Consider the following 57,671-nt stretch of genomic DNA (forward strand, 5'->3'; position numbering starts at 1 on the left):
GGATCGACGTCGTTCTGGTCACCGGATTGTCGGGGGCGGGGCGGGGCACCGCCGCCAAAGTGCTCGAGGACCTCGGCTGGTACGTCGCCGACAACCTGCCACCCCAGCTGATCACCCGGATGGTGGATTTCGGGCTGGCAGCGGGATCCCGGATCACCCAGCTCGCCGTGGTGATGGACGTCCGATCGCGCGGATTCACCGGCGACCTCGACGAGGTACGCAACGAACTGGCCACCCGCAACATCAATCCGCGCGTGGTGTTCATGGAGGCCTCCGACGACATGCTGGTGCGCCGCTACGAACAGAATCGGCGCAGCCACCCGTTGCAGGGCCAGCAGACGCTGGCCGAAGGCATCGCGGCCGAGCGCCGGATGCTGGCATCGGTGCGCGCCACCGCGGACCTGATCATCGACACCTCCACGCTGTCGGTGCGGGGCCTGCGGGAAAGCATCGAGCGCGCCTTCGGTGGTGAGGCCAGCGCAACGACGAGTGTCACTGTCGAGTCGTTCGGCTTCAAGTACGGCCTGCCGATGGACGCCGACATGGTGATGGATGTGCGATTTCTGCCCAACCCGCACTGGGTCGACGAGTTGCGGTCACTCACCGGGCAACATCCGGCGGTGCGTGACTTCGTATTGGGCCAGCCGGGCGCAGCGGAGTTTCTCGACACCTACCATCAGTTGCTATCTCTGGTTGTCGACGGCTACCGCCGGGAGGGCAAGCGCTACATGACGGTCGCGATTGGCTGCACCGGCGGCAAACACCGCAGTGTCGCGATCGCTGAGGCATTGATGCAGTTGCTGCGGACCGATCAACAACTGTCGGTGCGGGTGCTGCACCGGGATCTGGGCCGCGAATGAGCCCACCACAAAGCGAGGGCATCGTCGCGATGGGCGGCGGCCACGGCCTGTACGCGACGCTGTCCGCGGCGCGCCGGCTGACCCCGTACGTCACCGCCGTGGTGACGGTCGCCGACGACGGTGGCTCCTCGGGCCGGCTGCGCAGCGAATTGGACGTGGTGCCGCCGGGTGATCTGCGAATGGCGTTGGCGGCGTTGGCTTCTGACAGTCCGTACGGGCGATTGTGGGCGACCATCCTGCAGCACCGATTCGGCGGCAGTGGGGCACTGGCCGGACATCCGATCGGCAACCTGTTGCTGGCCGGCCTGTCCGAGGTGCTTGCCGATCCGGTCGCCGCTCTCGACGAGCTGGGGCGCATCCTCGGCGTCAAAGGCCGGGTGCTGCCGATGTGCCCGATCGCGTTGCAGATCGAGGCCGACGTGTCCGGCCTGGAGGCCGACCCGCGGATGTTCCGGGTGATCCGCGGTCAGGTCGGCATCGCGACCACACCGGGCAAGGTGCGCCGCGTGCGCCTTCTTCCGCCGGATCCGCCGGCCACCCGGCAGGCCGTCGACGCGATCATGGCCGCCGACCTGGTGGTGCTGGGGCCCGGGTCGTGGTTCACCAGTGTGCTCCCGCACGTGCTGGTTCCGGAGCTGGCCGCGGCGCTGCAGGCCACGCCGGCCCGCCGTGCCCTGGTGCTCAACTTGGTCGCCGAGCCGGGGGAGACCGCGGGTTTCTCGGTGGAGCGCCATCTGCATGTATTGGCCCAGCACGCGCCCGGATTCACCGTCAGCGACATCATCATCGACGCCGATCGAGTGCCGAGTGAGCGCGAACGCGAGCAATTGCGCCGCACCGCGACGCTGCTAAAGGCCGAGGTCCACTTCGCCGACGTGTCCCGACCTGGTACACCTTTACATGATCCGGGCAAGCTTGCGGCGGCCCTGGACGGGGTCCGAACGGGCCGCACGGGTCCGGCAGCGCCTTCGGTGAAGGCCACCGCAGAGATTCGGGTTGACGGTGAAAGTTCAACGACGGGCGTGAGCGGACCAAGGGGTGACGACGCGTGGCGATGACGACCGAAGTCAAGGACGAGCTGAGCCGCTTGGTAGTGAAATCGGTCAGCGCGCGTCGAGCCGAGGTCACCTCCCTGCTGCGCTTTGCCGGCGGGCTGCACATCGTGGGTGGCCGGGTGGTCGTCGAGGCCGAGGTGGACCTGGGCAACATCGCACGCCGGCTGCGCAAGGACATCTTCGACCTGTACGGCTACAACGCGGTGGTACATGTGTTGTCGGCCAGCGGGATTCGTAAGAGCACCCGGTACGTGTTGCGGGTCGCCAACGATGGTGAGGCCCTGGCCCGCCAGACCGGGCTGCTCGACATGCGTGGCCGTCCGGTGCGCGGCCTGCCGGCGCAGGTCGTCGGTGGCAGCATCGGGGACGCCGAAGCCGCGTGGCGGGGTGCTTTTCTGGCACACGGGTCGCTGACCGAGCCCGGACGTTCCTCGGCGCTGGAGGTCAGCTGCCCGGGACCGGAGGCGGCGCTGGCGTTGGTGGGCGCGGCCCGCCGGCTCGGGGTCAGTGCCAAGGCCCGCGAGGTGCGCGGCGCCGATCGCGTGGTGGTGCGCGACGGCGAGGCGATCGGCGCGTTGCTGACCCGGATGGGCGCCCAGGACACCCGGCTGGTCTGGGAGGAACGCCGGATGCGCCGCGAGGTGCGTGCGACGGCCAACCGGCTGGCCAATTTCGACGACGCCAACCTGCGCCGTTCGGCGCGGGCCGCGGTCGCGGCGGCGGCCCGGGTGGAGCGGGCGCTGGAGATCCTCGGCGACACCGTTCCCAATCATCTGGCCTCGGCCGGCAAGTTGCGCGTCGAGCATCGGCAGGCTTCGCTGGAGGAGCTGGGTCGCCTTGCCGACCCGCCGATGACGAAAGATGCTGTAGCGGGCCGTATTCGGCGCTTACTGTCGATGGCCGACCGCAAAGCGAAGGTCGAAGGCATCCCCGATACCGAGTCGGCGGTGACGCCAGACCTGTTGGAGGACGCCTGACGACCATCGGGGTACCGCCCAGGCGCGAAGCGGCGAGGGAGCGGGACTTGGGAACGTAGGCGAGTCGGGAGAAGCTTGAACAGCCGCATCGCAGCGGGGGATGAATATGGGGGATGAATATGGGGGGCGCGTGGTGGGATTGTTGCGGATAGCTCTACAGGATTTGCTGGCGAGGGCTACGGTCGTCGCATGAAGCGGCTTTCGAGCGTTGATGCGGCGTTTTGGTCTGCCGAAACTGCGGGCTGGCATATGCATGTCGGTGCGTTGGCGATCTGTGATCCCAGTGATGCGCCCGACTACAGCTTTCAGCGACTCCGCGAGCTGATCATTGAGCGGCTGCCGGAACTGCCGCAGCTGCGCTGGCGGATCAGTGGGGCGCCGCTGGGTCTGGACCGGCCGTGGTTTGTCGAAGACGAGGATCTCGACATCGACTTCCATATCCGCCGCATCGGCGTGCCGGCGCCCGGCGGTCGCCGCGAACTCGAAGAGCTGGTCGGTCGGCTGATGTCGTATAAGTTGGACCGGGCGCGGCCGCTGTGGGAAATGTGGGTGATCGAGGGCGTCGAGGGCGGCCGGATCGCATCACTGACCAAGATGCACCACGCCATCGTCGACGGGGTCTCGGGCGCCGGGCTGGGTGAAATCCTGTTGGACGTCACGCCGGAACCCCGCCCGCCGCAGCACGATTCGGTGGGAGCGGTGGAGAGATCTCAGCTTCCGGGCCTGGAACGGCGCGCGATTGGCGCGCTGATCAACGTCGGGATCAAGACGCCGTTCCGGATCGCCCGGCTGATGGAACAGACGGTGCGGCAGCAGATCGCCACCCTGGGTGTGCAGCGCAGGCCGCCGCGCTACTTCGAAGCGCCGAAAACCCGGTTCAACGCGAAGGTGTCGCCACACCGCCGGATTACCGGTAGCCGGGTCGAGCTGGCCCGGGTCAAGGCCGTCAAGGACGCCTACGGCGTCAAGCTCAACGACGTGGTGCTGGCGCTGGTCGCCGGCGCCGCCCGCGAATACTTGCAGAAACGTGGTGAGCTGCCCGCCAAACCGCTCATTGCGCAGATCCCGGTCTCCACCCGCACCGACGACGACAAGGACGACGTCGGCAACAAGGTGAGCTCGATGACGGTATCTCTTGCCACCGACATCGAAAACCCCGTGGAGCGGTTGCGGGTCATCTACGAGAGCACACAGAGCGCCAAAGAAATGGCCAAGGCGCTGTCGGCGCATCAAATCATGGGACTTACCGAAACCACGCCACCGGGGCTGCTGCAGTTGGCCGCGCGCGCATACACCGCCAGCGGGTTGTCGCAAAACCTGGCCCCCATCAACCTGGTCGTCTCCAATGTCCCCGGTCCGAACTTCCCGCTGTATATGGCGGGCGCCAAACTGGACATGCTGGCGCCGCTCGGGCCGCCGGTGATGGACGTTGGTCTGAACATCACCTGCTTCTCGTATCAGGACTCGCTGGACTTCGGTTTCGTGACCACGCCGGAGTTGGCCAACGACATCGACGAGATGGCCGATGCCATCGAAGGCGCGCTGACCGAGCTCGAAAAGGCCGCAGCGGCAGATTAAGTCGTCAGTCGCGGGGTAGGTAAGTCGTCGCGTACACCCAGGACAAGAACCGCGCCACGGCATCGGCCGATTGATGAGCTCGCGGGGAGCCGAAGATGTCGAAAGCGTGCTGGGCGTTGGGCAACTCGGCGTAGGCGACGGGCGACTTCGACACCGCCCGTAGCTCCTCGACGAATTTCCGCGCCTCGACGACCGGGATCAGCGAATCGTCGGTGCCGTGCAGCACGAAAAACGGTGGCGCATCGGCTCGTAGGTGCTGGATCGGTGAGGCGTCCAGGTAGATGTCCCGGTTGACGCTGAGTTTCTGCTTGACCACCAGCTTTTCCAGCACCTCGACGAATTGAGCGCGCCCGGGGTCCGTGGTGGAGTACCAGTCGTAGCGGCCGTAGAACGGGACGGCTGCCGCCACCGACGTGTCGGCTTCTTCGAAGCCGGGCTGGAACTGGGGCTCGTTCGGAGTCAGGGCCGCCAACGCGGACAGGTGCCCACCGGCCGAACCGCCGCTGATGGCAACGAAATCCGGATCACCGCCGTAGGCCGCGATGTTCTCCTTCACCCACGCCAGCGCGCGCTTGACGTCCACGATGTGGTCGGGCCAGGTGTGCACGGGGGAGACTCGGTAGTTCATCGATACGCAGATCCAGCCACGCGAAACCAGGTGGCTCATCAACGGATACGCCTGCGGACGGCGCCAGCCGATCATCCACGCGCCGCCGGGCACCTGCAGTAGCACCGGGGCCTTGCCGTCGCGCGGCAAGTCGCGTCGGCGCCAGACGTCGGCCAGGTTGGATCGCCCGTGCGGGCCGTAGCGCACGATGTTCTCTTTTTCGACGAAGCGCCGGCGGGCGGCGGTGGTGCGCAGCGGCGGGTTGCGCCGGCCCCTGCGGGTCGGCTCGGCGGGCAGTGCTTTGAGTTCCTCGGCGTAGTCGGGGCCGAGCTGTTCGGTCAGGCCGGATTCCAGTACCGGGCCCGCGGTGGTCGCACCCCGGTAGCCGATTACCCCGAGGACCGCCCAGGATGCAGCCGTCAGTGCCAGCGCCGCTTTGCCTTTCGGCCCCGCGAAGTCGCCGCGGCGGGCGCGCCGCGCGGTGTCAACGATGGAGGCGCCCGCGTACAAGCCGGGCACCTCGGAGGCCGGCCAGCCGAACCAGAACACCGCTATGGATGCGTAGGGATTGCGGCTGACCGGGCGTAATCCGTTGACGGCGTTGAGGAGTTCGACTGCCGCACGCAACAGCGGCCTTCTTGTGAAGAATGGCCGGCGCATCAGCCACCCACCCGCGATTGCAGTTCGGCGCGCACGATCTTGCCGGTGCTGCTGCGGGGCAGCTCGTCGAGCACCGAAATCTCGCGCGGCACCTTGTAATTGGCGAGGTTCTCGCGGACATGCTGTTTGAGTGTGTCGGGCGTGGCGGTCGAGCCGGGCCCGAGCACCACGAACGCCGCCAGCCGCTGGCCGTACTGCTCGTCGTCCACCCCGATCACCGCGGCCTCGGCCACCTCGGGGTGTGCGGCAAGAGTCTTCTCCACCTCGATCGGGTAGACGTTCTCGCCGCCGGAGACGATCATCTCGTCGTCGCGGCCCACCACGAAAAGCCGTCCGTTTTCATCGAGATAGCCGACGTCGCCCGACGACATGAACCCGGCGTGGAAATCCTTGGTCTTGCCGGAGGTATAGCCGTCGAATTGGGTGTCGTTGCGGACATAGATGGTGCCGACATCGCCGGTGGGCATTTCGTTGAATTCCGGGTCCAGGATTCGGATTTCGGTTCCTCCCGCCGGCTTGCCCGCGGTGTCGGGTGCGGCGCGCAGGTCGGCCGGCGTGGCCGTCGCGATCATGCCCGCCTCCGTCGCGTTGTAATTGTTGTAGATCACGTCGCCGAACTGATCCATGAACGCGGTCACCACGTCGGGCCGCATTCGCGAACCTGATGCCGCCGCGAAGCGAAGGGAGCGGCCGCTGTAGCGGTTTCGGACGTCGTCGGGCAGGTCCATGATGCGGTCGAACATCACCGGCACCACGGCCAGGCCCGTCGCCTGGTAACGGTCGACGAGGTCCAGTGTGGCCTCGGGATCGAACTTGCGCCGGGTGACGGTCGTGCACGCCATCGACGCGGCGAAGATCAGCTGCGAGAAGCCCCATGCGTGGAACATCGGTGCGACGATCACGACCGTCTCCTCCGCGCGCCACGGTGTGCGATCCAGGATCGCCTTGAGCGTCCCGATCCCGGCGCCCCCACCGGATTGCTTGGCGCCCTTGGGACTTCCGGTGGTTCCGGAGGTCAACAGGATCATCTTGCCTTTGCCGCCGGTCCGCTGCGGCTGCTTCCCGAGGTGGTCGGCGATCAGCTTCTCGACGGTCAGGTCGTGCTGGCCCTCGGTCCACGCCACGATGCGGGAGGCGTCGGGTCTGTCGGCCAGCGCGCGGTCCACCGTCGCGGTGAACTCCTCGTCGTAGATGGCGGCGTCGACTCCTTCGCGGTTGACCACCTCGGCCATCGCCGGTCCGGCGAGCGAGGTGTTCAGTAGCACAACGTCGGAGCCGATCCGGCTGGCCGCCACCACCGCCTCGACGAAGCCGCGGTGATTGCGGCACATGATCCCGACCACCTTCGGCTGGCCCGACGCCAAGCCCTGCAGTGCGACCGCCAGCGCGTTGATCCGCTCGTCGAGCTGGCGCCAGGTCAGCATGCCGAGTTCGTCGATCAGGGCCGCACGGTCCGGGCAGCGCTGCGCCGCGCCGGCGAAACCGACCGTCATGCCCATGCCTTCGCGACGCATCGCCGCCGCCATCTTCAGGTACCGGTCGGGCCGCATCGGCGCGATCATCCCGGCGCGTTGCAGCGTTGCCACGACGCCCAAGACGCCGCGAGCCTGGTCGAGGGGAGACGGCATCGGTCAGCCCAGAATCGGGAAGCGGCGCTTGGCGGCGAGGTCTTTGAGGGCCGACTGCATCACCGAGCGGACGTGCGCGTCGACCTCGTCGATGTCGGGGTCCTCGCCGAACTGTGCGGCGATGTCGATCGGTTCCAGCACCTGAGTAACGATCTTGGTGGGCAGCGGCACATTCGGCGGGACGACCGCGCTGAACCCGAACGGGAAGCCGAACGAGACCGGCAGGATGGCGCTGCGCAGCAGGCGCTTGATACCCAGCCGTTCGGCCAGCCAGGTGCCACGGGTCAGGTACAGCTGGGTCTCCTGGCCGCCGATGGAGACCGCGGGAACGATCGGCACGCCGGCCTCGATCGCGGTGCTGACGTATCCCTTGCGGCCGTCGAAGTCGATGACGTTTTCCGACGCGGTCGGTCGGTAGGCGTCGTAGTCACCGCCGGGAAAGACCACCACCACGCCGCCCGACCGCAATGCGTTGGCGGCGTTCTCCCGGTTTGCCCGGATGTAGCCGGCCCGCCGGAAAAGCCCGCCCGTCACGCCCATGAACAAGATGTCGTGGCTCAGCGTGTACACCGGCCGGTCGTAGCCGAACCTGTCGTAGAAGTCGACGCTGAAGATCGGGACGTCCATCGGGAACATGCCGCCGGAGTGGTTGCCGACCACCAGCGCGCCCCCGGGCGGAAAGGAGTCCAGGCCGTGCACCTCAGAGCGGAAATAGCGCTTCAACACCGGCCGCAACACACCCATCAGGCGCTGGGTCAGCCCCGGGTCGAATTGGCCGATTTCGGGGTCGTCACTGCTGGATTCGTCCACTTCGCTCACCGATGCCCCCTTGTGGCTTCCTCGAGAGTTCCCGCGCTGAGTCCCTAGATGGTAGCGACGGGGGTAACCGGTCATCTCGGCTGGATACCCGGATGGGGTCTTAATTTGCTCGCCTCGATCCGAGCAAAGCAGGTCGACGGGCTTGGTGGCGTGAAAGGTAGCGGAACTCATCGTGGCTCTCATTTCGGTGATCACCCGACAGATGGGCACGATTCACGATCAACGTGTTGCCTATTGAAAACGTTGCATAGAAGTATTTTGGTAGTAGCTACCCGTTTCGGCCTAAGAGCTTGCCGACCACGGTAAATGCCCATTGTCGGTCCCCCCGGGCAAATCGAGTCTGGCAAATTAATTGCTACCGTTTGAACATGAGTTCGGCCGATGATCCGGGCACTCTTGGACAGCGACTTCGTGCGGCACGATTGCGGTCATTCGTCGGACGCAGGACTGAGCGCGCACTATTCCATTCCGCCCTACAGCGCGACCTAGACGGCTTCTCTGTGCTGTACGTCCATGCGCCCGGCGGCGCTGGAAAGACGGCCTTGCTGCGTGTCCTCGCCGACGACGCTCGCGCGGCGGGCAGGTTCGTGGTCGAGGTTGACCTCCACATCACGAGCGCCACCCCACTCGCATTCGAAGCCGCGTGCGCGGATGCGCTCACGACCGCTGGCGCCGTTCTGGTGATCGACACGTTCGAACAGAGCCAGGCGCTAGAGAACTGGCTGCGCACCCGTTTCCTGCCCAGGCTGCCCATTGACGCACTTGTCGTCATTGCTGGCCGGCTCCCGCCAGACCCGATTTGGCGCACTGATCCCGACTGGAACGACGCCCTGCGGACTATCACGTTGCCGGATCTGAATACCGAGGAGGCGCGCGCGCTTCTTTTGGCGCGTGGAGTGCCCGAGGAACGGCATGCGGCGCTGCTCGCTTTCGCTGGCGGTCAACCGCTGGCGCTGACTCTGGCGGCAGACCTGGCGACCGACTGTGCGTTCGAGCCCGAGGATTGGAGGCCCGACCAGGATGTAGTGAAAACGTTGCTGCACAGGCTCGTCGGCCACATCCCAACATCGGCGCACCGTCAGGCCCTCGAAGTCTGCGCACACGTAGAGGTCACCACCGAGGAACTGCTGCGCAGCGCACTCGGCGACGGCGCCGCAGATCTCTTCGAATGGCTGCGCGGCCTGCCCTTCATCGAGTCTGGTCGCTACGGTGTGTATCCCCACGACGTCGTGCGAGATCTCCTGAGCCAAGATCTACGCTGGCGCGACCCGGAAGGCTCCGGGTCGCTGCACCGCATGGTTCACGGTCATGTGCTCAACCGCGTCCGCGCCGCCTCGGGTCCGGAGGTAATCGAGGCAGCGCGCTCGTGGCTTTTTCTCTATCGCCACACCAGCTCGCTCGCCGGCTACCTCACCTGGGCCGGCCGCGGCGAGGTGTACGAGACCCCCTACCTGCCCGAAGATCGGGCGGCTGTGCTGCGGTTGACCGCCGAGTGCGAAGACGCCGAATCGGTCCGGATCGCCGAGTTCTGGCTCGACCGCCAGCCGGACGCCTTCCACCTGCAGCGCAAGGCTGAAACGGGTGAAATCGTTGCCTTCTCCGCGTGGTTACGGCTGCACCACCCTGAACCGGACGAGATAGCCGCCGACCCGGTCATCGCGGCCGCTTGGCGCCACTGCGACACCGATGGCCCGACCCGTCCCGGCGAGTACATCGCCGTCTCCCGCTTCACCGTCGACGCCGAGGCATACGCAAAGACCTCGCCGGCAATCGACCTCATGGTCACCCGGATAGTGGCCGAATGGCTTCGCGCACATCGGTTGGCCTGGTCGTTCCTGGTGCTTCTGAATATTGAACCCTGGGTTACCCAAGCCAAAGCGATTGAACATCAGCCAATCAACGAGCGAGTAACCGTCGGCGACAGGGAGCTGTTGCTCTATAGCCACGACTGGCGCACCATGCCGCTGGAGTCGTGGCTGAGGCGGCAGGAAACCGAGGTGCTATCGGGCCACCAGCCCGTGGTGGCAGCCCAGCCAGCGGGTCATAGCTTGCCCCGTCCGGCGTTCGATGCCGCGGTACGCGCGGCACTGCGAAATGTTGGCGACGACGTCGCCCTGGGCGCGAACCCCCTGTGCGGCACCGACTTAGCAGATACGGGGCGCGAACTACGCGGACTGCTGAACCAAGCCGTCCAAGTGCTCGCCGACGATGCGCGCGCCGTCAAGCAGTACCGCGCGGTGCACACCACGTTCTTTTGCCCGGTACCTACCCAGGAAGCCGCGGCCGAACAACTAAACCTGCCATTCAGTACCTACCGTCGACACCTTGCCAGCGGAACCAAACGGATCTGTGAATCACTGTGGAACTGGGAACTGAACAGGGCCAAACCCTAGAACAGATGGATCCGCATCGGCGGCAAATCGGGCACTTATTGAGCACTAAATGGCCTGGTAACTGAGCATCGAGCAGCGCCATGATGGCTGTCATGATCGAACGCTCACGTTACTTGGTCATCTGCCCACAAGGCTCCATGAGCACATGAATATATAAGTGGCATAAAAGGTTTCGAGCCACGACTTCGCGCGCGTTCCGATGGCAGCGGCCACATGGCCATCGCCGATCAGCCCACGGGATTTTCGGCGACGCGGGCAGAGGCCATCAGAAACAGTCCCGTCCGAGAAAGGCAGCGATTGTGAATGGCATCGCAATGACTGACGCCACAAACGGCGACAAACGCGTCCAGATCATCTTGATCCACGGGGGTTTTCACGGCGTGTGGGTCTGGGAGAAGGTCGTTGACCGGCTCGCGGAGCTGGGATGGCCAGCCCAGACAGTTGCATTGCCAAGCGTGGCGGCCAAAGATCAGCCGCGCTACGGCATGCATGACGACGCGGTCGCGGTTCGTCGTCGGCTCGAGATCATTGAGGATCCGGTTGTGGTCGTAGCGCATTCCTACGGGGGTGTGGTTGCCACGCAGGCAGCCGCGGGCCTTAAGAACGTCGCACACATCATCTATCTTGCAGCGTTTCAACTTGATGTCGGCGACTCGTTGCTCGGTGTAGTTGGCGAACCCGCCCCATGGTGGATTGTCGAGGATGACATGCTCAGCGCCGGGCGACCGTTCGAGACGTTTTTCTCCGATGTTTCAATTGACGATGCCACGCGAGCGATTGATCGCCTGCAACCTTCGAGTTATTCCACTGTCACAGAACAGCTTACGGAGGCAGCGTGGCGTGGAATCGAGTCCACCTACGTGATTTGCGACGAGGATCAGGCACTGCCTGCGGCCGCGCAGGTGCAGATGGCCAAACGCGCAACGCATGTCCGCCGCATGCCGAGCAGCCATTCTCCGATGCTGTCCAGACCGGCTGAGGTTGCTCTGATCATCGCCGATACGGCGACGCAAGTGTTGGAGCCATGGTGATGGTACCGAGTAAGCGGCCCGGCCGCCTCGCTATTCGCTCGCTGCGATCCGTCAAAGCGGACCACCGCGGCGGGAGTGTTGCCGTATGAGGTCGCGACACAGCGTCAACTCGAGATCTCACCCCGGCCGTATGAATTGGCAAGCAGCAGAACCGAATACCAACACCGCCAAGAAAGGTGTTGCCGCAATCAAGGGCTCGTCGACCACAGATACATCGCCTGCCGACTTCGACGTGATCATCATTGGAGCCGGCATCTCCGGTATCGGAGCAGCCTATCGCATTGCCCAGCGCAATCCGGGCCTACGCTACGTCATCCTGGAGCGGCGCGCCCAGATCGGTGGCACGTGGGACCTCTTCCGGTACCCGGGTGTTCGCTGCGATACCAGCACATACACCTTATGTTTTCCGTGGGAGCCGTGGACCAAGACAGAAGCCATCGCCGACGGCGATCAGATTCGCGAGTACATCACCGCTGCCGCGCACAAACACAAGATCGACAGACACATCCGTTTTAACACTCACATCCGTTCGGCCGACTGGGATTCCGCTACCCACACTTGGACCGTTCGCGCCGACAGCGCGGCGGAGACGCCCACGATCTACCGGGCTCGATTTCTCTTTTTCGGCACCGGTTACTACGACTACGACGAAGGCTATGCCCCCGGCTTCCCAGGCGACGAGCAATTCTCGGGCACCATTGTCCATCCGCAGCACTGGCCGGCGGACTTGGACTACACGGGCCAAACGATCGTCGTCATCGGCAGCGGTGCCACCGCCGTGACAATGGTGCCCTCGCTGGCAATGCGGGCAGCAAAGGTGACCATGCTGCAGCGTTCGCCCAGCTATCTGCTCTCGCTGCCAAAGGTTGACCCGGGCGCCGCGCTTGCGCGAAGGATGTTGCCCTCAAGACTCGCTCACACTCTGACGCGCTTGCGGATCGCGGTCGTCGAGGTCCTGTTATGGGAGCTTTCGCGCCGGCGTCCCGGTTTGGTCAAGAAAATCCTGCGCAAGGCGGCGATCGACCAGCTACCCGACGGCTATGACGTGGACACGCACTTCACGCCGCGATACAACCCATGGGACCAGCGGATATGCATAGTGCCGAACAACGAGTTCTACCAGGCGGTACGTGAAGGCGGTGTAGGGATAGCCACTGGTGACATCGACCATTTCGATGCCACCGGAATCGCGCTGAAATCCGGCGAACACCTCAACGCCGACATCGTCGTGACAGCCACCGGCATGAACATGTTGGCGCTCGGCGGAATCGCGGTCAGCATCGACGGCACTGAGATCAAGCCGCAAGAGCGGTATATGTACAAGGCGCAAATGCTCGAAGACGTCCCCAACCTTGCCTGGTGCATCGGCTACGCGGGTCTGAGCTGGACGTTGCGCGCTGACATGACAGCCCGTTCAATCGCAAAACTGCTGGCATACATGAACTCTCGGCAGTACACGTCGGCGTACCCGCATCGCGGCAGCGGGATAATGCCGGGGCGTCCTCTGCTAGATCTCACCTCCGGTTACGTGACGAGGAGTGCACACGCATTGCCGATGTCGGGGAATAAGCGTCCATGGAAAGTGGGCCAAAACTATCTCGTCGATGCAATCGCCCACCGCTTCAGCGGTATTGGCCGTGCCATGGTTTTCGGCACCGCATGAGTCCGCGTGGCCCAAAACGGATGTGGAGATCGAACGAGCGGCGCTGCTCGTATGCGATTGAGTCAGAAATCGAAACAAAGCAGGAGATTTGAAATGCCACCTAGCAGAGTCCATTTCAACGGTTCGGTGAATCTTCCCGATGCCGAGACGGTCATGCGTCAGATCAGTGAGCGAGTTCCACATGGGGTGCAACGGATGACGGACGGTGAGACGGGTGATCGAAGTATGTGGGTGGAATTTCTCGACCAGAAGTTTCGCACGATGCCAGAGTTCGAGCCGGGCGAGCATTGGTTCGGATCCGGGACAGATGGTAGGGAGATCGCGGGCAGTGGCAGTGGACCGCGACTCTTGGACCCACCTCGGTTGCGTCTCGTCGAAGGTGTCTTGCCGCAGAACATCGAATGGTCTGAGCCTGGATACGCCGACGCCTACCGCGAGTCGTTTGAGGTATTTCGGCGCCTTCAAGACGATGGCACGATTCCGTCGGACATGCTCTTTCAGCTGCAATATCCGACACCCCTGGCGCCGACGGCGCGCAGCATCATGCCCGAGTATCTGCCCATCGTGCTACCTGCCTACGAGCAAGCCCTGTTCGGTGACCTAGATCGTGTGCTGGCGGCGATCCCACACGAGTGCTGTGCCGTGCAGTGGGATCTCGCAGTCGAGATCGGTTTGCTGGCAGGAGCATTCGGTGCCCACGTCAGCGCACCGATAAGGGAGATCACCGCCGGAGTGGCACGTTGCGTGGGTCGGGTTCCTGACGACGTGCCAGTCGGCCTTCACCTGTGCTACGGCGATTTGCGCCATAAACATTTCATTGAACCCGAGACACTTGGGATCCAAGTCCAGCTACTGGCCGACGTCATCGACGCCGTCTCGCGACCGATCAACTTCGTGTCATTCACCGTTCCGCAGTCCCGGGCCGACGAAGAATATTTCAGGCCTTTACAGACTCTGCAGACAGGTCCTGAGACCGAGCTCTACTTCGCCCTGGTGCCCTACTATCCTGCCGACCTTCCCGAGGGCGTCACCGCGGAACAGGTGCGACTCATCGACCACGCCCTGAACGCTTCGGGCGTCGCGAACCGCTGCTGGGGTATCTGCACTGAATGTGGAATGGGTCGAGCCGACGCCCAGGACATCCCGACCTTGCTCGATGTGCACCGCAAGATTCTCGAGACGCACGGCCAGCAGCCAGGTCATTGAGTGACGCGGACGGATGCCGGGCATGCTTCGGCTTGAGTACCCGGCTGGTAGCCAGGCCTCAGAGCGGATGGCTAACAGGCAAACACTCTTGCCTGGCCCTCCAATCGTGCACTCTTACCTTCCCCTCCGGTTGTGCGGGCGATGGACAGCAGATGACGGGAAGGAAAACGACCGTCTGGTGGTCGCGCGCTGAACGCGAGATCCGGTTGTGGTTCTCGCTCACTGGATCGGGCAAACGGAACATCGGCTTTTTGCGAGCGCGCGTGGCCGTCGAATCCGCAGGCATCGGGCGCGTCTGGCGTGGTCGCGGTCCGAGAGGAGCAAAGCCGGTCCGCCGCGGTGACCGTCTAGAGCGGGGATACTCCAATCGGTCCGATGGCAGGCGATTCGGATGAGCTTCCGCAATGGGTGGCCGCAATCGCAGGCGCATTGTGATGACTGACGCAATGAGCTTGCCCCCCAACATGTTCAGGGCAATGTGATGCAGGGAATAGAGCCCTGTGGCAAAGTCTTGGCGATTCCGTTACGGCGCTGCGGGTACGGACGTGATCGCCCAATACCCTTAATAGCCAGCGCCTCTCAACAACCGAAGTAGTCACCGGCTCAGAGTGACTGACCTGCCAGCATTTACGCTGTGCTAGCCAAAGCGACCTAGGCTTCGCGCCGAAGCGTATGGCGCAGGCCATATTCCGGGAGTTATTGTTACCGAGCTGACTAATGAAATGCCAGTTGAGAGAGAAACAATGGATTTCGCTGGTTTACCCGAGGAGCCGGATCCACGCCCGGTCCTACCGCACCATTCGAGTGGTGGGCGTGACCGACGCGGGCGGACACCACACGTCGCCGCGGTCCGTCCGGTCCCGGGCCATGTTCATCAAGCAGGGGCGCTGAGCGCGCATCGACCCGCCGCTGCTGCTGATCGCGTCGCATATGCGGCCGACACCGCGGACCAGCGCCAGGCGGACTACTTTCTGCGTCTGCTCAACCAGAACCGCCGTTTGATCGACCAGCGGATCGACGGCTACCACAAGGCGATCGCTGTCGCCGAGGCCCGAGACGACGCCGAAAGCGCGTCCGTTTTCCGGCGCACCGCGCGCATCGAAGAGCAGGAGCGCAAAGCCCTCGACCGCCTTATCGAGAACCTGCAGCGCCGATTTGTGGTGCAGCCCACAGCGCAGGATCCGCCACTCCCGCGGGGGTCGCGGCTGGTGGTCCGGTAGGGCCGCAGCAACCTACGTCTCATCCACGGCCTGAACTGGTCGGTGTCTTCTAGCTCGGCGTTTGTCCCGACGGCCCACGGCTTGAATTCGAAAGCACGCGGGCATAGCCTCCTGCACGGTCCGGGACTCTTACCGGCTCCGCAACCGTTGCTGCTACTGATCTAGGCTGACGGCCAGGGGTTCACCGCCAGACTCAGGAAAGACGAGGGAGACACAAGTGACAGTCCGAGTAGGTATCAACGGCTTCGGTCGAATCGGACGCAATTTTTACCGTGCGTTGCTTGCCCAGCAGGAGCAGGGCGGAGCTGACATCGAGGTGGTGGCGGTCAACGACATCACCGACAACAGCACCCTGGCGCACCTGCTGAAATTCGACTCCATCCTGGGCCGGCTGCCGCACGACGTCAGCCTGGAAGGCGACGACACCATCGTGGTGGGCCCGGCGAAGATCAAGGCGCTGGCGGTCCGCGAGGGCCCGGCCGCACTGCCATGGGGTGACCTGGGCGTCGACGTGGTCGTCGAGTCCACCGGCATCTTCACCAAGCGCGACAAGGCGCAGGGCCACCTCGACGCAGGCGCCAAGAAGGTGATCATCTCCGCGCCTGCCAGCGACGAGGACATCACCATCGTGCTGGGCGTCAACGACGACAAGTACGACGGCAGCCAGAACATCATCTCCAACGCGTCGTGCACCACGAACTGCCTCGGGCCGCTGGCCAAGGTCCTCAACGACGAGTTCGGCATCGTCAAGGGGTTGATGACCACCATCCACGCCTACACCCAGGACCAGAACCTGCAAGACGGACCGCACAGCGATCTGCGCCGCGCCCGGGCGGCGGGCCTGAACATCGTCCCGACCTCCACCGGCGCGGCCAAGGCCATCGGCCTGGTGCTGCCCGAGTTGAAGGGCAAGCTCGACGGGTACGCGCTGCGGGTGCCGATTCCCACCGGTTCGGTCACCGACCTGACCGCCGAACTGCGCAAGCCGGCCGGCGCCGACGAGATCAACGCCGCGATGAAGGCGGCGGCCGAGGGTCCGATGAAGGGCATCCTCAAGTACTACGACGCGCCGATCGTCTCCAGTGACATCGTTACCGACCCGCACAGCTCGATCTTCGACTCCGGGTTGACGAAAGTGATCGACAACCAGGCCAAGGTGGTCTCGTGGTACGACAACGAGTGGGGTTACTCCAACCGTCTCGTTGACCTGGTCGCGCTGGTCGGTAAGTCGCTGTAAACCGTGGGCGTTCCAAACCTCGAAGACCTTTTGTCCGAAGGCGTTTCGGGTCGTGCGGTGTTGGTGCGCTCCGATCTCAACGTGCCGCTCGACGACGCCGGTGCGATCACCGACCCGGGCCGGATCATCGCGTCGGTCCCAACGCTGAAGGCGCTGTTGGATGCCGGCGCCAAGGTGGTGGTGGCCGCGCACCTGGGTCGCCCGAAGGACGGTGCCGACCCGAAGCTGTCGCTGACGCCGGTCGCGGCCGCGCTCAGTGAGCAGCTCGGGCGGCATGTTCAGCTGGCCGGCGACGTGGTGGGTACCGATGCGCTGGCGCGTGCCGAGGGTCTGACCGACGGCGACATCCTGTTACTGGAGAACATCCGCTTCGACCCGCGCGAGACCAGCAAGGACGACGGTGAGCGGCTCGCGCTGGCCAAGCAGCTGGCCGAATTAGTTTGGCCGGGAGGAGCTTTCGTCTCTGACGGCTTTGGCGTCGTACATCGCAAGCAGGCCTCGGTGTACGACATCGCCACGCTGCTGCCGCACTACGCCGGCACGCTGGTGGCCGAGGAGATCCGGGTGCTGGAGCAGTTGACCAGCTCGACCACTCGCCCCTACGCGGTGGTGCTGGGCGGGTCGAAGGTGTCCGACAAGCTCGGCGTCATCGAGTCGCTGGCGACCAAGGCTGACAGTATCGTGATAGGTGGCGGGATGTGCTTCACCTTCCTTGCCGCACAAGGATTTCCGGTGGGCAAGTCGCTGCTCGAAGAGGAAATGGTGGACACCTGCCGTCGGCTGCTGGACACCTACGTCGACGTGTTGCGGCTGCCGATGGACATCGTGGTGGCCGACAAGTTCGCTGCCGATGCGACACCGCAGACCGTTGCGGCAGATGCCATCGGAGGTGACGCGATCGGCCTGGACATCGGGCCCGAGTCGGTGAAGCGTTTCGCGGCGCTGCTGTCCAACGCCCAGACGGTGTTCTGGAACGGCCCGATGGGCGTGTTCGAATTCCCGGCGTTCGCCGCCGGCACCAAGGGTGTCGCCGAGGCGATCGTCGCGGCGACACGCAAGGGCGCGTTCAGCGTGGTCGGCGGCGGTGATTCCGCGGCCGCGGTGCGTGCGCTCGGGATTCCCGAGGGCGAGTTCTCACACATATCCACCGGCGGTGGCGCATCGCTGGAATACCTGGAGGGCAAGACGCTTCCCGGCATCGAGGTGTTGGGTCGCCCGCAGCCGAGCGAAGGAGAGTAGTCGTGAGCCGTAAGCCATTGATCGCCGGCAACTGGAAGATGAACCTCAACCACTTCGAGGCCATCGCGCTGGTGCAAAAAGTCGCATTCGCATTGCCGGACAAGTACTTCGACAAGGTCGACGTCACGGTGCTGCCGCCGTTCACCAACCTGCGCAGCGTGCAGACCCTGGTCGACGGCGACAAGCTGCGGCTGACCTACGGCGCCCAGGACCTGTCCCCGCACGACTCCGGTGCCTACACCGGCGACATCAGCGGCGCCTTCCTGGCGAAGCTGGGCTGTAGCTACGTGGTCGTCGGCCACTCCGAGCGGCGCACCTACCACAACGAGGACGACGCGCTGGTGGCCACCAAGGCCGGCGCCGCGCTCAAGAACGGCCTGACGCCGATCGTGTGCGTCGGCGAGCATCTCGATATACGGGAGGCCGGCGAGCATGTCAGCCACTGCGAGAAGCAGGTGCGCGAGTCTCTGGCCGGACTGTCGGCCGAGCAGATCGGCCAGGTCGTCATCGCGTATGAGCCGGTCTGGGCGATCGGAACCGGCCGGGTGGCCAGCGCCGGGGACGCCCAGGAGGTCTGCGGGGCGATCCGCGAGCAGCTGGCCGCGCTGGCATCACCCAAGGTCGCCGAGACGGTGCGAGTGCTCTACGGCGGCTCGGTGAGCGCCAAGAACGTCGGCGAGATCGTCGCGCAGGAAGACGTCGACGGCGGCCTGGTCGGGGGAGCGTCGCTCGACGGCGAGCAATTCGCGACCTTGGCTGCCATCGCCGCCGGCGGGCCGCTGCCCTAGCTTCGCGCGGCCGCGATGGGTTCGCTGGCGGCGGCCTTGGGCCGCAGCATCGCCGGATCGCCGGATCGCTACGCCCGTACAAGGCGCCGTGGGCCGTGGAGCCCGCCCTCTGGGCAACGGGTACCGCGGCGCTGATCGCGGGTACGGGCGTGCTGTTCGGCCAGCTGCAGCTGGTCGGGCTGGCCTATCTGGGCGCCGCCTGCGCCGTGATCTTCCTGGTCCGGGGCTTCTATCGGGCCCGCTGGTGGGCTTGGGTGTCCCAGGCGATCGGCGGAGCGGTCGGCATCAGCGTGGGCGCGCAGCTGTGGCCGGGGTTCAGCGCCGGGCAGGTTCTCACCGCCGCGGTGGCCGGCGCGATCTCGGGCATGGTGGGCGGCGCCGGGCCCAGCGCACCGGCATTCGGGCTGATGCTGTCGATCGGGGTGGCGTTCGGCCAGTTCGGCGGATCGTCGCTGCCGTGGTGGCAACAGGCGCTGTGGTACTTGGTCGGAACGTCGGTCGCCGCGGTTTCGGTGTTGGCGCCGTGGGCTTTTCATCGCGACAAACCCGAACGCCGGGCGCAGGCGGCGGTGTACTTCGCGGCCGCGGACCTGTGCGTGGCGATCGGCACCGAGCGGGCCGGTGCGGCACGTGACCGGCTGGCCGCCGCGTCGGCCGTCGCGCGCGCTGCGCGGGACCGCCGCGGGGCCGATCTGGTGGCCTTCGCCGCGGCGACGCTCTACGCCCAGGGCAGGCCGGTGCCAGACGTCGCGGTCTCGGCAATTCATCAAGCAGGACAACAGATTTGGAAAGGCAAGCCGGTATCGGTGGCGTTTACGGAAGCCGACGTCGGGACAGACCCGGGCTTGGTCGAGCTGGCCGATGCGCTGAGCCGGCAGCCGAAGCGACCGGGCACGGTGCGGCCCGAGACGCTGCGGCTCTCGGTAATGCTTCGCGCCGCCACCTCGCGCGCCGGTCTGGCCAACGGTTTGCGGCTGGCCCTGTGCATGGGGATGGCCACCGCGCTCACGGTCGCGATACGCCAGCCGGCGCATTCGTTCTGGCTGCCACTGACCACGGCCGTCATCGTGCGGCTCGAATATGCCTCGGTCTTCGTGCGCACCGTGAACCGGATCTTCGGCACCCTGATTGGCGCGCTGGTGGCCACGGCGGTGCTGGCGGTGCTGGCACCGGGTGTGCCGCTGGTGGTCGTCACCGCGCTGGCGTTGGGGTTCGTCGTGCTGTCGGTGCCGAAGCTGTACGGCTTTGCCGTGATCGGGATCACCACGTCGGCGCTGCTGTCCCAATCGATCGGCCAGGTGGATCCGGTCGCGCCCGCGGTGCGGCTGCTGGACACCCTCGTCGGGGCCGCGGTAGCGGTGGTGTTCGGCTACCTGTTGTGGCCCGAGGCTCGCCGGTTCCCGGCGTACGCCCAGCTGGTCGGCGGGCTGAAGGCCGCGCACTGCTACTTGAACGAGGCGGTCAAACCCGCGGCGCAGCGCCCGTACTGGCAGCCCGTCCGGGCCGACGCCTACCGGTTGGCGCATCAGGTGCGTGCCACCGCCGAAGCCGCGGCGCTGGAACCGCCGCCGGTGAGTTCGTTGGCCCTGCAGGTCATACCCGCCGCGATCGAGCTGGAAGACACCGTGGACGCGATCACCGCGGTGGGCTCGGCGGTGGATGCCGGTGGCGAGGCGTCGGCACTGGTCGTCGACGTGCGGCGCCGGCTCGACAAGCTCGATCGGACCGCGGCGGAGTGGGCATCGGGACCCTTGGGGAGCAGCGGTTACGGCCGGTTGGGCGGTAGCCGGTAAGCTGTCCGTCATGGTTTTGGCCCTACAGATCACCCTGGTGGTCACCAGTGTTCTGGTGGTCCTGTTGGTGCTGCTGCACCGCGCCAAAGGTGGCGGCCTGTCGACGCTATTCGGCGGTGGCGTGCAGTCCAGCTTGTCCGGCTCGACCGTGGTGGAGAAGAACCTGGACCGGCTGACGGTGTTCGTCGTCGGCATCTGGCTGGTGTGCATCATCGGCATGGCGCTACAGATCAAATACCGCTGACCCAGTTCTGTCGGCAGGCGGGTTACGTCGTTCGCACCGATACTGAGACACATGGTTGAGGCTTCTGACGCCGCGCTGGCGCCGATCGGTGCCGTGCAACGGACCCGGATCGGACGCGAGGCGACCGAGCCGATGCGCGCCGACATCAGGTTGCTCGGCAGCATCCTCGGCGACACGGTGCGCGAGCAGAACGGCGACGAGGTATTCGACTTGGTCGAACGTGCCCGCGTCGAGTCGTTCCGGGTGCGTCGTTCCGAAATCGATCGGGACGAGATCTCGCACATGTTCGACGGCATCGACATCCGCCAGGCGCTCCCGGTCATTCGGGCGTTCAGCCATTTCGCGCTGCTGGCCAACGTCGCCGAAGACATCCACCGCGAGCGACGGCGTCATATTCACGTCGACGCCGGCGAACCACCGCAAGACAGCAGTCTGGCCGCCACCTACGCGAAACTGGATTCCGCAGAGCTGGATTCGGCAACCGTCGCCGATGCGCTCAAGGGAGCGCTGGTTTCTCCGGTCATCACCGCCCACCCCACCGAGACTCGCCGGCGCACCGTCTTCGTCGCCCAGCACCGGATCACCGAGCTGATGCGACTGCATGCCGAGGGCTTTCGCGAGACCGGCGACGGCCGCAGCATCGAACGCGAGTTGCGCCGCCAGGTGCTCACGCTCTGGCAGACCGCGCTGATCCGGCTGTCCCGGCTGCAGATCACCGACGAAATCGACGTCGGCCTGCGCTATTACCAGGCTGCGTTGTTCGAAGTGATTCCACAGGTCAACGCCGGGGTTCGTGACGCGTTGCGCGCCCGGTGGCCCGACGCCGAGCTGCTCGGTGAGCCGATCCTGCAGCCGGGGTCGTGGATCGGCGGGGACCGCGACGGCAACCCGAACGTCACCGCCGCCATCGTGCGGCGGGCCACCGGCAGCGCCGCTTTCGCCGCGGTGGCGCACTACCTGTCCGAGCTCACCGATCTCGAGCAAGAACTATCGATGTCGGCGCGATTAGTCACTGTCACAACCGAATTGACGGAGCTGGAGCGCGCCTGCCCCGAGCAGGCCAGGTCCGACGAGCCCTACCGGCGGGCGGTGCGGGTGATTCGCGGTCGGCTCAGTGCGACCGCCGCGCAGATCTTGGACTCCGAACCGCTGCACCTGCTCGACCTTGGTCTCACGGCGTATGCCTCGCCGGACGAACTGCGGGCCGACCTCGACATCATCGACTCCTCGTTGCGCGCGCACGGCAGCGCGGTGCTGGCCGAGGATCGGCTGGGCCTGCTGCGAGAGGGCGTGCACGTCTTCGGGTTTCACCTGAGTGGCTTGGATATGCGGCAAAACTCCGACGTACACGAGGAAGTGGTCGCCGAGTTGCTGGCGTGGGCCGGCGTGCACCCCGACTACGGCTCGCTGCCCGAAGACGAGCGGGTGGAACTGTTGGCGGGCGAGTTGAGTACGAGGCGACCACTGCTCAGCGACCGCGCCCGGTTGTCGGAGCTGGCCCATAAGGAATTGAGTGTGGTCGAGGCGGCCGCGCACGCCGTCAAGCGTTATGGTCCCGCGGCGGTGCCCAACTACATCATTTCGATGTGCCAGTCCGTGTCGGACGTGTTAGAGGCCGCGATCCTGCTCAAAGAGGCCGGGCTGCTGGATGTCTCCGGATCCGAACCCTATTGCCCCGTCGGTATTTCCCCGCTGTTCGAGACGATCGACGACCTGCACAACGGTTCGGAGATATTGCACGCGATGCTGGAACTCCCGATCTATCGGGCACTGGTGGCGGCTCGGGGCGACCGCCAGGAAGTGATGCTCGGCTACTCCGACTCCAACAAGGACGGTGGATACCTCACCGCGAATTGGGCGGTCTATCGAGCCGAGCTGGCGCTGGTCGAAGTGGCTCGGAAAACCGGAATTCGGTTGCGGCTCTTCCATGGTCGTGGCGGCACCGTCGGGCGCGGCGGAGGACCCAGCTACCAAGCCATCCTCGCGCAACCGCCCGGCGCGGTACAGGGTTCGCTGCGCCTCACCGAGCAGGGTGAGGTGATCGCGGCCAAGTACGCCGAACCGCAGACGGCGCAACGGAATCTGGAGAGTCTGGTGGCGGCGACTTTGGAGTCGACGCTGCTCGACGTGGAGGGTCTCGGCGACGAGCCGGAACCGGCCTATGCGGTGCTCGACGAGATCGCCGCGCTGGCCCGTCAGGCGTACACCGAATTGGTGCACGAGACACCGGGTTTCGTCGAGTATTTCAAGGCATCCACACCGGTCAGCGAGATCGGGTCGCTGAATATCGGCAGCCGTCCGACATCACGAAAGCCCACCGAGTCGATCGCCGACCTGCGCGCCATCCCCTGGGTGTTGGCATGGAGCCAGTCGCGGGTGATGCTGCCCGGTTGGTACGGCACCGGGTCGGCATTCGAGCAGTGGATCGCGGCGGGCCCCGAAAGCGATAGCGAGCGAGTCGAAGTCCTGCACGATCTCTATCAGCAGTGGCCGTTCTTCCGCGGTGTGTTGTCGAACATGGCGCAGGTGCTGGCCAAAAGCGACCTGGGGCTGGCGGCGCGATACGCGGAATTGGTGGCCGATGAATCGTTGCGGCGCAGGGTGTTCGACAAGATCGTCGACGAGCATCAACGGACGATCGCGATGCACAAGCTGATCACCGGTCAAGACGACCTGCTGGCCGACAATGCGGCGCTGGCCCGTTCGGTGTTCAACCGCTTCCCGTACCTGGAGCCGCTGAATCACCTGCAGGTCGAGCTGCTTCGGCGATACCGCTCGGGGGACGACGACGATATGGTGCGGCGCGGCATTCTGTTGACGATGAACGGGTTGGCTAGCGCGCTCAGGAACAGCGGCTGACCTTAGCGCCGCTGGCGGCGGGTATTCTGGCGCAGATGTCGCCCACTCACACATCGGTAACGCACTGGGGGGTATTCACCGCGCAGGTGCGTGATGGGGATATCACGTCGGTGAGTGCGCCGAGCGATGACACGAATCCGTCTCAGTTGCTGCAGAACTTGCCGGGTGCGGTGCGGCACCGCAGCCGCATCCTCAACCCAGCCGTGCGGCGCGGGTGTTTGGAAAACGGTCCTGGACCCAGTTCGGCGCGCGGGACCGAGGAGTTCGTCGAGATCAGCTGGGACGAATTGATCGACCTGGTGGCCGCCGAGCTGCGCCGCGTGGTCGACCGCTATGGCAACGAGGCGATTTACGGCAGCTCTTACGGCTGGGCCAGCGCCGGGCGGTTTCACCATGCGCAGAGTCAGACACATCGTTTTCTGAATATGTTGGGCGGCTACACCGCATCCCGACACAGCTACAGCGCCGGCGCATCCGAAGTCATCTTCCCCCATGTCTTCGGCTCAAACCTGTTTGATGCCATGGCAAGCAGCACCACCTGGGATGTCATCGTCGACCACACCGAGCTATTAGTGGCGTTCGGCGGGTTGCCGCTGAAGAACTCCGCGGTGATGCCCGGTGGTGCCGCCGCGCATCCAGACCGTGACTACGTCACCCGATACCGGGCCGGCGGCGGCCGGTTGGTGTCGATCAGCCCGCTGCGCGACGACATCACCGCGATCGCCGGCTCACTCGATGATGGCTGCCAGTGGATCGCACCTGTGCCGGGCACGGATGTGGCGATCATGTTGGGTCTGGCGTATGTGCTGGCCACTGAATCGCTGGCCGATCGCGTCTTCCTCGACACCTACTGCGTGGGCTACGAACGCTTCGAGCGCTATCTGCTGGGCAGCGAGGACGGGACGCCTAAGACACCCGAATGGGCCGCAGCCCTGTCCGGGATCGATGCAGATGGCCTGCGGAATCTCGCCCGTCGGATGGCGGCCGGCCGGACTCTGATCACCACCAGCTTGTCTTTGCAACGGGCCGAACACGGCGAGCAGACCGTGTGGATGGGTGCCACCCTGGCGGCGATGCTGGGCCAGATCGGGCTTCCGGGTGGGGGATACGGTCACGGTTACAGCGCTAACGGCGTCGGTAACCCGCCGCTGGCGTGTAGCCTGCCGACATTCGCGCAGGGCAGCAACCCTGTGTCGGCCTATATCCCGGTGGCGGCGATCACTGAGCTGCTGTGCCGGCCGGGTGAACAGCTGGCTTACAACGGCAAACTACTCGATCTGCCGCATATCAAATGCGTCTATTGGGCTGGCGGCAACCCTTTTCACCACCACCAGAATTTGCCCCGATTTCGCCGGGCACTCGCCGGGGTGGACACGATTGTGGTGCATGAACAGTTCTGGACTGCAATGGCTAAACACGCTGACATCGTGATACCCACCACCACCAGTTTCGAACGTGACGACTTTGCGGGGAGTAAGACCGCTGCCATGCTGACCGCGATGCCAGCGATGGTGCCGAGGTACGCCAATGCCCGCGATGACTACGACACTTTTTCCATGCTGGCCCAGCGGTTGGGATTCGGCGAGCGATTCACAGAGGGCCGCAGTGCACGTCAGTGGCTGGAACATAGCTACGAAAAGTGGTCGGCGGAGCTGGATTTCGCGGTGCCGTCATTTGACGATTTCTGGCGTGCCGGCCAGCTTCGGCTGCCGACGAGGACTGGCCTCACGTGGCTTGCCGATTTTCGTGCTGACCCGATCGCCCATCGGTTGGGTACTCCGAGCGGGGGCATCGAGATCTTTTCGGACACGATCGACGGGTTCGGCCTGTCGGATTGTGTCGGCCACCCCGCCTGGTACGAACCGACGGAGTGGCTAGGCGGTCCGCGCGCCGCGCAGTATCCGTTGCACATGATCGCCAACCAGCCGAAGACTCGCCTGCACAGCCAGCTCGATCACGGTGCTGCCAGCATTGCGTCAAAAATTCAGGGGAGAGAACCAATCCGGATTCACCCGGATGATGCCGCGGCGCGGGGGCTCAGCGACGGCGACATCGCACGGGTATTCAACGATCGCGGCGCTTGCCTGGCGGGTGTCGTGGTCGATGACAGCGTGCGACCGCAAGTGGTGCAGCTATCCACCGGGGCATGGTTCGACCCCGCCGACCCAAGCGATCCGGCATCGATGTGCGTGCACGGTAACCCCAATGCGCTGAGCAACGACTGCGGCACGTCGTCGTTGGCACACGGCAGCACGGGTCAACATGTACTCGTTGAGATGGAGAAGTTCACCGGTGAACTTCCGCCGCTGCGCGCACACGAGCCACCGATTCTGATTTAGCCAGTCGTCCGGTTCCGCAGCCGGTCCATCACACCGCGTACCGCGTGTTCGGTCACCGCTAACGGTGACATGACCGTCTCGCCGATGCTCACGATGTAGTCGATGCGCTTGACGATCGCCTCCACCGGCTCGACCAACGAGATGAGGCGTTTGGCGAGCTCGTCGAGGCTTTCCATGGTTCCCTCCAGGTGATCCAGGCCGCCGTCCAAGCGCTCGACCGTGCCGTTCAACCGGGTCAGGGAACTGCTCAGCTCGTTCATGGTCTTGCCGAGTCCGTCGAGGACGTCCTCGACCTGCTCGACCGTCTTATCGGCGTTCAAAGCCGCCTGAGTGAGGGTCTTGATCCGATTTCGCTCGGGCCCGTTGCGCACCGTTCGGTCTGCCATAACGCTAATTATGACCGGGACACAACCGGGCAAAACTTCGAAACATCGATTTGAATCTGCGCAGGCGTCGGTGCTGCGGTGGCTGGCGGGGCGGTCTAGCCCGGGGCGGGAAGCTTGGCGGCGGCGTCGGAGTCGAGCAGCCACAGCGTCGTTTCGAGCCCGACGGCCCCCGCGGCCGGTATCGCGACCGGCTGGGCGCCGCCGATGGCAGCGGCGGCCGCATCGCCCTTGGCTGACCCGGAGACCATCAGCCACACCTCGCGGGAGCGGCGGATCGCCGGAATCGTCAGGGTGATTCGTTGCGGCGGCGGCTTGGGGGAGTCGTCGACCGACACCACCATCCGGGTGCTCTCACGCACCGCCGCGGTGTCGGGGAACAGCGAATTGATGTGCCCCTCGGGGCCCATGCCCAGCAGGTGCACATCGAAGTTCGGGACCTGCTCGCCGGCTTCGGCGTTGGCCGCCAGCAGTTGTTCGTAGGCCAGCGCCGCGGCGGCGAGGTCGGTGCCGAATTCGCCGTCGCTGGCGGCCATCGGGTGCACGTTGCTCGACGGGATGTCGATGTGATCGAGCAGAGCCTCGCGCGCCTGCTTCTCGTTGCGCTCGTCGTCGTCCTCGGGAACGTAGCGTTCGTCGCCCCAGAAGAGGTGAACCCTCGACCAGTCGATCTGGTCGGCATGAGCGCGCAGATGCTTCAGCAACCCGGTCCCGTTGCCGCCGCCGGTCAGCACGATCAGGGCGCGCCCCCGCGCCGTCACCGCGGCCCTGATGGTGTCGACCAGCCGGCCGCCCGCCGCCTCGACCAGGGTTTGGCTGTCCGGAAAGATCTCAACGACTGTACTCACGCGTATTGCACCTTATCGATTCCTTCCAGCGCGCTGAAGTAGACCTCGTCGGGGTCCAAGCGGCGCATGTCTTCGGCCAGGCATTCGCGGGTTTCTCTGCGCGCCAACGGAACCAGAGCATCCGGGCGCCCGGTCCGGCTCAGGGTCGCGGTCGCGCCCTCCTGCGGCCTGCTCAAAGTGATGGTTTCGGTTTTACGTACCAGTTCGACCTTCAGCTCGCCGACCTCGCGGCGCACCGGCCCGTCGATCCGGCTGGCCAACCAGCCAGCCAGGACGTCGAGCGAGGGCTCGGTGCGCAGACCGGAAACCAGCGCGGATTCGATTTTCTCGTGCGGCTTCTGGTCGACCGCGGAGGTGAGCAACGCCCGCCAGTAGGTGATCCGCGCCCAGGCCAGGTCGGTGTCCCCGGCGGTGTATCCGGGAAGCCTGCTCTTGATCACCGACAGCGGGTCGTCGGTGTTGGTCGCATCGGTGATCCGGCGAATCGCCAACTTGCCCAACGGGTCTTGGGCGGGCACCGCGGGAGCGATATCGGGCCACCACACCACGACCGGAATGTCGGGAAGCAGGAACGGAATGACGACGCTGGCCGAGTGCCCGGACAGAGGGCCGGACAGCCGTAGCACCACCACCTCCCCGGCGCCGGCATCGCCGCCGACCCGAACCTGTGCATCCAGGCGGGCATCGCGACCATCGGTGTCGCCGGCCGCCACGACGAGGACCCGGCTGGGGTGTTCGTGGCTGGCTGCATTGGCGGCCTCGATGGCCTCCTCGAGCAGGGTGTCGTTGTCGGACTTGATGATCAGCGTTCCAACGCGGCCCATCATCACCACGCCGGCCTGTTCACGAAGCTTGTCGAGCTTCTTGTTGACCGCGGTGGTGGTGGTGTCGAGCAGATCGACTATCACGGCCGCCGCCATTCCCGGTCGGTTCGGCGCAACATCTCATCCGCCGAAGCCGGCCCCCAGGTACCCGACTCATACGCGTCGGGCTTACCGTTCGATGCCCAATGGTCGAGGACGGGATCGAGTATCTGCCAAGCCAATTCGACCTCCTCGTTCACCGGGAACAGCGACGGCTCGCCCAGCAGCACGTCTAGGATCAGCCGTTCATACGCCTCGGGGGAGTCTTCGGCGAACGCCGAGCCGTAGGAGAAGTCCATGTTGACATCGCGGACCTCCATCGCGCCCGGGACCTTGGATCCGAACCGCAGCGTGATGCCCTCGTCGGGCTGCACCCGGATTACCAGGGCGTTGGTGCCGAGTTCGTCGGTCATGGTGGCGTCGAACGGCAGATGCGGGGCGCGTTTGAAGACCAGCGCGATCTCGGTCACCCTGCGGCCCAGGCGTTTCCCGGTGCGCAGGTAGAACGGCACCCCGGCCCAGCGACGGGTGTCCACCTCGAGCGTGATCGCCGCGAAGGTCTCGGTGGTGGAGTCCTTTGAGAAACCTTCCTCGTCAAGCAGTCCCACCACCTGCTCGCCGCCCTGCCAGCCGGCCGCGTATTGGCCGCGGCTGGTGGTCGCCTCGATCGGCTGGGCGAGTTGGGTGGCCGACAGCACTTTGATCTTCTCGGCCTGCAAAGCGTGCGCATTGAAGCTAACCGGTTCTTCCATCGCGGTGAGCGCCAGCAGCTGCATCAGGTGGTTCTGGATGACATCACGGGCCGCGCCGATGCCGTCGTAGTAGCCGGCCCGCCCGCCCAAGCCGATGTCCTCGGCCATCGTGATCTGCACGTGGTCGACGTAGTGCGCGTTCCAGATCGGGTCCCACAGCTGATTGGCGAAGCGCAGCGCCAAGATGTTCTGCACCGTCTCCTTGCCCAGATAGTGGTCGATGCGGAACACCGACTCCTCTGGGAACACCGAGTTCACCACGTGGTTGAGGTCGCACGCGCTTTTCAGGTCGTGGCCGAACGGCTTTTCGATGACGACCCGGCTCCACCTGTCCTCAATTGGTCGGGCCAGACCGGAGGAGTGCAGTTTTTCGCATACCACCGGAAACGACTTCGGTGGGATCGCCAGGTAGAAGGCGATCGCCAGGTAGAAGGCATGATTGCCGCCGATGCCGCGCTCGGCGTCAAGCTTGTCGAGGGTCTCGGCCAGCCGCGCAAACGCGGCGTCATCATCGAAAGCACCCTGCACGAACCGCAGTCCTTCGGCCAGCCGATCCCAAATGGCCTGCCGAAACGGGGTGCGGCAGTGCTGTTTGACGTCGTCGTGGATTACCTGGGCGAAGGCGTCGTGATCCCAGTCGCGGCGGCCGAAGCCGACCAGCGAGAAGGTCGGCGGCAGCAGGCCACGATTGGCCAGGTCGTAGACGGCCGGCACCACCTTTTTGTGCGCCAGGTCGCCGGTGACGCCGAAAAGCACCATGGCACAAGGCCCGGCGATTCTGGGCAGTCGCTTATCGTCCTTGTCTCGCAAGGGATTACACCATTGCGAGCCATCAGCGCTCTGCGTCATTTGTTGGTGGAGCTCAGCTGTTTCTGTGTCTCGTCCAGCAGCTCGGTCCAGGATTCGACGAACTTCTCCACGCCTTCGTTCTCCAGGACCACGAACACGTCGGTGACATCGATCCCGACCGCCGAGAGCTTGTCGAACACGCCCTGGGCCTCGTCGGCGGTGCCGCGAATCGTGTCACCCGTGACGTCACCGTGGTCGGCGACGGCGTCAATCGTCTTCTCCGGCATGGTGTTCACGGTGTTGGCGGCGACGAGTTCGGTGACGTAGAGGGTGTCGGAGTAGTCCGGGTTCTTCACCCCGGTCGACGCCCACAGCGGACGCTGCACGCGGGCTCCGTCGGCCTTGAGCGCCTGGTAGCGATCGCCGCTTTCGAAGACCTCCTGGTAGGCCGCGTACGCCAGTCGGGCGTTGGCGACACCGGCCAGGCCGCGCAGGTCCAGTGCCTCGGGCGAACCGATCTTTTCCAGTCGCTTGTCGATCTCGGTGTCCACGCGCGAGACGAAGAACGATGCCACCGAATGAATCTTGGACAGGTCGTGTCCCGCCTCGCGGGCTTTCTCCAGGCCGGCCAGGTAGGCGTCCATCACCTCGCGGTGCCGTTCGACGGAGAAGATCAGCGTGACGTTGACCGAAATCCCTTCCGCCAGAGTGGCGGTGATTGCCGGCAGGCCGGCCTTGGTGGCGGGAATCTTGATCAGCAGGTTCGGCCGGTCCACGATCTTCCACAGCTCGACGGCTTGTGCGGAGGTCTTGTCGGTCTCGCCGGCCAGCCGCGGGTCGACCTCGATGGACACGCGGCCGTCGACTCCGTCCGAGGCTTCCCACTCGCGCTTGAGCACGTCGCATGCGTTGCGGACGTCGTCGGTGGTGATGGTGCGGATGGTGGCGTCGACGTCGGCGCCGCGCTCGGCCAATTCGGCGATCTGGCCGTCATAAGCGTCGCCCTCGGCGAACGCCTTCTGGAAGATGGACGGGTTGGTGGTCACGCCGACCACACTCTTGGTGTCGATCAGCTCCTGCAGGTTGCCGGACTTCAGCCGGTCCCGCGAGAGGTCGTCAAGCCACACGGCCACGCCCGCGGCGGACAGCGCAGCGAGGTTGGGGTTCTGAGTGCTCATGTAATCGCCCTTTCTCAGTTGTCGACTACTTCTTCCGCGGCGGCAGCGACGGCCTCCGCGGTGAAGCCGAACTCGCGGAATAATGTTTTGGCGTCGGCGGATTCGCCGTAGTGCTCGATCGAGACGATCTTCCCGGTGTCGCCGACCAGCTTGTGCCACGGTTGCGCGATGCCGGCCTCGACGGCCACCCGGGCCGAGGCCGACGGCGGCAGCACGCTGTCGCGGTACTCAGCCGGCTGGGACTCGAACCATTCCACGCACGGCATCGACACGACCCGGGCAATAATGTCCTTGTCCGCCAACAGTTTTGTGGCTTCGACCGCAAGCTGGACTTCGGACCCGGTGGCGATCAGGACGACGTCGGGTTCTTCGTCGCCTTCATCGCCCAGCACGTACCCTCCGCGGGCGACGCCTTCGATATTGGTGCCCTCGAGCACCGGCACACCCTGACGGGTCAGGATCAACCCGACCGGGCCGCTGCCATTGCCGCGCGCCAAAATTGTGCGCCAGGCGTAGGCGGTTTCGTTGGCGTCGGCCGGACGTACCACCGACAGCTTCGGGATGGCCCGCAGCGCCGCCAGGTGCTCGATCGGCTGGTGCGTCGGCCCGTCTTCACCCAGGCCGATGGAATCGTGTGTCCACACGTAGATGGTGTCGATGTCCATCAGCGAGGCCAGCCGCACTGCTCCGCGCATGTAATCGGAGAACTGCAGGAAGGTGCCGCCGTATGCGCGGGTCGGCCCGTGCAGCACGATGCCGGACAGGATGGCGCCCATCCCGTGCTCACGGACACCGAAGTGCAGCGTGCGACCGTACCAGTCGGCGGTGTAGTCCTTCGTCGTAATCGACGGCGGGCCAAACGATTTCACGCCATCCATGGTGGTGTTGTTGCTGCCCGCCAGGTCGGCCGAGCCGCCCCACAACTCGGGAAGTTTGGGCCCTACCGCGGACAGCACCTTGCCCGAGGCCGCCCGGGTGGCCAGCTCTTTGGATCCCGGTTCCCAGTGTGGGATGTCGGCATCCCAGCCGTCGGGCAGCTTTTGCGCGATCAGCCGGTCGAGCAGGGCCTTGCGCTCGGGTTCACGCTGGGCCCAGGCGTCGAACTCGGCCTGCCACTTCTCGTGCGCTTCTTTGCCGCGATCCACCAGCTTGCGGGTGTGCGCGATGACGTCGTCGCGGACCTCGAAGGTCTTGTCGGGGTCGAAGTTCAGGATCTTCTTGACGGCCGCGACCTCTTCGTCGCCCAGTGCAGCGCCGTGCGCCTTGCCGGTGTTCATCAACTTCGGGGCCGGGAACCCGATGATGGTGCGCAGCGAAATGAACGACGGCCGGTCCGTGACGGCCTTCGCGTTGGTGATGGCCTCTTCGATTCCGACGACGTTCTCGCCGCCTTCCACCTCCTGCACGTGCCAGCCGTAGGCGCGGTAGCGCGCGGCGGTGTCCTCGCACAGCGCGATGTCGGTGTCATCCTCGATCGAGATCTGGTTGTGGTCGTAGAACACGATGAGGTTGCCCAGTTGCTGGACGGCCGCCAGCGAGGACGCCTCGGAGGTCACGCCCTCCTCGATGTCTCCGTCCGACGCGATCACGTAAATGTGATGATCGAACGGGCTTTCGCCCGGGGCCGCGTCCGGATCGAACAGGCCGCGTTCGTAGCGCGCCGCCATCGCCATCCCGACCGAGGACGCCAGGCCCTGGCCCAGCGGACCCGTGGTGATCTCAACACCCTTGGTGTGCCGGAACTCTGGATGCCCCGGAGTCTTGGAGCCCCAGGTGCGCAGCGACTCGATGTCGGACAGTTCGAGGCCGAACCCGCCCAGGTAGAGCTGCAGGTACAGCGTCAGGCTGCTGTGCCCGGCCGACAGGATGAACCGGTCGCGGCCCAACCAGTGCGGGTCGCTGGGGTCGTGGGTCATCGTGCGCTGGAACAGGGTGTAGGCCAGCGGCGCCAGGCTCATCGCCGTCCCGGGGTGGCCATTGCCGACCTTTTGCACGGCATCGGCGGCCAGCACCCGCACCGTGTCGACGGCAACCGAGTCGAGATCGGTCCAGTCGTCGGGGTGGTGCGGTCGGGTCAGCGTAGAGATCTCTTCGAGAGTGGTCACAGGCGTCAGTCCTTGGGGTGGCCGTAAGTCATAGCGCAGATCAATCCTCACCCTAGTGCGGGAGCGCCAGCGTTTGCAGTGCGGGTTTGCGGGTATTCCTGGCGCCTTTCCGGGACATGACATCCGAGCGTCTCAGAACTTGCGATCACCGCCGCCGCCGGGAAATTCTGTGTGAATAGACCCTGGAGGCTGGCTGCGGCCTCGACCCGGTCTACCATCGTGCGTAGTAGATGCTGCGCCCTGCTGCGACCCCAAGGAGTTATTGCGTGAGCGTTCGCGGGCGCGTCGCGCCGAGCCGGATACGTGGCTCGATGCTGGCTTACCTGGCGCTGACGAAGCCGCGGGTCATTGAACTGCTGCTGGTGACGGCCATCCCCGCGATGCTGTTGGCGCACCGCGGCCAGGTGGACCCGCTGCTGATCCTCAACACGTTGGTCGGCGGGATGCTGGCGGCCGGCGGGGCCAACACGCTGAACTGTGTGGTCGACGCCGACATCGACAAACTGATGAAACGGACCGCGCGCCGGCCATTGGCCCGGGCCGCGGTGCCGACCCGGAATGCCCTGGTGTTGGGGCTGGTGCTCACCGTGGGCTCGTTCTGCTGGCTCTGGCGGACGACCAACCTGTTGTCGGGACTGCTCGCGATCGCCACCATCGCGTTTTACGTGTTCGTCTACACGTTGCTGCTCAAGCGCCGCACCTCGCAGAACGTCGTGTGGGGCGGCGCCGCCGGCTGCATGCCGGTGATGATCGGCTGGTCGGCCGTCACCGGCACCATCGGTTGGCCGGCGTTGGCGATGTTCGCGATCATCTTCTTCTGGACGCCCCCGCACACCTGGGCGCTCGCGATGCGGTACAAGGACGACTACAAATTGGCCGGCGTGCCGATGCTGCCCGCCGTGGCGACCGAGCGTCAGGTCACCAAGCAGATCCTGATCTACACCTGGCTGACCGTGCTGGCCACCATGGTGCTGGCGCTGGCCGCCGGCTGGCTGTACACGGCGGTCGCGGTGGTGGCCGGGGTGTGGTTCCTGGCGATGGCCCATCAGTTGTACGCCGGGGTCCGGGCCGGCGAGCCGGTCAAGCCATTGCGGCTGTTCCTGCAGTCGAACAACTACCTCGCGGTGGTGTTCTGCGCGCTGGCGGTCGACTCGGTGATCGCGTTGCCGACGCTGCTCTGACACCGATATCGCTTTCTCGACATAGGTAGTGCGCTGACGCTTGTGCACTTGCCAGTGACGCACAGCCAATACCCATGCGGTGCAAAGAGCGCAGCCCAATACTGGCTGTCACACCGTGCGGAAAAGGACGCGAGGCCATGGCACACAGGCGCATCGTCAAGAAGTTCATCGCCGCGGCGCTGCTCTCGGGTGGTCTGGCGTTGTCCGATTTCGCCATCGCCCAGGCTCAACGCGGGCCCGTCCCGCTGGATGCGTGGCCCGGCTGTCCCAACGACCACCCTCAGGGACCATGCCACTGGTGCCCGGGGCAACCGTTGCCGCCGACCGGCAATCACGTCACCAACCCGGTTGTTTGGGACAACAACATTTGCCACACCTACGTTTACGTCTACTTCGGGCAGGGCAATGTGGCCCAAAACATTTGGGACGGTGACAATCCGCCGCCCCCTCCGCCGCCGGCGTCGCCGGGCCTAATCAATAGAGACAACTGCCAGCAGATTCTCGGAATCTTCTGCCCGAAGGCCTGACGTGCCTTGAAACCGCTTACGGCAGAAGCACAATCGAGCCGGCGGTCTTGCGGCCCTGCAGGTCCTGGTGCGCGCGTGTCGCTTCGGCCAGCGGATAGCGGCCACCGACTTCGATGTTGATCGCTCCGCTGGCAACCGCCTCGAACAATTCGTCGGCGCGCCAGCTGAACTCCTGGCCGGTACGCATGAAATGGGCCAGCGTAGGGCGGGTCAGGAATACCGAGCCAGCGGCATTGAGTCGCTGTGGATCCACTGGCGGCACGGGCCCGCTGGCGGCGCCGAACAGCGCCAGAGTCCCGCGGACGGCCAGGCTGGCCAGGCTGGCGTCGAACGTGGTGGCGCCGACGCCGTCGTACACCGCAGCCACCCCGACGCCACCGGTGAGCTCGCGAATCTGGAGGCCGAACTGCGCGGCGTCATCAGGGTAGGAGAGCACCTCGTCGGCGCCGGCCTTCTTGGACAGCTTGGCCTTCTCGGGCGTGGACACGGTGGAGATGACCCGGGCGCCGAGCAGGTGTGCCCACTCGGTCAGGATCAGCCCGACGCCGCCGGCGCCGGCATGCACCAGTACCGCGTCACCAGCCTGCACCGGGTACACCGACTTCAGCAGGTAGTGCGCGGTCAGGCCTTTCAGTAGCACTGAGGCCGCCACTTCGGAGCTGACGCCGTCCGGTACTTTTGCGGTCAAATGTTCTGGCGCAGTGGCAAATTCGGCGTATGCACCGGAGGCCGCCGCAGACACCACGCGGTCGCCGACGCTGAACTCTTCGTTGGTCCCTTCACCCACGGCCACCACGGTGCCGCACACCTCGGAGCCGAGGACGAATGGCACTTCGCGGGGGTACTGCCCGGAACGGAAATAGGTATCAATGAAGTTGACGCCGACGGCCTCGGTCTGGATCAGCAGCTCGCCTCGGCCCGGCGTGGGCTGTGCCGTGTCGACGTAGCGCAGGACCTCGGGGCCGCCAGTTTCACTGACTTCGATTGCATGCATGTCGCTATCATGCCCGGGCATGAGGCTTGCCCGACCGGACGTCTTCCATCCCCGCATCGTGCTGGCCGGATGTCCACAGCACCCCGCCGGTGACGGCGACGACGCGGGCTTGGTCGCCGCGCTGCGCCAGCGCGGTCTGCATGCGCGCTGGTTGTCCTGGGATAACCCCGATACGTGCCATGCGGATCTGGTGATCTTGCGTGCCCCGCACGATTACCCCGGGCGGCTCGAGGAGTTCCTCGCGTGGACCGTCGGCATCAAGAAACTGCTGAATGCAGCGAATGTTGTCAATTGGAATCTCGACCGGCGTTATCTGCACGACCTGGCAGCGCGCGGGGTGCCGACGGTGCCGGGGGAGATCGTCGCGCCGGACCGACGGGTTCGGTTGCCGGCTTCCGGTCAGGTGTTCATTGGTCCGGCCGTCGGCACGGGCACTCGCTTGTGCGCCGATCGGTCAGCGGCGGTCGCGTATGCCGCGCAATTGCACGACGCCGGGCGCAGTGTGCTGGTGCAGCCCGCGCCGGGGCCCGAGACGGTGCTGGTCTTTCTCGGGGGCAAGCCCTCGCATGCGTTTCCCTCCGAGCCCGATTTCGAACTCTGGGATGTCGGCGCCGCCACACTGGCCGCGGCGGCGGCCGAGACGGGCATCGAGGTAAGCGAATTGCTTTATGCGCGAGTGCATTTGAGTGGTTCTCAGCTGCTGGAGCTGCAGCTGGTCGATCCGTCGCTGGACTGGCGGCGACTCGATGCCGGGGCTCGAGACCTGGCCCAGCGCAAGTTCGCGCTCGCGGTGGAGTCAGCCTGCGAGCGGCTCGGGCTTGGCCCGTTCTCGCATCGACGCCCATAGCGCAGCGGTCGCGGCTGTGCAGGCCGCGGCGCCGGCGACGTGCACGGCAACCAGGGCCGCGGGAACGCCGGTGAAGTACTGCGTGGTGCCGACGGCGGCTTGCGTGCACACCAGGGCCAGCAGCACGCCCAGTCGCAGCATGATCGCCCGCGTCGCGCCGACGGCCAGCAGCCCGAAGCCCAGCCCGACCAACAGCGCGAGATAGGCGACCAGCAGCGACGAATGAATGTGCACCAGCGTGGTGATCTCGATCTGCAGCCGCGGCACCGTGCGACTTGGGCTGCGGTCGCCCGCGTGCGGGCCGGCAGCGGTCACCAGCGTGCCGGTGACCAGCAGCACGGCCAGGTTCATCGCAGTCAGCGCGGTGAGCAGCCGCAGCGGCTTGGCCACCCGCTCGTGCACCACCCCGTCATCCGGCTCGCCGATCTTGACGTACAGCAGCACCGACAGCCACACCATCGTCATCGACACCAGCAGGTGAATCGCCACCGTCCACCACAGCAGCCCGGTGCGCACCGTGATGCCACCGATCACTGCCTGCACCACCGTCGACACCGGCATCAGCCACGCGTACGTCAGCACCTCGGCCCGCCGGCGGGCCCGGTACACCGCCAGCACGGCAAGCGCGGCGGTGACCACCACTGCGAGGCTGAAGATCCGGTTGCCGAATTCGACGGCCTGATGAACTCGCGGTACTTCGGCGACAGCGACCGGGACAAAACTGCCCGGGAAACACTGCGGCCAGGTGGGACAACCCAGGCCAGAAGCCGTGACGCGGACGATCGAGCCGGTGACGGCGATACCGCCCTGGGATCCGATCACGGTGGCGGCGATGATCCGCTGGACGCGCTGGCTGGGGTCAGGGAGCAGGTCCACCAACCGCAACAGCACTCGTCCGACAGCCACCGCCCGATCGTAGGCCAATGAAAACTACGGCCTGTAGTACGGACCGTTTGCGCCCCGACTGTAATTTCGCAGGCTTTCCCCGGCGTGTGTGTCAGGTGAAGCGGAACCAGCGCAGCGCGGCCAGCGCGGCCAGCACGCCCCACACCGCCAACACGACAAGGCCGAACCAGTCGACCGACAGCGTCATCGCCTGCGAGAGCGCCTCGGTGAGCGCACCGGAGGGGGTGAGCCGGGCGGCCCACTTGACCGCCGTCGGGATCATGTTCGTCTCGACGGTCAGCGCGCCCAGCCCCGCGAAGACGAACCACATCAGGTTGCCGACCGCGAGCACAATCTCGGCGCGCAGGGTGCCGCCCAGGAGCAGGCCGAGCGCCGTGAAGCCGGCGGTGCCCAGCGCGATGACTGCCGCACCCAGCGCAAGGGCCGCCGGGGCCGGTCGCCAGCCCAGCGCAAAACCGATGCCGCCCAATATGATTGCCTGCAGGAACACCACGGTAATGACGGCCAGCGACTTGCCGGCGATGATTCCCCAGACCGGAAGTGGTGTGGCCCCAAGCCGTTTGAGGGCGCCGTAGCGCCGGTCGAACGCGACCGCAATCGCTTGCCCGGTGAAAGCGGTCGAGATCACCGCCAGAGCCATGATCACCGGAACGAACGTCGCGGCGCGGTTCTGGCCGAAGGAGCCGAACGGCAATAGCGTGAGCCCGACCAGCAGGGTGATCGGGATGAACATCGTCAGCAGCAATTGTTCGCCGTTGCGCAGCAACAGTTTCAGCTCCAGGCCGAATTGTGCGGAAAGCATTTTCGGGACTGCGTTGGGACGCGGGTCCGGGGTGAAGGTGCCCGCCGGAAACAACGGGGTGTTGGTGTCGGTCACGGTCGCAACTTCCTGCCGGTGAGGTCCAGGAACACATCTTCGAGACTGTGTTGCTCGACGCGCAAATCGGTGGCCAGCACGTCGATCTGGGCGCACCACGCCGTCACGGTTGCCAGCACCTGCGGATCGACCGGCCCCTCGACCAGGTACTCGCCCGGGGTCACCTCGGTGGCCTTGTAATCCTCGGGCAGCGCAGAAGCCAAGAGTGACAAGTCAAGTCGCGGCGGCGCGGTGAACCGCACCTGGTCTTTCGCGCCGGAGCGCATCAGCTCCGCCGGTGTGCCCGCGGCCACCGTCACGCCGTGGTCGATGATGATGAGCCGATCGGCGAGCTCCTCGGCCTCCTTGAGCTGGTGGGTGGTGAGCACCACCGTCACACCATCGCGGCGCAGCGCGTCGATCAGCTCCCACACCAGCAGCCGGGCGTGCGCATCCATGCCGGCCGTCGGCTCGTCGAGGAACACCAGCTCGGGGCGTCCGACCAGCGCGCAGGCCAGTGCCAGCCGCTGCTGCTGTCCGCCGGAGAGCCGCCGGTAGGTGGTGCGGGCGGCATCGGTCAGGCCCAGGGTGGCCAGCAGCCACTGTGGGTCCAGCGGGTCGGCGGCGTAGGCGGCGACCAATTCGAGCATCTCGCCGGCGCGGGCCGCCGGGTAGCCACCGCCACCCTGCAACATCACCCCGATGCGCGCGCGCAACCTGGCGTTGTCGGTGATCGGGTCCAGCCCCAGCACCTCGATCGTCCCGGCGTCCGGGCGCACGAAGCCCTCGCACATCTCGACCGTCGTCGTCTTGCCCGCGCCGTTGGGGCCCAACAGGGCCAGCACCTCGGCGGCGTGCACTTCCAGATCGAGATTGGATACCGCTGTCGTTGACCCGTACTGCTTGCTCACCCCGCGCAGCCGCACCACTGTTTCGGGGGCCTGGGGGTTTTGGGGGCCTGAACTCACGTCGAGTCAGCGTAGCCGTCGGGTGCCGACGTCGGACGTCGGGTCTGGACGGTCGCGGCGTCGTTCGCTTCGCCGGCCGCGGCGTCGTTCGTTTCGCCACCCGCGGACTGCAGCGGTCGCCACGGCAGCCGGGTGTAGGTCAGCGCGACCAGCACGGCCATCACGGCGGCGCTGGCCAGGGTGGCGTCCAGGATCTGGAACAGCGCGAAGCGGTCGCCGTTGGCGGTCGGGCCGAAGATGCCGACGACGAGCGTGATCACGATGACCGTTTCGCGGAAGCCGGTGCGGGTCGCCCAGCAGGCCAACGGAATGATCGCCCACAGCAGGTACCAGGGCTGCACCACGGGGAACAGCAGCACGCAGATGCCCAGCGCGACGCCGAGGCCGCCGATCGGATGCAACCGGCCGCGCATCACCGCGAACAGCAGCCAGGTGACCAGCACCATGATGATCAGCACGCCGATGAAACGGGTCAGTGCCAGCACGGCGGTGGTGTGGTCGCCCAGGCCCAACAGGATCCCGACCTGCCCGGTGGCCAGGGCCAGCAGCGTCGGCGGCGACATCCAGCTGCGCACGACGTTGGCGGTGCCGAGCGTGAACATCCAGCCGAATCCGAGCCCGCTGATCCAGCCGACCACTGCCATCACCGCGAGCGAGAGCGCCCCCATGCCGCCACCGGCCAGTAGCAGCGCACGCAGGTTGCCGCCGCACCGATAGGCCAGCGCCATCGTGACGAATCCCAACGCCAACAGCGAGGGCAGCTTCACCTGCGAGGAGAGCGTGATCAGGATGGAGCCGACCAGCAGCATCCCTAGCGGCTCCCAGTCGGGGCCGATGCGGCGCCACGACGTGGGCCGCAGCCGGGGTGCGTCGATCCCGCGCAGCGCGAGCTCGGCGCCGATCAGCATCAACCCGAGCATCAGCGCCTCGTTGTGGATGCCCGCGACCAGATGCATGAGCAGCAGCGGGTTCGCGGCACCCAGCCACAGCGCGCTGACCTCGGCGACACCGCAGCGCCGGGCCAGCCGCGGGGTGGCCCACACGATCATCGCCACGCCCGCCAGCACCACCAAGCGGTGGCAGAGCACCGCGGCGACGATGTTCTCGCCGGTCACGGCTGAGATACCGCGCCCGATCCACAAGAACAACGGACCATAGGGCGCCGGGGTCTCCCGCCACACGCTCGGCACCGACAGGGTGAACACATGGCCGAGGCCGAGCCCGGACGCCGGACCGACCTTGTAGGGGTCGAGGCCTTCGACCGAGATCTGGCTCTGCGCCAGGTAGGAGTAGACGTCCTTGCTGTACATCGGCGGCGCGATCAGCAGCGGCAGCATCCACAGCACCAGGGTGCGATCCAGATCGCCGCGCGACATCTGCCGCTTGCCCAACGCGAATCGGCCCAGCATCAACCAGGCGAGCGCCATCATGACCGCCCCGACGGTGGTCATCGTCAACGACACCGTCTGAATCCGGGACGGCAGGTTCAACAGCCGGACGCCGAACGTGGGGTCCTGGACGACGGGCCGGGCTCCGGCGCCCAGCGCGCCGATCGCCATCAGGACGGTGCCGGTGGCACCGAACAGGCGAGTGCGCCGAAGTGCGGTGAGTTCCGTCTCATTCAACGGTGAGCCGACGGGCTTCTCGTCGCCGTGCAAGGCGGCGATCGACGAGCTCAGCGTGTGGTGGCGCACTGCCATCAGTGCAGCGTAGCGACATGCCGAGAAGTGACCGGCCGGTGCTCGTCGCGAATCGGCACGACCCGCGACTCAGGGCACCCTTGCTAGACCGAATTCCGGAATTGCGTCACACTGGTGTTGTGAAAATCCGGACCGCTGAGGAAGCCGTTTCCGCGCCTGAAATCGGTGCGGCGGCGCCTGCTGCGATGCCGGATGGTCACACCCGCCGCGCCATCGTGCGGCTGCTGCTGGAATCCGGATCGATCACGGTCAGCGAGATCTGTGACCGGCTGGGCCTGGCTGCCGCCGGCGTGCGGCGTCATCTCGACGCGATGATCGAGGCGGGCGACGCGGAGTCGGCGGCGGCCGCTGCATGGCAGCAGGCCGGCCGCGGGCGTCCGGCGAAGCGTTTCCGGTTGACCGCGGCCGGTCGAGCCAAGCTCGACCACGCCTACGACGACCTGGCGGTCGCGGCCATGCGCCAACTGCGCGAGATCGGCGGACAGGGAGCGTTGCAGACGTTCGCCCGGCGCCGCATCGACACGATCCTGGCCGATGTCCAGCCGGCCGACAGTGCCGACGATGCCGACGTCGAGGCGGCCGCCGACCGGGTGGCCGGAGCGCTGACCAAGGCTGGCTACGTCGCCACTACCACCCGGGTGGGCCCGCCGCTGCACGGCGTGCAGATTTGCCAGCACCACTGTCCGGTGTCGCACGTCGCCGAGGAGTTCCCGGAACTGTGCGAGGCCGAGCGGGAGGCGATGGCCGAGGTTCTCGGCACCCACGTGCAGCGGTTGGCGACCATCGTCAACGGCGACTGCGCCTGCACCACCCATGTGCCGCTCGCCCAGGTAGCGAGCAAGGCAGCAAGCAAGACCTAGCAGCAAGCGGCGCACAGCCCGCGCCAGCACCGTACGAGCACCAAAGGAGCGTCCCGAATGACACTCACGCCAGAGGCAACCACGCCGCCGGTTTCCGGCGCGCCCGCAGAGCCCCTGACCCAGGAGCAGGCGATCGAGTCCCTGGGCAAGTATGGCTACGGCTGGGCGGACTCCGACGTCGCTGGCGCCAGCGCGCAGCGTGGGCTGTCCGAGGCGGTCGTTCGGGACATCTCTTCGAAGAAGAACGAGCCGGAGTGGATGCTGCAGACTCGGCTGAAGGCACTGCGCACCTTCGATAAGAAGCCGATGCCGAACTGGGGCTCCAACCTCGAGGGCATCGACTTCGACAACATCAAGTACTTCGTGCGCTCCAGCGAGAAGCAGGCCGCGACCTGGGACGATCTGCCCGCGGACATCAAGAACACCTACGACAGGCTGGGGATCCCGGAGGCGGAGAAGCAGCGCCTGGTCTCCGGCGTCGCCGCACAGTACGAATCCGAGGTGGTGTACCACTCCATCCGCGAGGATCTGGAGGCCCAGGGCGTCATCTTCCTCGACACCGACAGCGGCCTGCGGGAACATCCGGAGATTTTCAAGCAGTATTTCGGCAGCGTGATTCCGGCCGGTGACAACAAGTTCTCCGCGCTGAATACCGCTGTGTGGTCGGGTGGTTCCTTCATCTACGTGCCGCCGGGCGTGCACGTAGACATTCCGCTGCAGGCCTACTTCCGGATCAACACCGAGAACATGGGCCAGTTCGAGCGGACGCTGATCATCGTCGACGAGGGCGCCTACGTGCACTACGTCGAGGGCTGCACCGCACCGATCTACAAGAGCGACTCGCTGCACTCCGCGGTGGTCGAGATCATCGTGAAGCCCGGTGGCCGTTGCCGTTACACGACCATCCAGAACTGGTCGAACAACGTCTACAACCTGGTCACCAAGCGGGCCCGTGCCGAAGCCGGCGCCACCATGGAGTGGGTCGACGGCAACATCGGGTCAAAGGTGACCATGAAGTATCCCGCCGTCTGGATGACCGGTGAGCACGCCAAGGGTGAGGTTCTCTCGGTCGCGTTCGCCGGCGAGGGCCAGCATCAGGACACCGGCGCCAAGATGCTGCACCTGGCGCCCAACACATCGAGCAACATCGTCTCCAAGTCGGTGGCCCGTGGCGGCGGCCGCGCCTCCTACCGCGGCCTGGTGCAGATCAACAAGGGTGCCCACGGGTCGCGTTCCAGCGTGAAATGCGATGCGCTGCTTGTCGATACGGTCAGCCGCAGCGACACCTACCCCTACGTCGACATCCGCGAGGACGACGTGACGATGGGTCACGAAGCCACCGTGTCAAAGGTCAGCGCAGACCAGCTCTTCTACCTGATGAGCCGCGGGATGACCGAGGACGAGGCGATGGCGATGGTGGTGCGCGGCTTCGTCGAGCCGATCGCCAAGGAACTGCCGATGGAGTACGCGCTGGAGCTCAACCGGCTGATTGAGCTGCAGATGGAGGGCGCGGTCGGATGACCGCTGTCGAAGGGTCTTCACTCACTGCACTGAACAAGGGGGAGCTGTTCGCGTCGTTCGACGTGGACGCCTTCGAGGTGCCAGGCGGTCGCGACGAGATCTGGCGGTTCACCCCGCTGCGACGGTTGCGCGGTCTGCACGACGGATCGGCTGTCGCCAACGGCAAGGCTGCTATCAGCGTCGGGGAACAGCCCGGCGTGCGGACCGAGACCGTGCACCGCGGCGACGAGCGGTTGGGGCAGGGCGGTGTTCCCGCCGACCGCGTTGCGGCCCAAGCGTTCTCGTCGTTCAACTCCGCGACGGTGGTGACCGTGGCGCGCGACACCGAGGTCGCCAAACCGATCGAGATCGCCATCACCGGGCCCGGCGAGGGCGCGGTCGCGTACGGGCATCTGCAAATCCGCGTCGAAGAACTGGCACGGGCGATCGTCGTGATCGACCTGCGGGGGAGCGGGACGTACGCCGACAACGTCGAGATCATCGTCGGCGACTCGGCGGCCCTCGGGGTGATCTGGATCGCCGACTGGGCCGACGACATGGTTCACGTCAGTGCGCACCATGCGCGGCTGGGCAAGGATTCGGTGCTCGGCCATGTCAACGTGACGCTCGGGGGCGACCTCGTTCGTACGTCGACGACGGTGCGGTTCACCGCTGCAGGCGGCGACGCCCAGTTGCTCGGTACCTACTTCGCCGATGACGGCCAGCACTTCGAGTCCCGGTTACTCGTCGACCACGCGTACCCGAACTGCCGTTCGGACGTGTTGTACAAGGGTGCGCTGCAAGCTGATCCGGAATCCAGCCGTCCCGATGCGCATACCGTCTGGGTGGGCGATGTGCTGATCCGCGCGGAGGCCACCGGCACGGACACCTTCGAGACCAACCGCAACCTATTGCTCACCGACGGCGCCCGCGCCGATTCGGTGCCCAATCTCGAAATCGAGACGGGCGAGATCGTCGGCGCCGGACATGCAAGTGCCACGGGAAGATTCGACGATGAGCAGGTGTTCTACCTACAAGCTCGAGGCATCCCGGAAGACCAAGCCCGCCGACTGATCGTTCGTGGTTTCTTCGGCGAGATCATCCAGAAGATCGCCGTGGCCGCCGTGCGTGATCGGCTGACCGAGGCCATCGAACACGAACTTGAGTTAACCGAAGGAATCAAGAACTGATGACCACGCTCGAAATCAAAGATCTGCACGTCAGCGTTGCACGTACCAACGAGTCCGGCGCCATCCCGATTCTCAAGGGTGTCGACCTCACGGTGAAGTCTGGAGAGACGCACGCGCTGATGGGCCCCAACGGGTCGGGCAAGTCGACGCTGTCCTACGCGATCGCCGGGCATCCGAAGTACGAGGTGACGTCCGGCTCGATCACGCTGGACGGCGAGGACGTGTTGGCGATGAGTGTCGACGAACGTGCCCGGGCCGGCTTGTTCCTCGCCATGCAGTACCCGATCGAGGTGCCCGGCGTGTCGATGTCGAACTTCCTGCGCACCGCGGCCGCTGCCGTACGCGGCGAGGCCCCGAAGCTGCGGCACTGGGTCAAGGAAGTCAAGGGTGCGATGGACGATCTGGGAATCGATCCGGCGTTCTCCGAACGCAGTGTGAACGAAGGCTTTTCGGGCGGTGAGAAGAAGCGCCACGAGATCCTGCAGCTGTCGCTACTCAAGCCCAAGATCGCGATCCTCGATGAGACCGATTCCGGGTTGGACGTCGATGCGCTGCGGGTGGTCAGCGAGGGAGTGAACCGCTACGCCGAAGCCGAGCACGGCGGCGTCCTGCTGATCACGCACTACACCCGGATCCTGCGCTACATCCAGCCGCAGTTCGTGCACGTGTTCGTGGGCGGGCGCATCGTCGAGTCCGGCGGCCCCGAATTGGCCGACGAGCTCGAAGCGAGTGGTTACGAGCGCTTCGTCCAGGCGGCGTCTGCGAAGGCCTGACATGACTCGGCCCGATATGGCGACTGCGGCTCTGGATCTCGCGGCGATCCGTGCCGACTTCCCGATCCTGAAGCGAATCATGCGCAGCGGGAACCAGTTGGCGTACCTGGATTCCGGTGCCACGTCGCAACGCCCGTTGCAGGTGCTCGACGCCGAACGGGAATTCCTGTTGACATCCAACGGTGCCGTGCACCGCGGTGCGCACCAGTTGATGGAAGAAGCCACCGACGCCTACGAGCAGGGCCGAGCCGACATCGCGGCGTTCGTCGGTGCCGACACCGACGAACTGATTTTCACCAAGAACGCGACCGAATCGCTCAACCTGGTGTCATATGTGCTGGGCGACAAGCGCTTCGATGGCGCGGTCGGCGAAGGCGACGTCATTGTCACCACCGAACTGGAGCATCACGCCAACCTGGTGCCGTGGCAGGAGCTGTCCCGGCGGACCGGGGCGACGCTGCGCTGGTATGGCGTGACCGACGACGGACGTATCGACCTGGACTCGCTGCAACTCGACGAGCGCGTCAAAGTTGTTGCATTCAGCCATCATTCCAACGTCACCGGTGCGGTAGCGCCGGTCAGCGAGTTGGTCGCCCGGGCCAAGGCCGTGGGCGCGCTGACGGTGCTGGACGCCTGCCAGTCGGTGCCGCACGAGCGCGTCGACTTCCGCGCCCTTGACGTCGACTTCGGCGCCTTCTCTGGACATAAAATGCTGGGCCCCAACGGGATCGGGGTGCTCTACGCTCGCCGTGAGTTGCTCGGGGAGCTGCCGCCGTTTATCACCGGCGGATCGATGATCGAGACGGTCACGATGGAAGGCACGACGTATGCGGCACCCCCGCAGCGATTCGAGGCCGGCACCCCGATGACCTCCCAGGTGGTGGGATTGGCCGCGGCCACCCGCTATCTCGGCGCGATCGGCATGGATGCCGTGCAAGCCCACGAGCACGAGCTGGTGGCCGCGGCGCTGGCGGGGCTGTCCGGTATCGATGCCGTGCGCATCATCGGGCCGACGTCGATGGATTACCGTGGCTCGCCAGTCGCATTCGTCGTCGACGGTGTGCACGCCCACGACGTCGGCCAGGTACTCGACGACGAGGGTGTCGCGGTGCGGGTCGGGCACCACTGCGCGTTGCCGCTGCACCGCCGATTCGGTGTGGCCGCCACGGCGCGGGCGTCGTTCGCGATGTACAACACCGCCGACGAGGTCGACCGGCTGGTGGCCGGTGTGCGCCGGGCGACAGACTTCTTCGGCGGAGCGTGAGCCGTGCGCCTCGAGCAGATGTATCAGGACGTGATCCTCGATCACTACAAGCACCCGCAGCACCGCGGTTTGCGCGACCCGTTCGGCGCGCAGGTGTACCACGTAAACCCGATCTGCGGCGACGAGATCACGCTGCGGGTGACATTGTCCGGCGACGGTCAGACCGTCGCCGACGTTTCCTATGACGGGCAGGGCTGTTCGATCAGCCAGGCGGCCACTTCGGTGCTCGCCCAGCAGGTGATCGGCCAGAGCGTCGGGGAAGCGCTGAAGACCATCACCGCCTTCACCGAAATGGTGTCGTCGCGGGGAACGGTCGAGGGGGACGAGGATGTCCTGGGCGACGGCGTCGCCTTCGCAGGAGTAGCCAAGTATCCGGCCCGGGTGAAATGTGCTCTGCTGGGCTGGATGGCTTGCAAAGACGCACTGGCCCAAGCCAGCCATGCTTTCGAGGAGGACCAACGATGAGCGAAACCACCGCACCCGACCAGGAATTTATCGCCGACCTCGAAGAGGCGATGCGTGACGTCGTCGACCCCGAATTGGGGATCAACGTCGTCGACCTGGGGTTGGTCTACGGCCTCAACGTCGAACAGGGCGACGAGGGCAAGGTCGCCACCATCGACATGACGCTGACGTCGCCGGCCTGCCCGCTCACCGATGTCATCGAAGATCAGTCGCGCAGCGCGCTGGTCGGTAGCGGTCTGGTCAACGACATCCGGATCAATTGGGTGTGGAACCCGCCGTGGGGCCCGGACAAGATCACCGAGGACGGGCGCGAACAGCTGCGTGCACTCGGCTTCACCGTTTAGGCAGTAGCCCCACTCCGCCGTGGCGCGGTTGGCGGCCGGCAAATCAGGGTATGCCCCGCGCATCCCGCTGTTTTGGCTGTCGATTTCTGGGGGTGATCGGCCGTGGTCAGTTGGCTGGACAGTTTGCAACGACGGAATTCCTCCGTGAGTGTGGCGCTTGCCGTCATCTACAAGTATCTCGATGATCAAGGCGGCTACCTGGCCGCGCTGATCACGTACTACGGCTTCGTGTCGCTGTTCCCGATGCTGCTGCTGTTGACTACTGGGTTGGGTGTGGTGCTCGCCGGGCACCCCGCTCTACAAGAGCAGCTGCTGCACAGCGCCTTGAGCCAGTTTCCGGTGATCGGCAGTCAGCTCCATCAGCCCGGGGGGCTCAGCGGGGGGACGGTCGCCATAGTCGTCGGAATCCTTGCTGCGCTCTATGGCGGGCTGGGTGTCGGTCAGGCCGTCCAGAACGCGATGGACTCGGTGTGGGCCGTCCCGAAGAACAAGCGCCCCAATCCGATTCGGTCCCGCGTGCGCAGCTTGCTACTGCTGTTGGTGCTCGGTTCGGCACTCCTCGGGGCCACCGTCTTGTCCGGGGTCGCTCAGGCGACTCAGACACTGGGTGTCTTCGGAAAGATCGGCGTGGCGCTGGCCGCCGTGGCGATCAACGCGCTGATCTGTCTGGTGGTTTTTCGGGTCACCACCGCGCGTGAACTCACCTACCGGCAGGTCCTGCCGGGAGCTGTTGTGGCAGCCTTCATTTGGCAGTTATTGCAGTGGTTCGGGGCCGGCTACATTCAGCACACGGTCGAGACGGCCAGCGTGACCAGCAGTATTTTCGCGTTGGTGCTGGGTTTGCTTGCTTTCCTGTATCTGGTCTCGACGACGCTGGTGCTGTGTGCTGAGCTGAACGTCGTGCTGGTGGAGCAGCTCTATCCGCGGGCGTTGCTCAGCGCATTCAGCGACGACGCCGAACTCACGCCGGCCGATCGGCGGACCTACGCCAAACGCGCCAAAGCCGAACGCGTCAAACAACTTGAGCACGTGATCGTCAGGTTCAACGACGTCAATAGACCCGTCACGCGATAGCGTTGGCTGAGTCAGAACGCGTCTTCGGAAATACGCATGACGTCGTCGTCGATCGATTCGAGGATGTGGCGCAGTGCGGTCAGTTTCGGCAGCATGTTCTTGGCGAAGAACGCCGACGTCGCGACCTTGCCCTGATAGAACGCAGCGTCTTTCTCGGCGGGATTGTTGGCCAGTGCCGCGTGCGCAATCCCGGCGTGTACCAGCAATCGCCAGCCAATAAGCAGGTCGCCGACCGCGAGCAGATACCGCACCGACCCGAGCCCCACCTTGTAAATCTCGCTGGGGTGCTGGGTCGCCGACATCAGGTAGCCCGTCAACGCGCCCGTCATCGCCGTGACTTCGTCGAGGGCGTTCTGCACCGCCTGCGCTTGCGATTTCAGCGCCTCGTCGCAGTTGTCGATGGTCTGACTGATCTGAGCCGTGACAAAAGCCAGCGCCTGGCCGTGGTCGCGGACGATCTTGCGGAAGAAGAAGTCCAGCGCCTGGATCGCGGTGGTGCCCTCGTACAAGGAGTCGATCTTTGAATCGCGGATGTACTGCTCCAGCGGGTAGTCCTGCAGGAAGCCCGAACCGCCCAGCGTCTGCAACGATTCGGTCAGGACCTCGTACGCCCGCTCCGAGCTCACCCCTTTGACGATGGGGAGCAGTAGATCGTCGACGCGGTGTGCCATCTCGTGGTCTGCACCCGAAACATGTTGTGCAAGAGCATCATCCTGATGTGCGGCGGCATACATGTAGAGCGCTCGCAGCCCCTCGGCATAAGCCTTTTGGGTCATCAGGCTGCGGCGCACATCCGGGTGGTGCATGATCGTCACCCGCGGCGCGGTCTTATCGGTCATCTGGGTCAGGTCGGCACCTTGCACCCGCTCCTTAGCGTAGGCCAGCGCATTGAGGTAGCCGGTGGAAAGCGTGCCCGCGGCCTTGACGCCGATCGTCATGCGCGCGTGCTCGATCACGGTGAACATCTGCGCGATCCCGTTGTGCACGCCGCCGACCAGATAGCCCACGGCCGGCACGTCGGTGGCGCCGAACGTCACCTCACAGGTCGGGGAGGACTTGATACCCATCTTGTGTTCGAGCCCCGTCACGAAAGCCCCGTTGCGCGGACCGAGTTCGAACGTGTCGGGGTCGAAAAGGTAGTTCGGCACGTAGAACAAACTCAGCCCCTTGGTGCCGGGCCCGGCGCCCTCCGGGCGGGCCAGCACGAGGTGAAAAACGTTGTCGGCGGTGTCGCCCACATCGCCTCCGGAGATGAACCGCTTGACGCCCTCGATGTGCCAGGTGCCGTCCGGTTGTTCGATGGCCTTGCTGCGGCCGGCGCCGACGTCGGAGCCCGCATCGGGTTCGGTGAGCACCATGGTGGCCGCCCAGCCACGCTCGACTCCCTCTGCGGCCCACTGCTTCTGCTGCTCGTCGCCCTCGGCGTAAAGCGCTTGCGCCATAAACGGACCCAGGCAGAAGAAGCTTGCCGAGGGATTGGCGCAAAAGATCATTTCGTTGACCGCCCATGCCAGCGGCGGTGGTGCGGGCATGCCACCGATGTCTTCGGCCAGGCCGAGGCGCCACCACTCGGCGTCCTTGATCGCTTGCACCGTCTTGGCCAACTCGGGCGCCACACTGATGGTGTGCGCGTCGGGATCGAAGACCGGCGGGTTGCGGTCGGCGAATGCGAACGTTTCGGCCACCGGGCCTTCTGCCAGGCGTGCCGCCTCGGACAAGATGGTTCGCACCGTGTCAGCGTCGAGCTCGCTGTACTTCCCGGTACCGAGAACAGCGTCCACATCAAGAACTTCGAAGATGTTGAACTCGAGATCACGGACGTTAGCGATGTAGTGGCCCAAGACATCTCCCTCGACTGGCCCGTCCGGCGACGGATCATCAGCCCTAGTCTGTCCGAGCGGGGAAAACCTCCGCAACCGTAACCTCCGGGCAGTGACCGTTGTCGTCCGCAATCGAAAACCAAGTGGCGGTGCGGACCGTCGGACTGACTAATCCCTGCTGGCGGTAGCAGTATGGGCAGGTGCGCCAATGGCCGGCATTCGCGCGGGAACATCCAAGTAACACGCGGCGTTAGGCAAAACGTGACCACACAGGACCTCACTGCGGAGCAGTTCAACCCGACCATCGAAAACAACGACATCGTGCTGGTTGACTTCTGGGCTTCCTGGTGCGGGCCATGTCGCCAGTTCGGGCCGCCTTTTCAGGCGTCGTCGGAGAAGCACCCCGACATCGTGCACGCCAAGGTCGACACTGAGGCCGAGCAACAGCTGGCCGCGGCCGCCCAGATTCGGTCCATTCCGACGCTGATGGCTTTCAAGAAGGGCAAGCTGTTGTTCAACCAGCCCGGGGCACTGCCGCCGGCCGCTCTCGAGGATCTGGTGCAGCAAATCAGGGACTTCGACGTTGAGGCGGCTCAAGCAGATCAGGCCTGAGGCGCGGCGCCGAATAGGTCTCTAGCAACGTCCGCGATACCGTTCACGGGTGAGTTTGGTACTGGTTGAACATCCACGGCCCGGCGTTGCGCTGATAACCCTCAATCGGCCCGAGCGGATGAATTCCATGGCATTCGACGTGATGGTGCCGTTGAAGGAGGCCCTGGAAGAGGTCAGCTACGACAATTCCGTGCGTGTCGTCGTGCTGACCGGGGCGGGTCGAGGGTTTTCTTCCGGCGCTGATCACAAGTCAGCGGGCGAGGTACCGAATGTGGACGGGCTGACCCGGCCGACGTATGCGCTGCGCTCCATGCAGGTGCTCGACGACGTCATCCTGCTGCTGCGCCGCTTGCATCAGCCCGTCATCGCCGCGGTCAACGGCGCCGCGATCGGCGGGGGGCTGTGCCTAGCGCTGGCCGCCGATATTCGGGTGGCTTCCACTACCGCCTATTTCCGGGCCGCGGGCATCAACAACGGTTTGACCGCCAGCGAACTGGGCCTGTCCTACCTGCTGCCCAGGGCCATCGGAGCCTCACGAGCCTTCGAGATCATGCTGACCGGTCGTGACGTCACCGCCGAGGAAGCCGAGCGGATCGGGCTGGTTTCCTGTCAGGTGCCCGAGGGTCAGCTGCTAGACACCTGCTACGCGATCGCGGCGCGGATAGCCGCGTTCTCCCGGCCCGGCGTTGAGTTGACCAAACGCACACTCTGGAGTGGGCTGGACGCCGGTAGCCTGGAAGGGCATATGCAAGCCGAGGGCTTGGGACAGCTTTTCGTTCGTCTGCTTACCGCCAACTTCGAAGAAGCGGTTGCTGCGCGCGCAGAACGGCGGCCCGCGGTGTTCACCGACGACAAATAGCTTGTATAGAGGAGAGCGATCGTGATCACGGCCACGGACCTCGAGGTCCGCGCTGGCGCGCGCATCCTGCTCTCTCCTGATGGCCCCGATCTCCGGATTCAGCCGGGCGACCGCATCGGGCTGGTCGGCCGCAATGGCGCGGGCAAGACCACGACCCTGCGCATCCTGGCGGGGGAGAGCGAGCCGTACGCGGGTACGGTCGCCCGCATCGGCGAAATCGGTTACTTGCCACAGGATCCCAAAGAGGGCGATCTCGACGTTCTGGCCCGCGACCGGGTGCTTTCGGCCCGCGGATTGGACGTTCTGCTCACCGATCTGGAGAAGCAGCAGGCGTTGATGGCCGAGGTTGCCGACGACGATGCGCGCGACCGTGCGATCCGTCGCTACGGCCAGCTAGAGGAGCGGTTCGTCGCGTTGGGCGGCTATGGCGCCGAGAGCGAAGCCGGGCGAATCTGCGCGAGTCTCGGCCTGCCCGAACGCGTCATGACGCAGCAACTGCGCACCCTGTCCGGCGGTCAGCGCCGCCGGGTGGAGTTGTCGCGAATCCTGTTCGCTGCCTCCGATACCGGCGCGGGTTCGTCGACCACGCTGCTGCTCGACGAACCAACCAACCACCTGGACGCGGATTCGCTTGGCTGGCTGCGGGATTTCCTGCGGTCCCACAATGGTGGACTGGTGGTCATCAGCCACAACGTCGAGTTGCTCGCCGACGTCGTGAACCGGGTGTGGTTTCTGGACGCCGTGCGCGGCGAGGCCGACGTCTACAACATGACGTGGCAGAAGTATCTCGATGCCCGGGCCACCGACGAACAGCGTCGCCGCAGGGAACGTGCGAACGCCGAACGCAAGGCCACCGCGCTGCGTTCACAAGCCGCCAAGCTGGGTGCGAAAGCCACCAAAGCCGTTGCGGCGCAGAACATGTTGAGGCGTGCCGATCGGATGATGGCCGCTCTAGACGAGGAGCGGGTCGCCGACAAGGTGGCCCGTATCAAGTTCCCCACCCCGGCCGCATGCGGGCGCACTCCGCTGGTGGCCAAGGGGCTGAGCAAGTCCTACGGGTCGCTGGAAGTGTTCACCGGCGTCGACTTGGCTATCGACCGGGGCTCCCGGGTGGTGGTGTTGGGACTCAACGGCGCCGGCAAGACGACGCTGCTACGCCTGCTGGCCGGCACCGAGACACCCGACACCGGAGGCCTCGAACCCGGACACGGTTTGCGGATGGGCTATTTCGCGCAGGAACACGACACCATCGACAACGACGCGACCGTGTGGGAGAACATCCGGCACGCCGCGCCGTCCTCGGGCGAGCAGGACTTGCGTGGGCTGCTCGGAGCGTTCATGTTCAGCGGCGCGCAGCTCGACCAGCCGGCAGGAACCCTGTCCGGAGGCGAGAAGACGCGGCTGGCGTTGGCCGGCCTAGTGGCATCCACCGCCAACGTGTTGCTGCTCGACGAACCAACCAACAACCTCGATCCCGCGTCGCGGGAACAGGTGCTCGACGCGCTGCGCAGCTATCAAGGCGCAGTGGTGTTGGTGACGCACGACCCCGGAGCGGCCGAAGCTCTGGACCCACAACGCGTGGTGCTGTTGCCGGACGGCACCGAGGATTATTGGTCCGAGGAATACCGGGATCTCATCGAGCTCGCCTGAGCTGCATAAGTCATCGCACGCGAATTCGGCGAAATTGACACGCGTATGACGGCAAGTTCTTACTCTGAGGGCTTGGGTTTGTGTTCAAGCGTGGAGGGGATAGTGCCAAAGTCGAAAGAGATGCGCGCCGAGTTGTTGCATGAGCTGCGCAATGCCTACGAGAGCGGAGCAAGCATTCGCAAGCTCGTCGCCAACACCGGCAGGTCGTACGGGTCGATTCACAGCATGCTGCGTGAGTCGGGTACCACGATGCGCAGCCGCGGCGGACCCAACCACACATCTCGGCACCGCTAGATTGATGTAACCCCAGAATCGTTGCGGCGCACCGAGTTCTCCACTAGATCGAGGACCGCCGACAGCCGCTGCGGATCTTCTCCGGAGGCCAGCCGGGCCACCAATCCGTCCAGGACCAGTTCCAGGTAACACTGCAACACGTCACCGGGTACGTCGTCGCGCACCCGGTGTGCTTCCATCTGCCGTTGCAGCCGATCGTGGGTCGCCGCTGCCAGTTCCGCGGAGCGCTCCGACCATCCGCGGCTGAACGCGGGGTCGTTGCGCAGCTTGCGCGCGATCTCCAACCTGGTTGCCAACCAGTCGAACTGCTCAGGCGCGGCAAGCATGTCGCGCATCACCTGGATCAGGCCTTCGCGAGACGCGACGTCGGCCATCCGCTCGGCATCCTCGTGCGCGAGCGCGAAAAACAGCGCGCCCTTGTCGCGGAAGTGGTGGAAGATCGCACCACGTGACATCCCGATCGACTGCTCGAGCCGCCGAACCGTGGCTCGGTCATAGCCGTGTTCGGCGAAGCATCGACGAGCACCGTCAAGGATCTGGCGGCGTCGAGCCGCCAGATGGTCCTCGCTGACTTTGGGCACGGGCGGTGGGCTCAGGTCTTCGGGTGTCGACCCGCTGCGCCCGGCCGCGCCGGCCGTGCGGTCGCCACTAGCCGGACTTAAGCATGTTGCGCAGCACGTACTGCAAGATGCCGCCGTTGCGGTAATAGTCGGCCTCACCGGGAGTGTCGATGCGCACAACCGCGTCGAACTCGATGTCGTCCCCACCTTCCTTGCTGGCCTTGACGTGCACCGTCTTCGGCGTCTTCCCGTCGTTGAGAGACTCGATGCCGGTGAAGTCGAACACCTCGGTGCCGTCGAGTCCGAGCTCTTGCGCCGTCTTGCCTTCGGGGAATTGCAACGGAATCACGCCCATGCCGATCAGGTTGGAGCGGTGGATGCGCTCGAACGACTCGGCGATCACCGCCCGCACGCCCAGCAGCCGTGTTCCCTTGGCGGCCCAGTCTCGCGACGACCCCGACCCGTACTCCTTGCCGCCCAGCACCACCAGCGGAATGTTCTCTGCCGTATAGTTTTGCGCCGCGTCGTAGATGAAGGCCTGGGGCGCGCCGTCCTGAGTGAAGTCGCGGGTGTATCCACCGGAGACGTCGTCCAGCAGCAGGTTGCGCAGCCGGATGTTGGCGAACGTGCCGCGGATCATCACCTCGTGGTTGCCGCGTCGGGAGCCAAAGGAGTTGTAGTCCTTGCGGTCCACGCCGTGCTCGTCGAGGTATTGCGCCGCCGGGGTGCCCGGCTTGATGCTGCTGGCGGGGGAGATGTGGTCGGTGGTCACCGAGTCACCCAGCAGCGCCAGCACCCGGGCTCCGGTGATGTCGGCGACCGCCTCGGGCTCGGCGGGCATGCCCTCGAAGTACGGGGGCTTGCGGACATACGTCGAATCCGCGTCCCATTCAAAGGTATTGCCGCTCGGGGTGGGCAGGTTGCGCCACCGTTCGTCGCCCTTGAACACATCGCCGTAGTTCTTGGTGAACATCTCGGAGTTGATCGCCGAGGCGATGGTGTCGGAGACGTCCTGCTGCGACGGCCAGATGTCCTTGAGGAAGACGTCGTTGCCGTCCGTGTCCTTGCCCAGTGGCTGCGACTCGAAGTCGAAGTCCATGGTCCCCGCCAGTGCGTAGGCCACGACCAGAGGCGGTGAAGCCAGGTAATTCATCTTCACATCCGGGTTGATGCGGCCCTCGAAGTTCCGGTTGCCCGACAGCACGGCGGTCACCGAAAGGTCGTTGTCGTTGATGGCCTTCGAAATCTCTTCCGGCAGCGGGCCGGAGTTACCGATGCAGGTGGTGCAGCCGTAGCCGACCAGATAGAAGCCGAGCTTCTCGAGGTACGGCCAGAGGCCGGCTTTGTTGTAGTAGTCGTTGACGACTTGGGAGCCGGGCGCCATTGTGGTCTTCACCCACGGCTTGGACGCCAAGCCCTTCTCTACGGCGTTGCGGGCCAATAGTGCCGCGCCCAGCATCACCTCCGGGTTGGAGGTGTTGGTGCACGACGTGACCGCGGCGATCACCACCGCGCCGTGGTCGAGCACGAATTCGCCGCGCTCGTCGGAGCGCACGGTCACGGGGCTGCTCGGGCGGCCCTCGGAATGTGCGGCCGCCGAATGCACCGGGGGTAGGTTGTCAGCGTGTCCGTTGGACACCGCGCCCGGATCGCTGGCCGGGAAAGTCTCCTCGACTGACTCGTCCAGTTTCGAGTAGCCCTGTTTGCTGTCCTCGTCGCCGTCGACGTAGCTCAGAATTTGCTCGCAGAACGTGGACCTGGCGTCCGACAAGGCGATTCGGTCCTGAGGGCGCTTCGGTCCGGCGATAGACGGCACCACGGTAGACAGGTCGAGTTCGAGGTATTCGGAGAACGCGGGCTCATGGGAGGGGTCGTGCCACATGCCCTGTTCTTTGGCGTAGGTCTCCACAAGTGCCAGTTGCTCGTCCGTGCGGCCGGTGAACTTCAGGTAGGAGATAGTCTCTTCGTCGATCGGGAAAATAGCTGCGGTAGAACCGAATTCGGGGCTCATGTTGCCCAGGGTGGCGCGGTTGGCCAACGGTACCTCCGAAACACCCGCACCGTAGAACTCGACGAACTTGCCGACCACGCCGTGCTTACGCAGCATCTCGGTGACTGTCAGGACGACGTCGGTCGCGGTCACGCCCGGCGCGATCTCGCCGGCCAGCTTGAAGCCGACGACGCGTGGGATCAGCATCGACACCGGTTGGCCCAGCATCGCGGCCTCGGCCTCGATGCCGCCGACGCCCCAGCCGAGCACGCCGAGGCCATTGACCATCGTCGTGTGGCTGTCGGTCCCCACGCAGGTGTCTGGGTAGGCCACTCCGTCGCGATCCATCACCACGCTGGCCAGGTATTCGATGTTGACCTGATGCACGATGCCGGTGCCGGGCGGTACCACCTTGAAGTCGTCGAAAGCTCCCTGACCCCAGCGCAGGAACTGGTAACGCTCACCGTTGCGCTGGTACTCGATCTCGACGTTTCGCTCGAAGGAGTCGGGGGTGCCGAATAGATCGGCGATCACCGAGTGGTCGATCACCAGGTCGGCCGGCGCCAAGGGGTTAACCTTCTCCGCCTTGCCGCCTAGGTCGCCGATCGCCTCGCGCATGGTGGCCAGATCCACGATGCACGGCACGCCGGTGAAGTCCTGCATCACGACGCGGGCGGGCGTGTACTGGATCTCAATGCTGGGCTCTGCCTTGGGATCCCAGTTCGCGATGGCTTCGATGTGGTCCTTGGTGATGTTGGCGCCGTCCTCATTGCGCAGCAAGTTTTCGGCGAGGACTTTGAGGCTGTAGGGGAGTTTCTCGGTGTTCGGGACGGCGTCGAGACGATAGATCTGGTAACTCTTCTTGCCGACCTTCAGGGTGTCGCGGGCTCCGAACGAGTTCACAGATTCTTGGTTGGTCACATCAACTCCCTGGGATTAAATTCTGCCGCCGACGGGCCGTGTCGACGGTGCGTTGCTCACTTTAACAGTACGCTTGTCCTGTAAGAAAGCGGCAGTCCGATTCTCAGTCTTGCCGGGTCGAGGCCGCGTTGAAACCCCTTTCTCCGACTGTTCGCGTACGGTGCCTGTAGCAGCGAGGGAGGAGGCACACAGTGACCGGGCAAGGATCGTTCGTTGAACTAGCTCAGACCACCTTCTTCCTACAGCCGGTTCTGCCCGCTTACATTCCGCAAGACGTCGACATGACGGCGGTCAAAGCTCAGGTCGCGACCTCCGCGGTCAGCGCGCCGCCGGATGCCGTGCCGGCCCTTCTCGATGTGGTCAACCACGCTCATGCCGCAGGTATCAATCTCAAAATCGTGT

The 57,671-nt window shown here is 65.4% G+C and carries 48 protein-coding genes and 1 pseudogene (2 of these 49 only partly in view); 32 read left to right on the forward strand and 17 right to left on the reverse strand.

Annotated features, from left to right (window positions below; translation table 11 throughout):
* The 4 genes from rapZ to DB708_RS13795 form a co-directional block, all read left to right on the forward strand.
* Nucleotides 1-860 carry the 3' portion of an RNase adapter RapZ gene (gene rapZ / locus DB708_RS13780; RefSeq protein WP_235616762.1) on the forward strand. Its footprint begins 85 nt before the window's first position, so the window shows 860 of its 945 coding nt (coding positions 86-945); its start codon lies beyond the left edge, outside the window; the stop codon is at nt 858-860.
* Complete coding sequence (locus tag DB708_RS13785; protein ID WP_108922650.1) at nt 857-1,918, forward strand: YvcK family protein; 1,062 nt, start codon at nt 857-859, stop codon at nt 1,916-1,918. Before rapZ ends, DB708_RS13785 begins: the two co-directional genes overlap by 4 nt.
* A complete protein-coding gene (whiA, locus tag DB708_RS13790) occupies nt 1,915-2,892 on the forward strand; it encodes a DNA-binding protein WhiA (protein WP_108924204.1) in 978 nt (325 codons plus the stop codon). Before DB708_RS13785 ends, whiA begins: the two co-directional genes overlap by 4 nt.
* A gap of 189 nt (nt 2,893-3,081) precedes the next feature.
* Complete coding sequence (locus DB708_RS13795) at nt 3,082-4,470, forward strand: WS/DGAT/MGAT family O-acyltransferase (RefSeq protein WP_108922652.1); 1,389 nt, start codon at nt 3,082-3,084, stop codon at nt 4,468-4,470.
* Nucleotides 4,471-4,474: 4 nt separating this feature from the next.
* On the opposite strand, the gene DB708_RS13800 is transcribed toward DB708_RS13795, so the two are convergent.
* Genes DB708_RS13800 through DB708_RS13810 form a run of 3 tightly spaced genes read right to left on the reverse strand, consistent with a single transcriptional unit; the run spans nt 4,475 to nt 8,109 of the window.
* Nucleotides 4,475-5,737 carry an alpha/beta hydrolase gene (locus DB708_RS13800; protein ID WP_108922654.1) on the reverse strand — a complete coding sequence of 421 codons (1,263 nt, stop codon included), beginning with the start codon at nt 5,735-5,737 and terminating at the stop codon, nt 4,475-4,477.
* Nucleotides 5,737-7,365: an acyl-CoA ligase FadD12 gene (gene fadD12, locus DB708_RS13805; protein ID WP_108922656.1), complete on the reverse strand. Its 1,629-nt coding sequence runs from the start codon at nt 7,363-7,365 to the stop codon at nt 5,737-5,739. The genes DB708_RS13800 and fadD12 overlap by 1 nt, the downstream gene beginning before the upstream one ends.
* Before the next feature lie 3 nt (nt 7,366-7,368).
* A complete protein-coding gene (locus DB708_RS13810) occupies nt 7,369-8,109 on the reverse strand; it encodes a 1-acyl-sn-glycerol-3-phosphate acyltransferase (protein WP_235616820.1) in 741 nt (246 codons plus the stop codon).
* 443 nt (nt 8,110-8,552) lie between these two features.
* On the opposite strand from DB708_RS13810, the gene DB708_RS13815 reads away from it, so the two are divergent.
* The 12 genes from DB708_RS13815 to DB708_RS13870 all read left to right on the forward strand — a co-directional run bounded on the left by DB708_RS13815 (nt 8,553) and on the right by DB708_RS13870 (nt 26,196).
* The gene (locus tag DB708_RS13815) at nt 8,553-10,577 is read left to right on the forward strand and encodes an ATP-binding protein (RefSeq protein ID WP_108922658.1); all 2,025 of its coding nucleotides are present in this window, start codon (nt 8,553-8,555) and stop codon (nt 10,575-10,577) included.
* A gap of 299 nt (nt 10,578-10,876) precedes the next feature.
* Nucleotides 10,877-11,608 carry an alpha/beta hydrolase gene (locus DB708_RS13820; protein WP_133251010.1) on the forward strand — a complete coding sequence of 244 codons (732 nt, stop codon included), beginning with the start codon at nt 10,877-10,879 and terminating at the stop codon, nt 11,606-11,608.
* A gap of 130 nt (nt 11,609-11,738) precedes the next feature.
* The gene (locus DB708_RS13825) at nt 11,739-13,271 is read left to right on the forward strand and encodes a flavin-containing monooxygenase (protein ID WP_108922662.1); all 1,533 of its coding nucleotides are present in this window, start codon (nt 11,739-11,741) and stop codon (nt 13,269-13,271) included.
* Nucleotides 13,272-13,364: 93 nt separating this feature from the next.
* Nucleotides 13,365-14,477: a hypothetical protein gene (locus tag DB708_RS13830; RefSeq protein WP_133251011.1), complete on the forward strand. Its 1,113-nt coding sequence runs from the start codon at nt 13,365-13,367 to the stop codon at nt 14,475-14,477.
* A gap of 743 nt (nt 14,478-15,220) precedes the next feature.
* A complete protein-coding gene (locus tag DB708_RS13835; RefSeq protein WP_108922666.1) occupies nt 15,221-15,697 on the forward strand; it encodes a hypothetical protein in 477 nt (158 codons plus the stop codon).
* A 217-nt stretch (nt 15,698-15,914) separates the two neighbouring features.
* Nucleotides 15,915-16,934, forward strand: coding sequence for a type I glyceraldehyde-3-phosphate dehydrogenase (gap, locus tag DB708_RS13840; protein ID WP_108922668.1), 1,020 nt, complete (start codon nt 15,915-15,917; stop codon nt 16,932-16,934).
* Between the two features lie 3 nt (nt 16,935-16,937).
* Entirely contained in the window at nt 16,938-18,173 is a 1,236-nt protein-coding gene (locus DB708_RS13845; protein ID WP_108922670.1) for a phosphoglycerate kinase, read from the forward strand.
* A gap of 2 nt (nt 18,174-18,175) precedes the next feature.
* The gene (tpiA, locus tag DB708_RS13850) at nt 18,176-18,961 is read left to right on the forward strand and encodes a triose-phosphate isomerase (protein WP_108922672.1); all 786 of its coding nucleotides are present in this window, start codon (nt 18,176-18,178) and stop codon (nt 18,959-18,961) included.
* Between the two features lie 95 nt (nt 18,962-19,056).
* Nucleotides 19,057-20,754: an FUSC family protein gene (locus DB708_RS13855; protein WP_108922674.1), complete on the forward strand. Its 1,698-nt coding sequence runs from the start codon at nt 19,057-19,059 to the stop codon at nt 20,752-20,754.
* Between the two features lie 10 nt (nt 20,755-20,764).
* Nucleotides 20,765-20,998, forward strand: a complete 234-nt coding sequence (gene secG, locus DB708_RS13860) for a preprotein translocase subunit SecG (RefSeq protein WP_108922676.1) — start codon at nt 20,765-20,767, stop codon at nt 20,996-20,998.
* A 51-nt stretch (nt 20,999-21,049) separates the two neighbouring features.
* Nucleotides 21,050-23,857 carry a phosphoenolpyruvate carboxylase gene (ppc, locus tag DB708_RS13865; protein ID WP_108922678.1) on the forward strand — a complete coding sequence of 936 codons (2,808 nt, stop codon included), beginning with the start codon at nt 21,050-21,052 and terminating at the stop codon, nt 23,855-23,857.
* Between the two features lie 35 nt (nt 23,858-23,892).
* Complete coding sequence (locus DB708_RS13870) at nt 23,893-26,196, forward strand: molybdopterin guanine dinucleotide-containing S/N-oxide reductase (RefSeq protein ID WP_108922680.1); 2,304 nt, start codon at nt 23,893-23,895, stop codon at nt 26,194-26,196.
* Here the strand turns inward: DB708_RS13870 and DB708_RS13875 are convergent.
* The 6 genes from DB708_RS13875 to tkt form a co-directional block, all read right to left on the reverse strand.
* On the reverse strand, nt 26,193-26,591 hold the full coding sequence (locus tag DB708_RS13875) for an ATPase (RefSeq protein ID WP_108924208.1): 399 nt from the start codon (nt 26,589-26,591) through the stop codon (nt 26,193-26,195). The genes DB708_RS13870 and DB708_RS13875 overlap by 4 nt on opposite strands.
* 86 nt (nt 26,592-26,677) lie before the next feature.
* Nucleotides 26,678-27,427 (reverse strand): 6-phosphogluconolactonase, encoded by a 750-nt coding sequence (gene pgl, locus DB708_RS13880; RefSeq protein WP_108922682.1) that lies wholly within the window; start codon nt 27,425-27,427, stop codon nt 26,678-26,680.
* Nucleotides 27,424-28,335 carry a glucose-6-phosphate dehydrogenase assembly protein OpcA gene (gene opcA, locus DB708_RS13885; protein ID WP_108924210.1) on the reverse strand — a complete coding sequence of 304 codons (912 nt, stop codon included), beginning with the start codon at nt 28,333-28,335 and terminating at the stop codon, nt 27,424-27,426. The genes pgl and opcA overlap by 4 nt, the downstream gene beginning before the upstream one ends.
* Nucleotides 28,332-29,891 carry a glucose-6-phosphate dehydrogenase gene (zwf, locus tag DB708_RS13890; protein ID WP_108922684.1) on the reverse strand — a complete coding sequence of 520 codons (1,560 nt, stop codon included), beginning with the start codon at nt 29,889-29,891 and terminating at the stop codon, nt 28,332-28,334. Before zwf ends, opcA begins: the two co-directional genes overlap by 4 nt.
* Nucleotides 29,888-31,009 (reverse strand): transaldolase, encoded by a 1,122-nt coding sequence (tal, locus tag DB708_RS13895; protein ID WP_108922686.1) that lies wholly within the window; start codon nt 31,007-31,009, stop codon nt 29,888-29,890. Before tal ends, zwf begins: the two co-directional genes overlap by 4 nt.
* Nucleotides 31,010-31,023: 14 nt before the next feature.
* On the reverse strand, nt 31,024-33,114 hold the full coding sequence (gene tkt / locus DB708_RS13900; RefSeq protein ID WP_108922688.1) for a transketolase: 2,091 nt from the start codon (nt 33,112-33,114) through the stop codon (nt 31,024-31,026).
* A 266-nt stretch (nt 33,115-33,380) separates the two neighbouring features.
* On the opposite strand from tkt, the gene DB708_RS13905 reads away from it, so the two are divergent.
* Entirely contained in the window at nt 33,381-34,295 is a 915-nt protein-coding gene (locus DB708_RS13905) for a heme o synthase (protein ID WP_108922690.1), read from the forward strand.
* Between the two features lie 137 nt (nt 34,296-34,432).
* A complete protein-coding gene (locus DB708_RS13910) occupies nt 34,433-34,822 on the forward strand; it encodes a hypothetical protein (RefSeq protein WP_108922692.1) in 390 nt (129 codons plus the stop codon).
* 16 nt (nt 34,823-34,838) lie between these two features.
* Here the strand turns inward: DB708_RS13910 and DB708_RS13915 are convergent, their stop codons facing one another.
* Nucleotides 34,839-35,816 (reverse strand): quinone oxidoreductase family protein, encoded by a 978-nt coding sequence (locus DB708_RS13915; protein ID WP_108922694.1) that lies wholly within the window; start codon nt 35,814-35,816, stop codon nt 34,839-34,841.
* A gap of 19 nt (nt 35,817-35,835) precedes the next feature.
* On the opposite strand from DB708_RS13915, the gene DB708_RS13920 reads away from it, so the two are divergent.
* Complete coding sequence (locus DB708_RS13920) at nt 35,836-36,663, forward strand: hypothetical protein (RefSeq protein ID WP_108922696.1); 828 nt, start codon at nt 35,836-35,838, stop codon at nt 36,661-36,663.
* On the opposite strand, the gene DB708_RS13925 is transcribed toward DB708_RS13920, so the two are convergent.
* The 4 genes from DB708_RS13925 to mptB form a co-directional block, all read right to left on the reverse strand.
* Nucleotides 36,613-37,587, reverse strand: coding sequence for a COX15/CtaA family protein (locus tag DB708_RS13925; RefSeq protein WP_409347597.1), 975 nt, complete (start codon nt 37,585-37,587; stop codon nt 36,613-36,615). The genes DB708_RS13920 and DB708_RS13925 overlap by 51 nt on opposite strands.
* Before the next feature lie 73 nt (nt 37,588-37,660).
* The gene (locus tag DB708_RS13930) at nt 37,661-38,446 is read right to left on the reverse strand and encodes an ABC transporter permease (protein WP_108922700.1); all 786 of its coding nucleotides are present in this window, start codon (nt 38,444-38,446) and stop codon (nt 37,661-37,663) included.
* Nucleotides 38,443-39,393, reverse strand: a complete 951-nt coding sequence (locus DB708_RS13935; protein WP_108922702.1) for an ABC transporter ATP-binding protein — start codon at nt 39,391-39,393, stop codon at nt 38,443-38,445. The genes DB708_RS13930 and DB708_RS13935 overlap by 4 nt, the downstream gene beginning before the upstream one ends.
* On the reverse strand, nt 39,390-41,093 hold the full coding sequence (mptB, locus tag DB708_RS13940) for a polyprenol phosphomannose-dependent alpha 1,6 mannosyltransferase MptB (RefSeq protein WP_108922703.1): 1,704 nt from the start codon (nt 41,091-41,093) through the stop codon (nt 39,390-39,392). The genes DB708_RS13935 and mptB overlap by 4 nt, the downstream gene beginning before the upstream one ends.
* Before the next feature lie 17 nt (nt 41,094-41,110).
* On the opposite strand from mptB, the gene DB708_RS13945 reads away from it, so the two are divergent.
* From DB708_RS13945 to DB708_RS13980, 8 genes and pseudogenes are all read left to right on the forward strand, one after another.
* Nucleotides 41,111-41,953 carry a helix-turn-helix transcriptional regulator gene (locus DB708_RS13945; protein ID WP_108924212.1) on the forward strand — a complete coding sequence of 281 codons (843 nt, stop codon included), beginning with the start codon at nt 41,111-41,113 and terminating at the stop codon, nt 41,951-41,953.
* A 57-nt stretch (nt 41,954-42,010) separates the two neighbouring features.
* Complete coding sequence (gene sufB, locus DB708_RS13950) at nt 42,011-43,474, forward strand: Fe-S cluster assembly protein SufB (RefSeq protein ID WP_108922705.1); 1,464 nt, start codon at nt 42,011-42,013, stop codon at nt 43,472-43,474.
* Entirely contained in the window at nt 43,471-44,643 is a 1,173-nt protein-coding gene (gene sufD / locus DB708_RS13955) for a Fe-S cluster assembly protein SufD (protein WP_108922707.1), read from the forward strand. Before sufB ends, sufD begins: the two co-directional genes overlap by 4 nt.
* On the forward strand, nt 44,643-45,416 hold the full coding sequence (gene sufC, locus DB708_RS13960; RefSeq protein WP_108922709.1) for a Fe-S cluster assembly ATPase SufC: 774 nt from the start codon (nt 44,643-44,645) through the stop codon (nt 45,414-45,416). The genes sufD and sufC overlap by 1 nt, the downstream gene beginning before the upstream one ends.
* Nucleotides 45,417-45,432: 16 nt before the next feature.
* Complete coding sequence (locus DB708_RS13965; RefSeq protein ID WP_235616821.1) at nt 45,433-46,680, forward strand: cysteine desulfurase; 1,248 nt, start codon at nt 45,433-45,435, stop codon at nt 46,678-46,680.
* Between the two features lie 18 nt (nt 46,681-46,698).
* A pseudogene (gene sufU, locus DB708_RS13970) lies at nt 46,699-47,203 on the forward strand (Fe-S cluster assembly sulfur transfer protein SufU).
* Nucleotides 47,142-47,489: a metal-sulfur cluster assembly factor gene (locus tag DB708_RS13975; protein ID WP_108922715.1), complete on the forward strand. Its 348-nt coding sequence runs from the start codon at nt 47,142-47,144 to the stop codon at nt 47,487-47,489. Before sufU ends, DB708_RS13975 begins: the two are co-directional and overlap by 62 nt.
* A 102-nt stretch (nt 47,490-47,591) precedes the next feature.
* On the forward strand, nt 47,592-48,563 hold the full coding sequence (locus tag DB708_RS13980; protein ID WP_108922717.1) for a YihY/virulence factor BrkB family protein: 972 nt from the start codon (nt 47,592-47,594) through the stop codon (nt 48,561-48,563).
* Nucleotides 48,564-48,574: 11 nt separating this feature from the next.
* On the opposite strand, the gene DB708_RS13985 is transcribed toward DB708_RS13980, so the two are convergent.
* Nucleotides 48,575-50,404: an acyl-CoA dehydrogenase gene (locus tag DB708_RS13985; RefSeq protein ID WP_108922719.1), complete on the reverse strand. Its 1,830-nt coding sequence runs from the start codon at nt 50,402-50,404 to the stop codon at nt 48,575-48,577.
* 240 nt (nt 50,405-50,644) lie between these two features.
* Between DB708_RS13985 and trxA the strand changes: the two genes are divergently transcribed.
* The 4 genes from trxA to DB708_RS14005 all read left to right on the forward strand — a co-directional run bounded on the left by trxA (nt 50,645) and on the right by DB708_RS14005 (nt 53,798).
* Nucleotides 50,645-50,995, forward strand: a complete 351-nt coding sequence (trxA, locus tag DB708_RS13990; protein ID WP_108922721.1) for a thioredoxin — start codon at nt 50,645-50,647, stop codon at nt 50,993-50,995.
* Between the two features lie 49 nt (nt 50,996-51,044).
* Nucleotides 51,045-51,854 (forward strand): enoyl-CoA hydratase, encoded by an 810-nt coding sequence (locus DB708_RS13995; RefSeq protein ID WP_108922723.1) that lies wholly within the window; start codon nt 51,045-51,047, stop codon nt 51,852-51,854.
* A 21-nt stretch (nt 51,855-51,875) separates the two neighbouring features.
* Entirely contained in the window at nt 51,876-53,504 is a 1,629-nt protein-coding gene (locus DB708_RS14000; RefSeq protein ID WP_108922725.1) for an ABC-F family ATP-binding cassette domain-containing protein, read from the forward strand.
* Between the two features lie 102 nt (nt 53,505-53,606).
* Nucleotides 53,607-53,798 (forward strand): helix-turn-helix domain-containing protein, encoded by a 192-nt coding sequence (locus DB708_RS14005; RefSeq protein WP_108922727.1) that lies wholly within the window; start codon nt 53,607-53,609, stop codon nt 53,796-53,798.
* Here the strand turns inward: DB708_RS14005 and DB708_RS14010 are convergent.
* Together DB708_RS14010 and DB708_RS14015 are read right to left on the reverse strand one after the other, a co-directional pair.
* Nucleotides 53,795-54,379, reverse strand: a complete 585-nt coding sequence (locus DB708_RS14010; protein WP_108922729.1) for a TetR/AcrR family transcriptional regulator — start codon at nt 54,377-54,379, stop codon at nt 53,795-53,797. The two genes, DB708_RS14005 and DB708_RS14010, sit on opposite strands and share 4 nt — an antisense overlap.
* Nucleotides 54,380-54,446: 67 nt before the next feature.
* A complete protein-coding gene (locus tag DB708_RS14015; protein WP_165839820.1) occupies nt 54,447-57,269 on the reverse strand; it encodes an aconitate hydratase in 2,823 nt (940 codons plus the stop codon).
* A gap of 191 nt (nt 57,270-57,460) precedes the next feature.
* Here DB708_RS14015 and DB708_RS14020 point away from each other — a divergent pair, with 191 nt between their 5' ends.
* A protein-coding gene (locus DB708_RS14020) for an Rv1476 family membrane protein (RefSeq protein ID WP_338103956.1) crosses the window boundary here: on the forward strand, nt 57,461-57,671 show its beginning. Its footprint extends 374 nt past the window's final position; the window shows 211 of its 585 coding nt (coding positions 1-211); it begins with the start codon at nt 57,461-57,463; its stop codon lies beyond the right edge, outside the window.

Source organism: Mycobacterium montefiorense (assembly GCF_003112775.1).
GTDB lineage: Bacteria > Actinomycetota > Actinomycetes > Mycobacteriales > Mycobacteriaceae > Mycobacterium > Mycobacterium montefiorense.

What these genes read in the sequence shown, in the direction of transcription:
- DB708_RS13785 (WP_108922650.1), top strand. Translation starts at nt 857, where the DNA reads ATGAGCCCACCACAAAGCGAGGGCATCGTCGCGATGGGCGGCGGCCAC.
- whiA (WP_108924204.1), top strand. Translation starts at nt 1,915, where the DNA reads ATGACGACCGAAGTCAAGGACGAGCTGAGCCGCTTGGTAGTGAAATCG.
- DB708_RS13795 (WP_108922652.1), top strand. Translation starts at nt 3,082, where the DNA reads ATGAAGCGGCTTTCGAGCGTTGATGCGGCGTTTTGGTCTGCCGAAACT.
- DB708_RS13800 (WP_108922654.1), bottom strand. Translation starts at nt 5,737, where the DNA reads ATGCGCCGGCCATTCTTCACAAGAAGGCCGCTGTTGCGTGCGGCAGTC.
- fadD12 (WP_108922656.1), bottom strand. Translation starts at nt 7,365, where the DNA reads ATGCCGTCTCCCCTCGACCAGGCTCGCGGCGTCTTGGGCGTCGTGGCA.
- DB708_RS13810 (WP_235616820.1), bottom strand. Translation starts at nt 8,109, where the DNA reads ATGGGTGTGTTGCGGCCGGTGTTGAAGCGCTATTTCCGCTCTGAGGTG.
- DB708_RS13815 (WP_108922658.1), top strand. Translation starts at nt 8,553, where the DNA reads ATGAGTTCGGCCGATGATCCGGGCACTCTTGGACAGCGACTTCGTGCG.
- DB708_RS13825 (WP_108922662.1), top strand. Translation starts at nt 11,739, where the DNA reads ATGAATTGGCAAGCAGCAGAACCGAATACCAACACCGCCAAGAAAGGT.
- DB708_RS13830 (WP_133251011.1), top strand. Translation starts at nt 13,365, where the DNA reads ATGCCACCTAGCAGAGTCCATTTCAACGGTTCGGTGAATCTTCCCGAT.
- DB708_RS13835 (WP_108922666.1), top strand. Translation starts at nt 15,221, where the DNA reads ATGGATTTCGCTGGTTTACCCGAGGAGCCGGATCCACGCCCGGTCCTA.
- secG (WP_108922676.1), top strand. Translation starts at nt 20,765, where the DNA reads ATGGTTTTGGCCCTACAGATCACCCTGGTGGTCACCAGTGTTCTGGTG.
- ppc (WP_108922678.1), top strand. Translation starts at nt 21,050, where the DNA reads ATGGTTGAGGCTTCTGACGCCGCGCTGGCGCCGATCGGTGCCGTGCAA.
- DB708_RS13870 (WP_108922680.1), top strand. Translation starts at nt 23,893, where the DNA reads ATGTCGCCCACTCACACATCGGTAACGCACTGGGGGGTATTCACCGCG.
- zwf (WP_108922684.1), bottom strand. Translation starts at nt 29,891, where the DNA reads ATGACGCAGAGCGCTGATGGCTCGCAATGGTGTAATCCCTTGCGAGAC.
- tal (WP_108922686.1), bottom strand. Translation starts at nt 31,009, where the DNA reads ATGAGCACTCAGAACCCCAACCTCGCTGCGCTGTCCGCCGCGGGCGTG.
- DB708_RS13910 (WP_108922692.1), top strand. Translation starts at nt 34,433, where the DNA reads ATGGCACACAGGCGCATCGTCAAGAAGTTCATCGCCGCGGCGCTGCTC.
- DB708_RS13915 (WP_108922694.1), bottom strand. Translation starts at nt 35,816, where the DNA reads ATGCATGCAATCGAAGTCAGTGAAACTGGCGGCCCCGAGGTCCTGCGC.
- DB708_RS13920 (WP_108922696.1), top strand. Translation starts at nt 35,836, where the DNA reads ATGAGGCTTGCCCGACCGGACGTCTTCCATCCCCGCATCGTGCTGGCC.
- mptB (WP_108922703.1), bottom strand. Translation starts at nt 41,093, where the DNA reads ATGGCAGTGCGCCACCACACGCTGAGCTCGTCGATCGCCGCCTTGCAC.
- DB708_RS13945 (WP_108924212.1), top strand. Translation starts at nt 41,111, where the DNA reads ATGCCGAGAAGTGACCGGCCGGTGCTCGTCGCGAATCGGCACGACCCG.
- sufB (WP_108922705.1), top strand. Translation starts at nt 42,011, where the DNA reads ATGACACTCACGCCAGAGGCAACCACGCCGCCGGTTTCCGGCGCGCCC.
- sufD (WP_108922707.1), top strand. Translation starts at nt 43,471, where the DNA reads ATGACCGCTGTCGAAGGGTCTTCACTCACTGCACTGAACAAGGGGGAG.
- sufC (WP_108922709.1), top strand. Translation starts at nt 44,643, where the DNA reads ATGACCACGCTCGAAATCAAAGATCTGCACGTCAGCGTTGCACGTACC.
- DB708_RS13965 (WP_235616821.1), top strand. Translation starts at nt 45,433, where the DNA reads ATGGCGACTGCGGCTCTGGATCTCGCGGCGATCCGTGCCGACTTCCCG.
- DB708_RS13975 (WP_108922715.1), top strand. Translation starts at nt 47,142, where the DNA reads ATGAGCGAAACCACCGCACCCGACCAGGAATTTATCGCCGACCTCGAA.